Below are 57,671 nucleotides of genomic sequence, written 5' to 3'. Positions count from 1 at the left end.
TTACTGGTTTGAAACCAGTGACCATATTGACTTTATTCCTGGCCAGTTTTTGCCTTTAGAGGTGGATATTGATGGAGAAACTCATCAACGTTGCTATTCTCTGGCATCGATGCCAGGAGAGCAGCAATGCAGTTTGACCATCAAGCGTGTTGAAGGTGGGGTGGTATCCAATTATCTCGCGGATCGTTTTGCCGTGGGTCATAGCTTGCGAAGTGGTAGTGCCGCTGGGGATTTTACTATCCAGTTGGTCGATGACCAACCATTGCTAATGCTCAGCGCGGGCTGTGGAATTACCCCTGTCTATTCGATGCTACAAGCGCAATTGAAGGCAAAGCCGGAAGCCGACATCATCTTTATTCACAGTGCAAGTACGCCTAGCGATCGTATTTATGTTCAGGAGTTAGAAGCACTTGCAAAACAGTATGCCAATCTAACCTTGATTTGGGCTGTCAGCCGTGAAGATGAATTAGCACAGTATCATGGTCGTTTATCTCAGGATCTTTTGCGATCAGAGGTTTCTGATCTTACTTCTCGCACCGTCTTAATGTGTGGGCCGGACGCTTACATGCAATCGGCTAAAACTTGGTTTGATGCCTTAGGTGTTGATGAAGCGCAAGTTCATCATGAGCAGTTTCATGCGGCTATCGAGAAAGTAGCCACAGCATCAAGCAAGCAATCTCATACATTAAGTGTTAATGGCACTGACGTAGCTATCTCTGACGATGAAACGGTGCTTGAGGCGCTAGAAAAAGAGGGATTGCCTATCTTTGCTGCTTGTCGTGCAGGTGTGTGCGGGAGTTGTCGTTGTAAAGGTGACAAAGACAAAGTGGTGAGTTCTACCACTGGTGCTCTAAGTGAGGAAGACGTAGAGCAAGGGTATTTTCTTGCCTGTGCTAGCCAAGTTAACGACGATATGTTTGTTGAAATTGGCTAATTAAATTGCCGTGATTAGTATTATTCTATAGATAGATTGTGAAATGGCGCAGAATCAGCGAAAATAGCGCCAATTTTCGCCAGTGTACCAACTAAAGAATTCGAACATGACAAATAGTCCATTTCAGCAAGAAGTGAGCAAGCGCCGTACGTTTGCGATTATCTCTCACCCGGATGCGGGTAAGACAACCATTACCGAAAAAGTTCTACTATTCGGAAACGCGATCCAAAAAGCGGGTACGGTAAAAGGTCGTGGCTCGAATCAGCATGCTAAATCTGACTGGATGGAGATGGAGAAGGAGCGTGGTATCTCGGTGACTACCTCTGTAATGCAGTTTCCTTATAACGACTGCCTAGTAAACCTTCTAGATACTCCAGGACACGAAGATTTCTCGGAAGATACTTACCGTACTTTAACCGCGGTAGACTCTTGCTTGATGGTTATCGATGCAGCAAAAGGTGTCGAGGATCGTACGCGTAAACTAATGGAAGTGACGCGTCTGCGTGACACACCAATCGTTACCTTCATGAACAAATTGGACCGTGATGTACGTGATCCAATGGAAGTTCTGGATGAAGTTGAAAGCGAACTTAATATGGCGTGTGCGCCTATCACTTGGCCTATCGGCTGTGGTAAAGAGTTTAAGGGTGTTTACCATATTCACCGTGATGAGACGATTCTGTATGAATCTGGCCATGGCCATGAGATCCAAGAAGTTCGTATCATTAAAGGGCTTGATAACCCTGAGCTAGATGTTGCCGTAGGTGATGACCTAGCAGAAAGTGTACGTGAAGAACTAGAGCTGGTTATTGGTGCATGCCCTGAGTTTGATCTTGAGCTGTTCCTTGCTGGTGAGTTAACGCCTGTCTACTTCGGTACCGCATTGGGTAACTTCGGTGTTGACCACATGCTTGACGGCTTAACTAAGTGGGCACCGGGTCCACAAGCTCGTGAAGCGAATGAACGTACTGTTGTTGCAGATGAAGAGAAATTCTCTGGTTTCGTATTTAAGATTCAGGCAAACATGGATCCTAAACACCGTGACCGTATTGCTTTCATGCGTATTGTGTCGGGTACTTACTCGCAAGGCATGAAGATGAACCACGTGCGCACAGGTAAAACCGTCAGTATCTCTGATGCTGTTACCTTTATGGCAGGTGACCGTGCTCGTGCAGAGAAAGCGTATGCGGGTGATATCATTGGTCTACACAACCACGGCACGATTCAAATTGGCGATACCTTTACCCAAGGTGAAGCGCTAAAATTTGCCGGTATCCCTAACTTCGCACCTGAGCTATTCCGTCGTATTCGCCTAAAAGATCCATTGAAGCAGAAGCAGCTTCTAAAAGGTCTGGTTCAGCTTTCTGAAGAGGGTGCTGTGCAGGTATTCCGTCCACTACAGAACAACGATTTGATCGTTGGTGCGGTGGGTGTACTTCAGTTTGATGTGGTTGTGGCTCGCCTAAAAGCGGAATACAACGTTGAAGCTATCTATGAAGGCGTAAACGTCGCAACAGCTCGCTGGGTTGAATGTGACGATGCTAAGAAGCTAGAAGAGTTTAAGCGCAAGAACCAAACCAACCTTGCACTAGACGGTGGTGACAACCTGTCATACGTTGCTCCGACTATGGTGAATCTAAACTTAGCCAAAGAGCGCTTCCCTGAAGTTGAGTTCCGCGCCACACGCGAACACTAATTCCCCGAAAGCCAGTTGCATGCAACTGGCTTTTTTTTGCTTCAAGATCTTCAGTTTTGACATAGGATTGGTATAACAATTTTTGAAGGTGACTTATGTGGTTCGACACACACTGCCATTTAGACTTCCCTGAATTTGCTTCTCACAAAGAGAGGTATCTCGAGTTATTCTACCAACATAAGATTGCTCGATTCTTTGTTCCTAGCGTCGGGCCTAGCAACTGGCAGGATACACTAGCTCTTGCAAGTGACATTCACAGTATTGGCTTAGGCATCCACCCGTGCTTTTTACAGCCACTGATAGAAAATCAATCTTTAGATAATGACCTTGAGCGTCTTAGTGCTTTAGCGCTGGAAAATCGACAGCATATTGTCGCTATTGGCGAGTGTGGTTTAGATAAACGTATTGATACTCCTATTTCAACTCAACTAACCGTGTTCAATTTTCAAGTGGATTTAGCCGAGCAGTTGCAACTTCCTTTAGTCATACATTCGGTCCAACAACACCATAATATTCGAGACAGTTTAAAAGTTAGGCGTAGAGATAATCTTGGAGTTGTCCATGCATTTAGTGGCAACTACCAACAAGCAAAAATGTTGGTCGATCTGGGACTAAAAATAGGTGTGGGAGGTGTGATTACTTGGCCAACTGCACAAAAAACACGCGAAGCAATAGCAAAGCTGCCACTAGATAGTATTGTATTGGAGACGGATGCTCCTGATATGAGGATTTCTGGGCGGCAACATGAACCCAACTCGCCGCACTTAATACCTTTAATATTTAAGCACTTAGCTGCTCTTAGGTCAGAGAACTCTTCTATACTGGCAGAGCAGATATGGAAAAACAGTATTCACTTGTTTTCAGAATAGTTTCATTTAGATACAACAAATGCCGAACTTAGATTTAAAAATGTGACATTGATCAACATTAAGGTAATCGTTTGCGTATAGAATCTCGCGCAAATGTGACCCGTGACCAGTTTTACTATTTTTTGAGCTGTATAATCGCCGTCGATTTAAACATTTTTTAAACTCTTTTTTGAACATTTTAGAATAAGGAAGCCATAAACCATGAGCCTGTTTATGAGCGTAGTAGGTATGTTTGTACTGATCTTGATCGCAGTACTACTATCAGATAACCGCAAAGCAATTAATTTTCGTACCGTAGGTGGTGCATTTGCTATCCAATTCGCATTGGGTGCATTCGTACTTTACGTACCTTGGGGTAAAGACCTTCTGAAAAGCGTTTCAGACGGTGTTTCAAGTGTAATTAACTATGGTGCTGACGGTACTGGTTTCTTGTTTGGAAACCTAGTTAACTTCTCAGTAGATGGCATTGGCTTTATCTTTGCCTTCCAAGTTCTACCTACACTGATCTTCTTCTCTGCACTTATCTCTGTACTTTACTACGTGGGTGTTATGCAGTGGGTTATCCGCATTCTTGGTGGTGGCCTTCAGAAAGCTCTAGGTACTTCTCGCGCGGAATCAATGTCTGCAGCGGCTAACATCTTTGTTGGTCAAACAGAAGCACCTCTAGTTGTTCGTCCATTCGTTCCTCGTATGACTCAGTCTGAGCTATTCGCAGTAATGTGTGGTGGTCTAGCTTCTATCGCTGGTGGTGTACTAGCAGGTTACGCATCAATGGGCGTGCCAATTGAATACCTAGTAGCTGCATCATTCATGGCAGCACCAGGTGGTCTACTATTTGCTAAAATCATCAAGCCAGAAACTGACGAGCCTATCGATCAACTTGCTGACATGACTGCTGAAGGTGAAGACAAGCCTGCAAACGTTATCGATGCGGCAGCTGGCGGTGCATCTGCTGGTCTAAGCCTAGCACTTAACGTTGGCGCAATGCTTATCGCTTTCATCGGTCTTATCGCACTGATCAACGGCCTACTAGGTGGCGTTGGCGGTTGGTTTGGCTTCGAAAACCTAACTCTTGAAATGCTTCTAGGTTGGTTGTTTGCTCCTCTTGCATTCCTAATCGGTGTTCCTTGGAGCGAAGCGGTTGTTGCAGGTGAGTTCATCGGTCTTAAGACTGTAGCGAACGAATTCGTAGCATACGCTAACTTCGCACCTTACCTAGGTGAAGCTGCTCCAGTAGTACTGAGCGAGAAGACTAAAGCAATTATCTCATTCGCATTGTGTGGTTTTGCTAACCTTTCTTCTATCGCTATCCTATTGGGTGGTCTAGGTAGTATTGCTCCTAAGCGTCGTGGTGATATCGCGCGCATGGGTATCAAAGCGGTTATCGCAGGTACTCTATCTAACTTAATGGCAGCAACTATCGCTGGTTTCTTCTTGTCTTTCTAAGGCATTAGAAACAAATCTTTAAAACGCCCTAGTGATTTTCACTGGGGCGTTTTTGTTTTCATCCTACTGGCTAGAACTTCATCACTTTTTTTTGAGATGCAAACCGTTTGCTTTCATCATAAATGCAACATTGATCATACTTCGCACTATACTAAGCATCGAAGTTAACAAGATGGATGAACATTATGAATGAAGTTTTGCTAGCCGTATTTGCAGGCTTCGCAGTAGGGATATTATTCTCTGCGTTGAAGCTGCCAATCCCAGCGCCACCAGTATTATCTGGTGTTATGGGAATCGTAGGTGTATATCTTGGTGGACACTTCTATCAGTGGTTGATAGAAAGGTTTTTTCAGTAAATACCTACATCCGTTGTAGAATGCAACGGTCAGCGGTTTAGGATAAAAAACCGTGCGGTGACAAGGAAAGCAATTGGTCAATTCACCAAGTCTTCATGGAACCAAGTCCGTTCATTGAGTCTGGATGCGCAATTATTGGAACCCTATCTATACTGGAAGTGTTTCAATGAATGCCATCAAAACTATTCAAACTTTTCGGAGAAAAAAATGAGCGATTTGAAAGCTGCAGCTTTGCGTGCACTTAAATTAATGGATCTTACCACTCTTAACGACGACGATACTGACCAGAAGGTGATCGATCTTTGTCATGCAGCTAAGTCAGCAGTAGGCAATACCGCAGCAGTATGTATTTACCCTCGTTTCGTCCCTATCGCTAAGAAGACATTGCGTGAGCAGGGCACACCTGATGTTAAGATTGCGACAGTAACTAACTTCCCTCATGGCAATGACGATATCGATATTGCCGTTGCAGAAACTAAAGCAGCAGTGGCTTACGGCGCTGATGAAGTAGATGTGGTATTCCCATACCGCGCATTAATGGCTGGCAATGCAGAAGTTGGCTTTGAGCTAGTGAAACAATGTAAAGCTGCATGTGGCGACATTCTATTAAAAGTGATCATCGAAACGGGTGAGTTAAAAGAAGAAGCCCTAATCAAGCAAGCATCAGAGATTTGTATTAAAGCAGGTGCTGACTTTATTAAAACCTCTACGGGTAAAGTGCCTGAGAACGCGACTCCTGAGTATGCACGCATGATGCTTGAAGTGATTCGTGACATGGGTGTTGCCCAAACTGTTGGCTTCAAGCCAGCTGGTGGCGTACGTACTGCGGAAGACGCGGCACTATACCTAGCAATGGCTGATGATATCCTTGGTGACTCTTGGGTAGATAGCCGCCATTACCGCTTTGGTGCTTCAAGCCTACTAACAAACCTACTTAATACCTTAGAAGTAACAGACGAGAAAGCTGATCCAGCTGCGTACTAATAGTCTGAGAAGGCTCGCTGTGTAGCGAGCCTTTGTTTTTCATAATAATCTAAGGTAGGGCTTATGTATTTACCTCAAGAAATCATTCGCAAAAAGCGTGACGGCGAAATCCTTACAGCGGATGAAATCAACTTCTTTATCCAAGGTGTAGCTAAAAATACTGTCTCTGAAGGACAGATAGCAGCCTTTGCGATGACCATATTTTTCAATGAAATGACGATGCCTGAACGTATTGCGCTTACCTGTGCGATGCGAGACTCTGGCATGGTGATTGATTGGAGCCACATGAACTTTGATGGCCCAATCGTTGATAAACATTCCACCGGTGGTGTGGGCGATGTGACCTCTTTAATGCTAGGCCCTATGGTGGCCGCTTGTGGAGGTTTTGTCCCTATGATCTCAGGTCGTGGCTTGGGCCATACCGGCGGAACACTGGACAAGCTTGAATCTATTCCTGGCTATAACATCACTCCAAATAACGACGTATTTGGCAAGGTAACTAAAGAAGCAGGTGTGGCGATTATTGGTCAAACCGGCGATTTGGCTCCAGCTGATAAGCGTGTATATGCAACTCGCGATATCACAGCTACCGTAGATAACATCTCACTGATTACTGCTTCTATTTTGTCTAAGAAGTTGGCGGCAGGGCTAGATTCGTTAGTGATGGATGTAAAGGTTGGCTCAGGTGCATTCATGCCGACGTATGAAGCCTCCGAAGAGCTTGCTCGCTCTATTGTAGCGGTTGCTAACGGCGCTGGTACAAAGACTACTGCGATTCTGACCGATATGAACCAAGTATTGGCGTCTTCTGCTGGTAATGCTGTAGAAGTACGAGAAGCGGTTCGATTCTTAACTGGCGAATATCGTAATCCTCGTTTGCTTGAAGTGACCATGGCGTCATGCTGTGAAATGCTGGTACTAGGCAAGCTCGCTGATTCTACAGAGCAGGCAGAAGAGATGCTTATGGCTGTGCTGGATAACGGTAAAGCCGCTGAGTGTTTCAACAAGATGGTTGCAGGCCTTGGTGGCCCATCAGACTTTGTGAGCAACTATAATAAGTACTTACCAGAAGCTGAAATCATTAAGCCAGTGTTTGCCGATACTAGTGGTGTCATTGTCAGCATGGATACTCGTGCAATTGGTATGGCTGTTGTGGGGATGGGCGGTGGTCGCCGCGTTGCCACGGACAGTATTGATTATGCCGTCGGCTTTGATCAGTTTGCTCGATTAGGTGATGCCGTTGATGCTCACAAGCCTTTGGCTGTGATTCATGCGCGGAACGAACAGCAATGGCAAGAAGCGGCTAGTTCACTAAAAGCTGCAATTCAAATTGGTGACAAATCTCAGTATCAAGCAACACCAAACGTGTACGCGAAGATACGAGCTGAAGACTTATAGGCCGAGGATACAGTAATGAAACGAGCCATAATTTTAGTTTTAGATTCATTTGGTATTGGCGCTACAGAGGATGCTGATAAGTTCGGCGATGTAGGTTCTGATACCTTGGGGCATATTGCTGAGCAGTGTGCAAAAGGCCTTGCTGATAGTGATACTCGTAGCGGTCCATTGACGCTGCCAAATCTATCTCGTCTAGGTTTGGGTTTAGCAGCTAAAGAATCAACCGGAAGCTTCCCTATCGGTTTGGATGCTAATGCGGAAATCATTGGTGCTTACGGCCATGCTGCCGAGCTTTCTTCAGGTAAAGATACACCATCTGGTCACTGGGAAATGGCTGGCGTACCGGTATTGTTTGATTGGGGTTACTTCACTGATAAGCAAAACAGCTTCCCTCAAGAGTTGCTAGACAGAATCGTAGAGCGCGCAGGTCTTAAAGGGTATCTGGGTAATTGCCATGCTTCTGGTACTCAGGTACTGGACGACCTTGGTGAAGAGCACATGCAAACGGGCAAGCCAATCTTCTATACTTCAGCGGATTCTGTATTTCAGATTGCGTGTCATGAAGAAACTTACGGTTTAGATAACCTACTTGAGTTGTGCCAAATCGTTCGTGAAGAGCTAGAAGATTACAATATTGGCCGTGTTATTGCGCGCCCATTCATCGGCGATAAAGCTGGAGAGTTTAAGCGTACTGGTAACCGTCGCGATCTTTCTGTTGAGCCACCTGCAGCAACGGTATTGCAGAAACTGGTAGATGAAAAGCAAGGTGATGTAGTCTCAATTGGTAAGATTGCGGACATCTATGCGAACTGCGGTATTACCAAGAAAGAGAAAGCGACGGGCTTAGAAGACCTATTCGATTTGACTCTTGAGCAGGTTAAAAAGGCCGAAGATAACACTATTGTGTTTACTAACTTTGTTGATTTCGATTCAGCTTATGGTCACCGTCGTGACGTTCCTGGGTATGCGGGAGCGCTTGAATATTTCGACAAACGTCTTCCTGAAATCCTTGAGATTTTAGAGCCTAACGATGTGCTTATTCTTACTGCGGATCACGGTTGTGACCCGACATGGGAAGGTACAGACCATACTCGTGAACATATTCCGGTATTGGTTTATGGACACAAGATTGAGGCTGGCTCATTAGGCCGTCGCTCTACTTTTGCCGATATCGGCCAGAGCTTGGCTCATTACTTCCAGACTTCAAAGATGGATTACGGAACCAACTTCCTTTAATCGAGGAAGTAAAAAATTGCGCTAATAGGGCCTGTTGACCCTAACTAAAAATAAATTAGAAAAGGAAAGATAAAATGGCTACTCCTCATATTAATGCAGAAATGGGTGATTTCGCTGACGTAGTATTAATGCCGGGTGACCCGCTACGTGCAAAATACATTGCTGAGACATTCCTAGAAGACGTGGTTCAGGTGTGTGACGTGCGCAACATGTACGGCTTCACTGGTACATACAAAGGTCGTAAGATTTCTGTAATGGGACACGGTATGGGTATTCCATCATGTTCTATTTATGCTACTGAGCTAATCAAAGACTACGGCGTTAAAAAGATCATCCGCGTGGGTAGTTGTGGCGCAGTACGCGATGATGTGAATCTACGTGATGTTGTGATTGGTATTGGTGCATGTACTGACTCAAAAGTGAACCGCATCCGCTTTAAAGACCACGACTTCGCTGCGATTGCTGACTACGGTATGGCGAGAAACGCTGAGCTAGCGGCTCAGAAACTCGGCATCAACGTAAAAGTAGGCAACCTATTCTCAGCTGAGCTGTTCTACACGCCAGATCCTGAAATGTTCGATGTTATGGACAAGTACGGCATTCTAGGTGTGGAAATGGAAGCTGCTGGCATGTACGGTCTTGCGGCTGAGTACGGTGCTAAGTGTCTAGCTATTTGTACTGTTTCTGACCACATTAAGCGTGGTGAAGTGACGACATCAGATGAGCGCGCAACAACGTTCAATGAAATGATGGTTGTGGCTCTAGAGTCTGTACTCCTAGGTGACGCAGAGTAATTCTTTCATTTTAGAAAAGACAAAAGCTTGGTTCCTGTAAGGGAGCCAAGCTTTTTTTTATGTGGTTATTTTCGTCGAATACCTATTTTCTTCTTAGAACAAGGGTAAGAAGAACACCAGACAAGAAGCTCATCATGATCATCAGGAACATCGCTCTATCACTGTTGCGATAGTGGTGATCGGAAAAGGCCGTAACGCGCCCTTTTTCAAAGGTAATACGCACATAGCCGATAATGGCATCTTGAGAAAAAATAGGCTCAACCAATTGCTGCTTGCCAATCCCTTCGGAGGCTAAAGGTGTGTCCATGCCAAGAGATTCACGTACTGTTTTTGCATTGGTACTAGAGGCAATTTTTACACCGCTATTGTCATACACGGTTGCATCTGACACTAAAGTATCGCGCGCCAATTGATTCGCGAGATAGCGAAGCTTTTCTTGATCTTCGGTCACTAAGAAGTCACTGGCACTTAATGCGGCCTGAGAAATCAATAGCTTGGTCAGAGTCTGTAACTGCTTAGTTTGAATCTGCTGATTACCTTGGCTGATATAAACGCTATTACGCACGATGGCAACCAGCATCAGAACCAGTAAGCCAATAAATATCAGTTTTATAAATCGACGCAGTGAAAATAGGGATTCTTTCATTTTGCTAAACGTAATTAATGTATGCCATTGCATAGTGAGACTTGCGCAAACAAATTGCAATAGGGTAAGTTGAGGGGAGTGTTATCCTCAAAATGGATTTGAATTTCATGGAAGTCAAAGAATTACAACCTGTCACTGCATTGACAGATTTTAACCTTAGCGAACTGGCTGTTGTCTTTGCTGACAGCAACAATGACGTATTGAGTCAGCTATTTGCTATTGATGAGCAATTTGCAACTTGGAATATTGGTCGCTATCAAGTTCTTTTAACTAAAAGCTCCTTGGTAACAAAGTCCTCCGCATTATTAGCGGCAAATAAGATCGACTTTGCTCATCTTGCTGATTTACCCGATATGAGCGAACCCGGTCTTGCCCTGTTTGATATGGACTCTACTTTGATCGAGATAGAGTGCATTGATGAGATAGCAAAGCTTGCCGGAGTAGGAGAGGAAGTCTCTGAAGTAACCGAGCGTGCAATGCAGGGTGAACTGGATTTTGAGCAGAGTTTAAGACAGCGGGTTTCTAAGCTTGCTGATGCTGATGAATCCATCCTTAAAGAAGTGCGCAGTGAGTTGCCATTGATGGCCGAAGCTAAATTGCTTGTCGATGGACTTAAAGCGTGTGGCTGGAAGGTGGCTGTGGCATCTGGCGGTTTTACTTATTTCTCGAATCATCTTAAAGAGTTACTTGAGCTGGATTTTGCTCAGTCTAATCAGCTAGATATCACCGAAGGTAAACTCACAGGTAAGGTGGTTGGCGATGTGGTGTCGGCTCAAACCAAGGCCGATATTCTTGAGCAGCTAAGAAACGACTATCAATTGGAGAAACGCAATTGTATTGCCGTGGGTGATGGTGCCAATGACTTGGTGATGATGGCTGCTGCTGGCCTTGGGGTTGCCTACCATGCTAAACCTAAGGTAGTCGAACAAGCTCAGACTGCGGTAAACTATGCCGATCTTGGTGGTGTGCTGTGTATCCTGTCAGCGAGCCACGTCTTACAAACCTTACAAACAAAGAATCTTTAATGGCAAAAGTAAAAACAGCTTACGTCTGTAACGACTGCGGCGCAGATTTTCCGCGCTGGCAAGGTCAGTGCAGTGCATGTGGTGCTTGGAATACAGTAACAGAGGTGCGTTTAGCTGCGTCTCCGCAAGTAGCGCGCAACGAACGACTGAGCGGCTATGCGGGCAGTGCTGAGCAATCTAAGGTTCAAATGCTGGCAGATATTGATCTGCAAGATGTACCTAGATTCACCAGTACCTTTAAAGAGTTTGACCGAGTGATGGGCGGAGGCATTGTACCTGGAGCCGCTATCCTGATTGGTGGTAGCCCAGGCGCGGGTAAATCGACCTTACTTTTGCAAACCATGTGTCGTCTAGCGGCGGATATGCCCACCCTTTATGTTACGGGTGAGGAATCCCTGCAACAGGTAGCAATGCGAGCCTCTCGCCTTGGCTTACCTAAAGATAATCTAAAGATGCTCTCTGAAACCAACGTCGATAAGATTTGTCAGGTGGCTGAAAAAGAGCAACCTAAAATCATGGTCATAGACTCGATACAGGTAATGCACGTCTCTGATGTTCAATCTTCACCAGGTACTGTGGCTCAAGTTCGAGAGTCAGCAACAACGTTAACGCGATTTGCTAAGCAAAATAATGTAGCGGTATTTTTGGTTGGGCACGTTACTAAAGACGGATCTTTAGCGGGTCCAAAGGTGCTTGAGCATATTATTGACTGTTCAGTACTACTTGATGGTGGTGCAGACAGCCGCTTTAGAACCCTGCGTAGTCATAAAAACCGCTTTGGCGCAGTCAATGAGTTAGGTGTTTTCGCTATGACGGGGCAGGGACTTAAAGAAGTGTCTAACCCGTCTGCTATTTTCTTGTCTCGCGGCGAAGAGCAAACCTCAGGCAGTTCGGTGATGGTGATCTGGGAAGGTACTAGGCCACTTCTTGTAGAGATCCAAGCGCTGGTGGACTACTCACAACTAGCGAACCCACGACGAGTGGCTGTGGGCCTTGAGCAAAATAGACTTTCCATGCTTCTTGCGGTGCTTCATAAGCACGGCGGGCTGCAGATGGCGGATCAAGATGTGTTCGTCAATGTGGTGGGTGGGGTTAAGGTCACCGAAACCAGTGCTGACCTTGCGTTGCTAATGGCACTATTATCAAGCTTTAAAGACAGAGCCCTGCCTAAAGATGTGGTGATCTTTGGTGAAGTGGGCCTTGCAGGCGAGATCCGCCCTGTGCCTAGTGGTCAAGAGCGATTGAATGAAGCGTTTAAACATGGCTTTACCAAAGCCATTGTTCCGGCTGCAAACATGCCTAAAGGCGGTATCGCTGGCATGCAAATCCATGCGGTAAAGAACCTTTCTGAAGCGATTCAAGCGTTTGATGAAATGTAATGTAATAATATTCACCCAAGGTCTAAAGACGCTTTTCACAAGCTTGATTCTCATCTATAGTTCTTGGATTGAAAACAAAAGGGCGAAATTTTCGCTCAACAAGCACACAGAGCTATCAGTCTAGTCAGATTGTGGTATACTCTGCGCGCATTTTATATCCTATTGATAGAGTAAAACGATGACTGATTTATCAAAATACAGAAATATTGGTATTTTCGCGCACGTTGATGCGGGTAAAACCACGACGACTGAGCGTATCCTAAAGCTTACCGGCCAGATCCACAAAACTGGTGAAGTTCATGATGGTGAATCAACTACTGACTTCATGGAACAGGAAGCTGAGCGCGGTATTACTATCCAGTCAGCAGCAGTAAGCTGTTTCTGGAACGATCACCGTCTAAACGTTATCGATACTCCTGGACACGTTGACTTCACAGTTGAAGTTTACCGTTCTCTTAAAGTACTTGATGGCGGTATCGGCGTATTCTGTGGTTCTGGTGGTGTTGAGCCTCAATCAGAAACTAACTGGCGTTACGCTAACGAATCAGAAGTATCTCGTCTGATCTTCGTTAACAAACTAGACCGTATGGGCGCAGACTTCTACAACGTTGTTGACCAAGTTAAAAACGTTCTAGGTGCGACTCCTCTAGTTATGGTTCTACCAATCGGCCGCGAAGATGACTTCGTTGGTGTTGTAGACCTTCTAACTCGTAAAGCATACGTTTGGGATGACTCTGGTCTTCCTGAAAACTACGAAATCCAAGATATCCCTGCGGATATGGTTGATGACGTAGAGCAATACCGTGAAGAGCTAATCGAGACTGCTGTAGAGCAAGACGATGACCTAATGATGGCGTACATGGACGGCGAAGAGCCTTCTATTGAAGACGTTAAGCGTTGTATCCGTAAAGGTACTAACAACCTATCGTTCTTCCCTACGTTCTGTGGTTCTGCATTTAAGAACAAAGGCGTACAAATCGTTCTTGACGCAGTTGTTGATTACCTACCTGCTCCAACAGAAGTTGATCCTCAACCTCTTATGGATGAAGAAGGTAACGAAACTGGCGCTCACGCTATCGTTTCTGCAGACGAAACATTCAAAGCGCTTGCATTCAAAATCATGGATGACCGCTTCGGTGCTCTAACTTTCGTTCGTATTTACTCTGGTAAATTGAACAAAGGCGACACCATCATGAACTCATTCACTGGTAAAACAGAGCGTGTTGGCCGTATGGTTGAGATGCAAGCTGATGACCGTAACGAACTAACTAGCGCACAAGCTGGTGACATCATTGCGATCGTTGGTATGAAGAACGTTCAAACTGGTCACACTCTATGTGATCCAAAAGACCCAGTAACACTAGAGCCAATGGTATTCCCAACTCCAGTAATCTCTATCGCTGTATCTCCAAAAGATAAAGGCGGTTCTGAGAAAATGGGTATCGCTATCGGTAAAATGGTTGCAGAAGATCCATCTTTCCAAGTTGAAACTGACGAAGAAACTGGCGAAACCATCCTTAAAGGTATGGGTGAGCTTCACCTAGACATCAAAGTTGACATCCTTAAGCGTACTTACGGTGTTGACCTAACTGTTGGTGCTCCTCAGGTTGCTTACCGTGAAACTATCACTCAAGCAATTGAAGATAGCTACACGCATAAGAAACAGTCTGGTGGTTCTGGTCAGTTCGGTAAGATCGACTACCGCATCAAGCCAGGCGAAGCTGGTTCAGGCTTCAAGTTCTCTTCTTCAGTTGTTGGTGGTAACGTTCCTAAGGAATTCTGGCCTGCAGTTGAGAAAGGTTTTGCATCTATGATGGAAAACGGTGTTCTTGCTGGCTTCCCAACTCTAGACGTTGAAGTTGAACTATTCGACGGTGGCTTCCACGCAGTGGATTCATCTGCAATCGCATTTGAAATCGCAGCGAAAGGCGCATTCCGTCAATCAATGCCTAAAGCTGGCGCACAACTTCTTGAGCCAATCATGCACGTTGACGTGTTCACTCCAGACGATCACGTTGGTGATGTAATCGGTGACCTTAACCGTCGTCGTGGCATGATCAAAGATCAACAAGCTGGCGCTACTGGTGTTCGTATTAAAGCTGACGTACCTCTTTCTGAGATGTTCGGCTACATCGGTCACCTACGTACAATCACTTCTGGTCGTGGTCAGTTCTCTATGGAGTTCTCTCACTACGCAGCATGCCCAATGAACGTGGCAGAAGAAGTAATTGCTAAAGCTAAAGCTGAGAAAGAAAACAAGTAATTGTTTCTTCTTAAATAGCTAAAAGAAAGCCCCGATAGTGAAAGCTATCGGGGCTTTTTATTTTTTTGTAACTATTATTCTTCCCAGACTACGAACTTGTCTTTAGGCCACTCAGCACCAACATCGTGGTACTTCTTCTCTAGCACATGTCGTTTTATCTTCAGAGTAGGTGTGAGTATCTCGTTCTCAATACTCCATGGTTCCTTGATAAGTAAAACACCTTTTATCTTCTCGTGCCCTTCTAGCTTTTCATTAATATGAGCAATTGCTTTAGCAATACTCTTCTCATATCGCGCCTTATCAAAGTTAGGGAAATCGTGAGGCACAATTAGAAGAATAGGTGCAGGCATTCCCAGTCCAACTAAGCACAGCATTTCGACACGAGCAACTTCGATAATTGCTTTTTCGATAGGTACAGGTGCGACAAACTTTCCTTTAGCGGTCTTAAAGGTATCTTTCTTGCGTCCCTGAATGGTCAGGTAACCCTCGGAATCAATAGAGCCAATATCACCAGTGTGCAACCATCCATCTTCGCTGAATGTTCTTGCAGTCGCTTCATCGTTCTTGTAATAGCCAGAGAACATCCCTTTACTGCGGACAAGGATTTCTTCATCTTCCGCAATCTTAAGCTCTATTCCCGGCCCTGCTTGACCTACAGTACCAATCTTTGAGGCATTGAAAGGGTAACTGAGTGTGCTGTATGCAAAGGTTTCAGTCATCCCCCATGCTTCTGTAATATTGATACCTACCTTGTGATACCACTCCAATATTGCAGGACTGATAGGAGCAGAACCACAACCTAGGACCCGACCTTTATCTAGGCCTAAGCCATCGACAATCTTCTTCTTAATTATTGAATTTAAAATCGGGATCTTAAGTAAAATGTTCAGTTTCTTCGGTGGGAGCTTATCTTGTATCCGCTGCTGGAATAGAGTCCATAGACGAGGAACCGAAATGAACAGAGTAGGGCGGTGCATTTTGACATCTTCAATAAAGGTCTCTAATGACTCAGGAAACGCAGTTTCTAAACCTGCCTGAATAGAAGAACCAAAGATATACACTCGCTCTGTAATGTGCGCCAGTGGGAGATAAGAGAACATCCTATCACCAGGTTGAATCCCTATATGATCTACTAAGTTTTTAACAGACCAACTAAAGGCGCCATAAGTCAGCATAGCGCCCTTAGGAACACCAGAGGTACCTGAGGTGTAGACAATTGACATCAACTTATCATCATGATGCTGAGGGTGTTCGTCGTGAGGGACTGCATCATGGATAAGCTGCGCAAACTTGTATTGACACTGAGGAGCGGAATCATAAGGGAAAGAGATAGTAATTAATTCAGGCAGACGCTTCATCGCTTCCGACGTGGCTTGTGCATCATCGAGCTTTCCTGCAATCAGTACCTTACTTTCACTATGGGTCAGGCAGTACTCAATGGTATCAGCACCAGCTGTTGGGAAAATCGGTACACTAATGAAGTCACCAAGCATTAAGGCCAAATCAGTAATAAACCACTCAACGCAGTTTTTAGAAACAAACGCCACTTTATCTCTAGGTTCCAGCCCTAAATCACGTAGTGCACTTACCAACTTTAAAGCCATATTCGCAACTTCAGAGTAGGTATATTCAACGAACTCACGATCAATTATTTGTTTGAGGTACACTACGTCAGGACGTTCATGAGCCCATTTTAAAATGAGTTCATTTGGTGGTGGGTTTGTGCAAGGTGGGTTTGTGAAAATCTGATCACTATCTTCAGTCCTTGAAACTTGTTCCATACACTAATTTTCCATTAGTTGATTGTTACGTTATTCAGAAGCTTAGCAGGTTTTTCATCGGGCAATAGCTAAAAAACCATCAGATGCGTACATATTTTTAACATTTAATCAATGAAACACCTCAAACATATTGTTAAGCTGATTTTTTGCGTTTAGATTATTTAAACAGTGGCTAGTCAATGTCAAAGTTTTAAATGTATAGGGTTACATGATGATTAAGGCTCTAAAGAGACAGAAGAGTAGTTTATGACAAGAGCATCAGGTATTGATCTGAAAGTTAGATCATTAATCGTTTTTATTAATGTAATGATTTTCTTGGCACTGTTGTCTGGGAGTCATGCTGGTTTGTCATTTGTATATGTATTTCTAGCACAGTTATTTATATCAATAACTATTTGCCTATATTATAGAAAAAATATATCTATATATTTAATGAATGGTATATATTCTCTTTTGACTGCTGTGACTATATCAATAGTTATTATCAGTTATGCCTTGTCGGTCATTAAAAAAGGAGAAAGCAGTGTTACATCTGAAATGAGAATGGTTTTTATTATGGTAAATTTCATCTTTGCTTTTTCATTTTACTATTTAATGTGTGAAATTAGAAGTGTGGAATTACTGTTTATAAGTTTACCTGTAGGGATTACATATATAGCTATATACTATTTTGTTGATTATAACTTTAATCTCAATACTCTAATTGTCGAAAATGTAAGTAACCTGCCTTTTGCTTTTAATCGAAGATTACTAGATATGTATTGTATCTTTTCAATAATATATGCATCATATTTGTATTTGTTCAGAAGAAAGAAATGTTCGTTTGTGTTTGGGGGTTTATATGTGATAAATGTTGCATTTATTTTTTGGGTTGGAGGAAGAGGTTCTATTCTTTCAACTAGCATTGCATTGATATTTCTTATTACGGCAATGAATAGAAAAAAACTTCTTGATGCTATCGAAATAGTTAAGTTTGCAGTACTTACTATTCTAGGGTTAGCTTTAGCATTTCCGATTAGTATATTTACTTGGAATGGCCTATATAGATTTAAGCAGCTATTCTCTTCCTTAGGTGAAAAAAGCCTAGATAAAATATCTAATGGTAGACTAGATATTTGGTTGGATGCGATACGTAACATTAAAGAGGCTTTCTGGTTTGGTCATGGGCCTGATTCTTATCGTGAAATTGGGAGTTTTGGTTTCTTTCAACCGCATAACTTTATTTTGCAGTACTTTATAGAGTTTGGTGTGATTGGTACTTCGCTAATTATTATTTTGATTTCCTTATCTTTGATAAAAGGTGTTGTTTTCTCCTTAAAAGTAAGTAATAACAAAAATTTACCTACTGTTCTACTTTTTGTTTCTATTGTACTAGGTTATTTGATTCAAGGTTTGGTTGATGGCGTTTTTTATTGGTCAGTGACAACTATGCTTGTTACTATCGGGTTAGTCGGCATTGTAGCTACAGTTGATAAAGGAAATAAGGAAGGGAATAATCTATTTTAGTCCTTGTACGTACACATACTAAATTTGTTAGTGTCGGAGGTTTATATGTGATTCGTATAATGTTAATTTTATATGACCAGTAATTGTGAATAGTATATACCATATAGCTTACATAGCATGCATTTAGTTGATTTTTCCTTAGTATTAATAATGGAGTGGGTTTTATTGGTAAAGTTGATTGAAATTAATTTGTAAATTAAATTTAAAGTTATCTATATAGTTATCATCTTTATTGTGGGTTATAATTAATTACTGTTTGAGTAAGTATTTAAATTATTAGTGTGATATGTTGGTTTACTTTTTTTTAGTTAATATTTTTCATATAAACTATTGTGGTATTTCAGAGGTCACCGCTAGCATAGGTATTTATGCTGACTGTAACTTTAATATTTTTAGATTTTAATTTCCTTATAAAATAATAATTTATGGAGGTTATTGAGTGTTCTTTCAACAGCGAATTCTTATTTTTCTTATACCCGTAAACTATCTAATTGTGCTATAAACATAGTTGTATTACGTTGAAATTACTCTTGCTTAAATAAAGCAAGAGTAATTTCAACGTAATACCGAACTAAAAGCAAAAGCACAGTCTTCGTATGGTGTAAGTGGATGAAGGTGCTTGGTTATTTTTTGAAGGGAGGGTTATCTACGTGGGCTAAAACTACCGAAGTTGAAGTGGAGTTCTCTTATTTTTGAGAATCTGGACTATACTGTTCAAGCTTTCATCCACAGCAACATGGAGGGTAAGGTAATGGACCAATACTTACGATTTGTGTGTAAATTTTGGCAAGATCAAACGGGCTTGTCCGTCGTTGAGTATGTCATTGCTGCTGCGTTTTTGGTTGCGGCTATAACAACTGTCTTCCTCGCGTGGCAAATTGGGTTAAGCAATACACTAAGTGATGTCATTAGCTCCGCTGGTGGTAACTAAGTGTAACTAAAGGTAAAAGTTGGTGTGATCAGTGTTGTGTTTTTATGGTTTTTATGGTTTTTGTGAAAGAATTGTAAGTGTGTTCCTTTACATTTTTTTACATCTTAGAGTATAGTTAATTTGCTGCTTAATCATGGAGCGATTTTTTGGAGAGATATTATGGATAAGTTTATTTCAAAAGCAAAAGAATTTGCGTCTGACGAAGAAGGTTTGACGGTTGTTGAATACGTAATCGGTGCTGCATTAATGGTAGCCGGGCTTGGAGTGATTTTCTCTGGTCTCGGTGCAGCGTTAGCGACGAAACTAAATACTATCATTAGCAACATTGGAACTGGTAACTAACATAACGTCCTGGTGCTATAGCTATTCATAAGATGAACCACACCAGTGATGGTGTGGTTTTTTGGTTTTATTCATGTCGATTGTTTTTTGGTTTCTACTCTTTGTTATATCTGTAAAAGATCTGAAAGATAACAAAATTCCGAACATATTGTTGCTTTTGATGCTCGCCTACGAATGCCTTCGATTAATTTCCTCAAAAGGTGATTTAATGTCGGCTCTTCTGGGCGGGTTGATTTTTTTTATGTTTAGTTTTGTCCTCTATTTATTACGAGCTCTTTCCCCTGGAGATGTAAAGTTGTTGGGTGTTATAGGTTTTCATGCCGGGTTTGGAAATCTCGTAGATATGACCTTATGTATAGCTATTTTTTCAGGCATCGTAGCTATTTTTTATCTGGCGTATAACCTTAGTTTCTTAGGGATTACCAACTTAAGTATCATTTTTACTCAACCTTCATTACTTAAAGGCTCAAATTCAAACTATAATAAGTCTCAGGTAGGTAGATACACTGACAAGTTGACAATGCCATTCGCACCTTGTGTTTTATTAGGTGCGGCCGCCTATTCCTTATTTTATTGATAAAGGACAATATTTATGCAAGCTCCAAAGGAACTGGAGATAGATACTGGGTTAACTCCTCAAGTGTCTGCGCCCCAAATAGTAACATCTATTGATGGCTTAGATATTCCGATGGCTGTTGTAGAAAATCTAGTTATTAAGCACTTGTCCGCACACCCCAAATCCGACGTATTAGAATTGGCACGATATTTAGGCGTCGTAACACATATCATCGAAGATTTATTGGCTGACTTAAGGAAAAAAGCACTTGTAGAAGTCTTTCAGCCTTCGTCTCAAAGTATATTTAAGGAATCGACGAAGAGTCATGTTAGATATGCCCTTTCAGAACAAGGCCAATCTAATGCTGACACTGCGTTTAAAAAGGATGCGTATATTGGACCTGTACCAGTATCTTTGAAAGCCTATAATGACATGGTCGAGTCTCAAGACCTGCGCGCCAACTTGATAACACGTCCAGATGTTGAATGCGCATTAGGTGATGTCTATGGGGCTCAAAGGTTAGTTCCGATTCTTGGTCCTGCGATTAACTCTGGAAGAGCTCTGCTTCTATATGGTCACGCTGGTACAGGTAAAAGTTTTGTAGCGGCAAGGATCTTAAATTCCCTCAATACTTCTGTTTATGTTCCTTATGCGGTTTATGCTGCAGGTAACATTATTAAGGTCTTCTCTGAACAACATCACAAACCAATTAGTAATGACTATGACCGCGAGGTGATCAGTTTAAAGAGTCATTATGATAAACGTTGGGTTTTATGCCAAAGACCTAACGTCCAAGTAGGTGGTGAGTTGACGATGGATATGTTGGAAGTGAACCACTCCGAGCATAATAGAATTTGGATTGCTCCGTTACAGATGATTGCTAATAACGGTATTTTGGTTATCGACGATTTAGGTAGGCAACCAATGCCTGTTGCGACACTGCTAAATCGGTGGATAGTACCGATGGAATACAATTATGATTATTTATCACTTCCCAACGGGCAGCAAATAACGATTCCATTCGTTTTAACTATGGCTTTTTCAACAAACTTGAATCCTCAAAAAATTGCCGATCCAGCTTTTTTAAGACGATTAGGTTATAAGATCCAGTTTCAACCATTAGTTGAAAATGATTACTTAAGCCTGTGGTCAGATCTATCAGAAGATAAGGGATTGGTGTTGCAGACAAGTGCGTTGGAATCGCTATTGAACCTCCATAGCTTACATAAAATAGGTTATTTCCCTTGTTTACCAAAGGATATTTTGGGGATAAGTCACGATATTATACAGTTTGAGCAAATTGAGCCAGAGGTAACTTCTACTATATTGCAAAGGGCGTGGGATCTTTATTTCACTGCTGACGAACAGGGAGAATCAGTATTATGAGTAAAGGAACAGTTTTATTTCTATTAATCTTGTCTATTTTTTTTGGAGTAGGCGCAGTTATTGTGGCAAAGCAGTGGATGGAAGGTCAGACTAAACCACAAGTTAAAGTAGAGACTGTTGAGAGAGCACCGATTGTTATAGCTGCGGTGGATATCCCTGAAGGCACTGTTATTGAAGAAAAACACCTGACCAAGAAGCAACTAGAATCGGCTTGGCAAAACGCTAATCAGATTAAAGAATACTCTGAATTGATAGGTATGGTGTCTAAATCTGATGTGTTTCAGGGAGAGCTCATACATAAATCTCATTTTGGTGGGCCGAATGAAGGTGCAAGCTTAGCTGTGTTGATCCCAGAGGACAAACGTGCTGTTACGATTCGGGTAAATGACGTAGTCGGAGTCGCCGGTTTTTTGTTGCCAGGGAACAGAGTTGATATCTTAAACACTGTTAATAACCGTACGTCTACCGTACTTAAAGATATTAGGGTTCTTGCAGTAGATCAAACTGCCAAGACCAAAGAAAACAAGCCAATAATTGTCAGGGCAGTGACACTTGAAGTAACACCAAGACAAGCGGAAAAATTATTGACTGAAAACAGTAAAGGGGCAATTCAGTTAGCACTTCGTAATCCTCAGGCCATAGACCCTCCGGTGAGAAGATATGTAGCCCCACCAAGCGTCACAATAATCAAAGGCACGAGTCAATCTAACGTACGAGTAAATAACTGAGGTCAATTATGAAAAGGATTTTTGCATTTGTCACTTTGCTCGTGATGCTCATGCCAGTATCACTAGCTTCTACGACTCAATCAGGAAATACGATCACTATCCCACATCATAAATCTACACACGTGAAGATTTCAGGGAAGGCAAAAAGGGTTTCTCTCGGTGATCCAGCTGTACTGGACATTGTGATGTTAAAGGCTGATGAACTTTTTTTAATTGGTAAAAAATTAGGATCAACCAATCTATCTGCATGGGATTCGCAAGGCCGTTTGATTGAATCGCTCAATATCGAGGTCACTCATGACCTTAATAACTTGAAAGCTAAGCTGTACGAGTTTCTACCGGAAGAAGAAATTCAAGTTCATAGTGCTCAAGATAAGTTAATTCTTAGTGGTTTAGTCAGCAGTCAAGAGAAAATGAACATTGCCGTAAAGGTTGCTCAAACATATTCTGCTGGCCAAGCAGTGAATGCGTCAGACGGAAATGCGGGCCAAGCTGAGTCTGGTGTTATTAATTTAATGACCATTGGAGGTGCACAACAGGTAATGTTGGAAGTCACCGTAGCCGAAGTACAAAGATCTTTAGTGAGGCGTTTCGATTCCAACTTTCGATTTTTTCAACAAAGTGGCGATTTTACCTGGGGCTTGACGAGTGCTGGGGCTGGTATCGGTGAATCTGGCGGTTCTATTTTGCCTATAATTGATTCTGTCGGTGTGAATGACTTTGGCTTCCTCGGTGGTTTTGTTGATAGTAATACACTCTTCACGTTTGCACTTGATATAGCGAAAGAAAATGGTGTTGCTAAAGTACTCGCCGAACCAAATCTAACAACCTTGAGTGGTTCTGAGGCGAAGTTCTTGGCTGGCGGTGAGTTTCCTATTCCTATTCCAAGCGATGATGGTATAGGAATTGAATATAAAGAGTACGGTGTTAGTGTGAACTTTACTCCTATTGTTCTCAGTGATCAGAAAATTTATCTAGAACTAGCTATCGACGTTAGTGAAGTTGCAACTTCTGGTGCGCTTGCTTATAACCCTGGTGATGTTAATGCCGCATATATAGTGCCGCCTTTAACAAAGCGTAGTGCCTCATCAACAATAGAGCTCGCCGATGGGCAAACAATTGGAATTGCAGGTTTACTCAACGAAAACAGTAGAGATGTAGCGAACGAAGTGCCGGGAATTGGTGATGTTCCTGTACTGGGTAATTTATTTAAGAGTAAACAATACGTTTCTGGAGAAACAGAACTAGTAATCTTAGTTACTCCTCGTCTAGCTAAGCCAATTGACAGAGATAAAGTTGCGCTTCCTACAGATGCATTTGTAGAACCTACCGATATGGAGTTCTACTTAATAGGAAAATCCGCATACTTGGATGAAGAACGAGTGAGACCAAAACAACAGCAAACAACAGAATCAGTTCAAGCATCTACAGCAAATGGTGGTTCGGAAGGTCAATTCGGACACTCTCTATAACTGCAAGGAGCAAGTTATGAACGTAAAACATATAATTGTGTTGTTGTCTGTAATGGGAATAGTGGCATGTTCAAATAATCCTCGTTTAGGAACGGCAATGACGTTAGTCAAGAACGAACAAACTTATAACCCAAATGCAACGCAAGAAAATAAAGGCGTTTTGCCAGAAGGAAGTGGAGAGCGATCCCAAGCTTCTATTAAGGGCTATAATAAAGGGAGTAGCAAGGACATATCTATATCTGGATTTAGTCTGTAGTCGTATCCGCGGGAGGCTATTATGCAAGGAAAGCGTTTTGGTTCTAAGAAAAGCCTCGTAAAAAAACAGTCAGGCTTGGTTATTATCTTGTTCACAGTATGCCTAACGGTGTTGTTGGGATTTGCTGCGTTAGCAATAGATATCAATCATGTAGTTTTGAATAAGTCGAGGCTTCAAAATAGTGTAGATTCAGCCGCACTAGCTGCTGCTGTAGTAGCTGATGGTAATACTGGGAAGACTACAACAGATATAGCAAATGCTGCGCTAGATGCCATACGTGCTTATTCTACATCGTCGGGAAATGACGAAATATCAGTGACTCAAGTTTCAAGTTTTACTAGCCAAGGACGAACCCATTCGCTAGCACTTTCAGATAGCGCAAACTTAATTGTTCAATTTTCCAACGATCCCACGTCATTTAATTCTGGCACTTTTGCCCTTCAAGATAGTAGTGGCGAAGCAAATGATATTTATGTACGAGTTGAAGTAACAGGGGTGAGTTTACAAGGCTTCTTTGTCAATCTATTCGGAGCAAATAAGTCAGTATCTGCAAGCGCTGTTGCTGGCCCGAGCTCTTCTGTGCAAGAGCTTTGTAACCTAGTACCTATGGCTGCATGTGCAATTGACGAAACTGATCAAGATTTTGGTGGTTTTGAAGTAGGTCAAATGAAAACACTTAAGACTGGTGATTGGAAGAAAAGTGAAATTGGGGCACCAGCAAACTTTGGGCTTCTCAACTATGGAGAACAGGGAATGGATGACCTCGATGAGCATTTGGCAGGCGGTTATAACGAATGCCTCGTCGATGGGGTTGCAAAAGGTGCCCCAGGTAATAAAGTTGGGAGAGTGAAGAATGGATTAAATACTCGTTTTGGCGACCCCAATGATCCTGAGTATCCCAAAGATATTTTAACAACTAGCGGGTCTATTACCAAAGACAACGATGGCAATATTACAGGTTCTACTTTTACTTACGATAATTATGTTACAGAAACATCTCGAGGAGATTTTATTCCTGAAACAGGCGGAGAGCCTGGAAGACGTATACTTCAGATACCTATTCTAAATTGTACTCAGGGAACGGGCAGTGGAGGTAATTTTGAAGCTCCTGTGGTTACGATAGGGTGTTTCTTTTTAATATCTAAAGCGCCAGAAAGTAACGGTAATGGTAATAATGAACAGCAAGAGGTTTACGGTGAGTTTATACAAAGTTGCCGTGTTAATAATGCATCTTTTGGTTTAACACCAAGTAATAGTGGAGCATATAAAATACAACTCTACCAAGATCCAATCGGAGAGGGAGTTTAATACTTATGCGTGTTAAAAAAAACAAGGGATTAGCAGCTATAGAAATGCTATTCGTATTGCCTATTTTACTTTTTCTTCTTGGAGGGATTGTGGAGCTTGGCCGAATATTTATTCACTATACTGTATTAAATAAAGCTCTCCAAAATAGCGCAAGATCAGCTGTATCTGAAACTTATGGTACAGAGAGATTAAGTGCAATTGCTGCTGATGACTATATTCAAGAATTTGTAGTATATGGCGGTCAATTAGGCACTGATAGAACAACTATTCTGCCGGGGTTGAAAGAAGATGACATTTCGATAGATACGTCTGACACTAACTATGTGAAGATTTCAGCAAATTACAAGTATTCACCTATATTTACTTCGATTCCTATTATAGGAGGAGATTTTGAGATTACTATGAATGCTTCCTCTTTGATGAGAACGACACAGTGATATTTAATATGAAAAAACAAAATGGCATATCTGTGATCGAGTTCAGTATCGTATCAACAGTGCTACTGATTTGTTTATTTGGAGTCTTGGAGTTATCCAAGTTTGTCTTTTCTTTGCAAATGCTCAATGAAATGACGAGAAAAGCAGCAAGGATGGCGACAGTTTGTGAGATTGACCAAGGTAGTGTCATTCCCGGGCTCAATAGCATAATTTCTATCGCACCAACTGATTATGAACCGAGTATGTTGAAGATAGATTATTTAGATGATACTGGTGTGACGATCTATTCTGGTACTGGGACAATTACAAATGAAGACTTTCTGGAAATTAAATTTGTTCGTGCAAAGGTAGAAAATTTTAGTTTTGGCTTTACTCTTCTTTCTAGTTTACTGGGTGATAATGTAGGTATTCCGGCGTTTGAAACTATATTACCGTCAGAAAGTTTAGGAATATACCGACCAGACGGTGATGGAAACGAGATTGCAGGCCCAAGTTGCTTATAATTAAACGGATTTTTTAGAGGTCAAGGAAGAATGAGTGAAGTAGTACGTATGAATGCTGATGATAACTTTAGACTAGTACTGAAGAGTCAAGTTAATTTGTGGATGGTTTATAGCTCGGATAGCTTCAAACGACACATGGAATCAGAGTTGAAGCGATGCACAAATGTTGTTATTGAGTTTATTAATCTTTCGCAGTTTAACTCTCAAAGTATTAAAGATAGAGCTACGCCGGATTTAGTGTTCATCCAAGCAGAGAATGATTGGTCTCAGAAATTAACTGAGCTGTATGCGAATAGCCTAATATTGCAAAATAGCAATTCTTCTCTTGTTGTGTTTGGTGATGAAAGTAACAGTTTTGATTTGAAAGTGGCTTTAAGAATTGGTGCGTCTGACTTTTTATCAGAAACTATAAAATTGGAAGGTATTGCATCGTTTCTTACTGCTGTTTCAGATGAAAAAATAGCAAGTCGTGACCTGGCTGAATTACATGTATTTGTTAATAGCAAAGGGGGGAGCGGAGCTTCAACTGTTTCTTTAAACACAGCTATAGAATTAGCTAAAAATAAAAAGAATAACGTACTGTACCTGGATTTGGATGTGCAATTTGGCGCAATCCAAGACTACTTAGATCTCAAGCCACAATATGGGCTTCATGATATTATTGACGGTGCTAACGAATTAGATGAAATTTCTTTACAAACCTTAGCTACTGAGCATTCGTCGGGCCTCAGTTTTTTAAACTTTCATCAAATGCATCCTATTGAGAACGAACTTAAAGCTAGAGGGTTACACACAGTAGTCCCGTCACTTAGGGAATATTATACGCATATCGTAGCGGATCTTTCGCGCGGAATAGAAGCAAATTATAGCTCGATAATATCTCAAGCGACCAAAGTATTTTTTATAGCACAACAAAGTTATGTATCTATAAAAAACACTAATGACATGCTTAATGTAGTCGAGTTGGAGTTCGGTTTGTCGAGAGAACAACTAGAAGTTGTTGTTAATCGGTATGACAAAAAACAACATTTAAAAATAACAGATATAGAAGAAGCGCTTGGTCAGTTTAGAGTGCATGTTCTTCCAAATGACTATAAAACAGTAAACGAGAGTTCCAATTTAGGTAAGCCTTTTTCAATGAATAAGAAAAAGTCATCTATTTCTGAGGCTGTTGGAAGGTTGGCGGCTTCTATATCCCCTACCGACGATGGGCAGTCAAAAGGCTGGTTAGGTAAGATATTTTCTTGAGTTTAGGATGAACTATGTTTTTTAAAAGAAAGAATATTAATCCAGATTTTGAGCAAAAAGCTAGAACGGAAGCTCCTATGGGAGATGTTGAAGAAAAGGACCAAATGAAAGTGCCTCAGCCCCAAAAAGTTGTAGAGGCAGAGGCAAAGCCAATCGTTCAAAGTACATCGACCGGCAGTGACAAACATCTGAAGCAAGAATTAGACGTGAAGCATTACTTTCATAAAAAGCTTCTTGAAACATTAGACCTTGGTGTACTTTCTAATTTAGAAGAAAATCGAGCAAAAAAGGAGCTACAAGAAGCGCTGCATCAATTGATGAATGATGACACTACACACCCAATAAGTTTAGAAGGAAGAAAGCGAGTCGTAAAACAAATCGAAGACGAAGTGTTTGGATTGGGGCCATTGGAACCATTACTTCATGACAAAAGCGTTTCTGATATATTGGTCAATGGGCCTAAAAATGTTTATGTAGAACGATTTGGTAAGTTACAGAAAACACCGCACACTTTCTTGGATGAGAAGCATTTAAGAAACATTATAGATCGAATAGTGAGCCAAGTTGGACGCAGAATAGATGAGGCTTCTCCGATGGTAGATGCTCGTTTAAAAGATGGCTCTCGTGTAAATGCAATAATTCAACCTTTGGCCATTGATGGTGCTTCAGTCTCAATACGACGGTTTGCAGTTGATCGTCTCAATATGGAAAATATGCTCGAGTTTAATTCACTATCACCTCAAATGGCTAAATTGATAGAAGCAGCTGTCAAAGGTGAGTTGAATATACTTATATCTGGTGGTACAGGCTCAGGTAAGACAACAACATTAAATATATTCTCTTCATTTATCCCAAGTGATAAGCGTATCGTAACAATAGAAGACTCAGCAGAGCTTCAACTACAACAACCTCATATTATTCGCCTTGAGACTCGGCCTGCCAACCTCGAGGGGAAAGGGGAAATTAGTCAGCGTGACCTAGTTAAGAACTCACTCCGTATGAGGCCTGATCGCATTGTTATTGGTGAGGTTCGTGGTTCTGAGGCCGTTGATATGTTGGCAGCAATGAATACTGGTCACGATGGTTCATTAGCCACTATTCATGCCAACACGCCTCGTGATGCGTTAAGCCGTGTTGAGAATATGTTTGCAATGGCTGGATGGAACATGTCGGCTAAAAACTTGAGATCTCAGATTGCTTCAGCCATTCATATGGTGGTGCAAATGGAACGCCAAGAAGATGGTAAGCGCAGAATGGTTAGTATCTGTGAAATTAATGGTATGGAAGGTGACATTATTACCATGTCTGAGATATTTAAGTTTCAACGGCAGGGGATAGACGAAGGTGGAAATATTATTGGTGACTATGTAGCAACTGGTATAGTTCCAAGTTGCCACGATAGCCTAATCAAACGTGGGTTGGACTTGCCGTTTGAAATATTCCAATCTCCAAATTTTAAATAGTCGAGATTATCATGAATGATTTAGGATTGTTTCTAGTACTACTATTTTTTGCTGTACTATTTATTTCCCAGGCGTTATTGCTTCCAGTAGCTGGCAAAAAAGCTAAACATGGGGAGTTGACAAAACGACTGAAGCAAGCACAGCAAAAGTTGGACGATGAGAGTCTATCATTGCTACACGAGTACTACTTGAAAGAAATGACCCCTTTTGAACGTCAGTTGGTTAAATTACCAATGTTTGCTGACTTAAAAAAAATGCTTGAGTTGGCTGGTATGTCAGTAACTTTGGGCAAACTTTTAGCTTGGACTCTATTTGCAAGTTTGATTGTACTATCTATCTCTATTTTCTCTGGACATTTATGGTACGTCAGTGCAGCACTTTTCCTAAGCGTTTGGATAATTGTCTACTTTTATATACAAAAAAAGATTACAAATCGCCTCCAAAAATTTGAAGAGCAGTTGCCTGAAGGGTTAGATATCATTAAAAGGGTACTACAAGCTGGGCAAACCATAAATCAAGCTTTCAAAGAAGTAGGCGATGAACTACCCGACCCTATAGGCATTGAGTTTAAGAAAACCTTTAACCTTTTGAATTTTGGCTACGATATGAGGTTGGCTATATTGCAGATGGTCGATAGGACACCAACCATTTCGATGTTAGCTTTTTCTAGTGCTGTTATTTTACAAAAAGAAACTGGCGGGAATCTGACTGAGAATCTAGATAAAGTTTCGAAAGTGCTAAGGGCTAGATTCAAGCTTTCTCGAAAAATTAGAACCTTGTCAGCTGAGGCTAGACTCTCTTCTTGGATTTTGGTTTTATCACCATTTGCACTTTATATATTGACAATGTTTATCAACCCTTCACATGCTGAGCTTTTAATTACAGACCCTAGAGGTATATCTGCAATTTCTTTTGGCATTATTAGTTTGTTGATAGGCGCATTGTGGATTAGAAAAATAATTAATATTAAGGTGTGATAAATGGACGTTAACGAGATTACATCATGGCTTAATACTTCTAGTTTACTAACTAGAAATAATATCTTTTTATTGATGGTTCTATTAGGGACTACACTAGCAGTACTGTCGATAGGGGTATTGGTGATTGGGACTAATAACCCTTTAAAACGTAAGCTAAAATCAATAAAAGGTGGCGCTGATTCTGATAAAGATTCATCAAAAATGAATGGTATATTAGATAACTTGGCTCCTATGATGGTGCCAAACAGTAAAAAGGAAAGAGAGAGCGTCCAATCACAGTTGATTCAAGCCGGGTTTTATGACGGAAACGCTCTATCATTTTTTTATGCTATCAAGCTCGTAACTGTTCTCATCGGCTTGTTTATATCTGCCGGCGCATATATTTTAATGCAGGAGTCAGACTACGTCGCACTTGTAATTATTGCTGCATTATTTCTGGGATTATTTGGACCTAATTTAATGTTGGCTAGGTTAGTTTCAGAGCGACAAGACAAAATTAGAGCTTCAGTGCCGGATGCTTTGGATCTATTGGTAGTGTGTACTGAATCCGGTTTAGGTTTCAATGCCTCTCTTAAAAGAGTCGGTGAGGAAATAGCGATAAGCCACCAAGATTTTTCAGATGAACTAGATGTCGTCTGTTCAAAGATCCAAGCTGGTGTTGAAATGCCTGTCGCTTTTCGCGAACTTGTAGTTAGAACTGGCGTGGATGAGTTGATGGGATTGGTTAGTATGTTATCTCACGCATCTAAGATTGGTGGCAGTATCTCTAATTCATTGCGCGAATATACAGAAGATTATCGAGATAAAAGGACGCAAGCAGCGGAAGAAGTAGCGGCGAAAATTCCAACGAAAATGCTGTTTCCAATGGTTATATTTATTTGGCCTTGCTTTTTCATTGTTGCTCTTGGTCCCGGGCTAATGACACTGTTTGATGCGCTAAAATAGTTAAGGAAGATGATAATGGAAGAAGTAATAAGGAAAAGTGTATTTTCAATTCTTATGTGTTCAATGCTAATAGCATGTGCATCTTCAGAGCCAGAACCTGTAGAGTTTGACAGTTCTTTATACGCTGGTAAACCAGTTGATTCTTTAACAAATGAAGAACCACCGAAGTCAGAAATGGAAGCCATTGCTCGTGGTGACACAGCACTTGGCAATAAGAATTATGATTTAGCACTGTATGAGTATTTACGTTCACTTTCATTTTCAGATGCCACTCATCAAAACAAGACTTTATACACGGTAGGTAGGATTCATTCAGCAAAGGGGAACTTCGCACTTGCTGAAAAAGCGTATATGAAAGCTCTGGAGTATGATGAAAATGATGTTAAGTCATTGGAAGAATTAGGGTTGTTGTACACTAAGCAAGGTTTGACATCGGAAGGGAAAACTTATTTTTTCAGAGCAATAAATGCAGACCAAGTACGTTTGAACAATTCTGATATTTTGACAAGTTATACAGAGGTGACAGAAGAGACTTTGGGCAATTTACCTTTTGACTCAGATAGTCCATATAGGAGCTATATGGCCTTAGGGATTTTATCTGATGTTGAAGAAAACCATGATATAGCTAAACGTTATTACGAAAGAGCATTGGAAATTAACCCTAATTCAACACAAGCCATTATTAATCTGGGTTACTCTCATTATATGAGTGGAAGTTACTACTTAGCTCAAAGAATAACGAATAGAGCATTAAAAAGGGACCCAGAGAACGAGAAAGCTCTGAATAATCTCGCGCTAATCTATATTGCTCTGGGTGATAATAGGCAGGCGTTGAATATTTTTAAACGAAATATGACGACCTTTGAGGCTTTAAATAATGTGGGCTATTTTTTGATGTTGAGAGGAAAGCCTGATGAAGCTATTCCATTCTTCCAACAGGCTATTGATAAAAACCCTTCATACTATAAGGTTGCTAATGAGAACCTTGAGAGAGCCTTGTCAGAGGTTAGATTAAGTAAAGTGGACCCTGTTGAATCTGCAGGTTAAATGTTGAAATAGAAGGGGAGTGTAGTACCTCCCCATTTTATATTTTTCGTTGTATACGTGCTGGCTAAAACATGTGATGTGAACCACAGCTTGGTTTTAAATTCAAATATCTTCTAATTTCTGTTGCCCATCTCAGAATTTAACCCTCTTTTTATTGCTATGTTGATTTAAACGCTTTCATTCAGTTCAGAGTAAATCTGATTCTTAGTATTTTAGGCGGTTAAATGACGATAATTAAGCAACTTATAAACATGAAAGATTGGGCTAGTCCCCTCTCAATCTCAAAAAATCGCTTGTTAACGCATACAAAATTACACTCCTATTTATCTATTAGTGATGCAATACAACAGTGCTCTTTAGAATACAGCTTTTCGATTAACGGTTTCTGGAAATTCAGGTTCTACGAAAAAGCTGAACTTGTCTCTGAAGAAGCAGTTAGTTTCTTGCTAAACGACATCAATTGGGAAACCATCCCCGTCCCAAGCAACTGGCAGCTTCAAGGCTACGACAAGCCAATTTACACCAATGTAAAGTATCCATTTCCTAACAATCCTCCTTGTGTACCTTCTGATAACCCAACTGGGGTCTATCGAACCAGCTTTGACATATCAGAAGAATGGCTGAGCCGAGTTACTCGAATTATCTTCGATGGCGTTAGTTCCGCGTTTCATCTTTGGTGTAATGGGGAGTGGGTGGGTTATAGCCAAGACAGTCGATTGCCGGCTGAGTTTGATTTATCGAAGTATCTTGTTGAAGGTTCTAATCAGATAACGGTGATGGTGTTTCGTTGGTCGGGTGGGTCTTATCTGGAAGATCAGGATATGTGGTGGCTGAGTGGTATTTTTCGCGATGTCACTTTGTTAAGTAAACCACTATTGTCAATTGCTGATGTGTTTGTGACTACTGAGCTTGATTCGTGTTATCGAGATGCCGTTTTGTCGGTAGAAACAAAGCTTTCGGGGGCTAGTGACGGCCATCAAGTTCAAGTTCAGCTGTTTGATGCTGACAAAAATGCAGTGTTTGAACCTGTTACTGAGCTCTGTGGTAATCGTTGGATTGATGAGCGTGGTGAGTATGACGACCGTACTTATCATCAAATACCTGTCTCTGATCCATTGAAGTGGAGTGCTGAGGATCCGAATCTTTATACCGTTGTGGTTTCTCTTTTAGATAGAGATGGTAAATTTATCGAGGCGGAGAGTTACAAGGTCGGCTTTCGTCAGATCGAGATAAAGGACGGTCTTCTTAAACTAAATGGTAAGCCTTTGCTTATTCGCGGGGTGAATCGTCACGAGCATCATCCTGAGCGCGGGCATGCTATTACTCGTGAAGATATGCTTCAGGATATTAAGCTGATCAAACAGCATAACTTCAACGCTGTACGCACTGCGCATTACCCGAATCATCCTACTTGGTATGAGCTTTGCGATGAATATGGCCTTTATGTGGTGGATGAAGCCAATATCGAAACCCACGGGCAGCAACCCATGGGACGCCTTTCTAATGATACGAACTGGCTTGCTGCTTACATGGGTCGTATGACAGGTATGGTGGAACGAGACAAGAATCATCCCTGCATTATTATCTGGTCTTTGGGTAACGAGTCTGGATTAGGCTCCAATCATCACGCCATGTATCAATGGACCAAGCAAAGAGATCCAAGCCGGCCAGTTCAATACGAAGGGGGAGGAGCAGAATCCGCAGCCACTGATATCATTTGCCCCATGTATCCTAGAGTCGATATTGATTTACCGTATTCTGAGAAAGATCCTGAACACTTAAAGTTTGGAATCAAAAACTGGATTAGCAAACCCAATGAAACTCGCCCATTGATCATGTGTGAGTATGCCCATGCTATGGGCAACAGCTTAGGTGGCTTCTATAAATATTGGGAAGCGTTTCGTCGTTATCCTCGCCTGCAAGGTGGGTTCATTTGGGATTGGGTTGATCAGGGGTTAGTTAAAGTCGATGAACAAGGTCAATCTTATTGGGCATATGGCGGAGACTTTGGTGACACGATCAACGACAGGCAGTTTTGCATCAATGGCTTGGTTTCTCCAGATAGAATCCCTCATCCTAGTGCGTTAGAGGCGAAAAAGGCTCAGCAATTCATTCAGTTTAAACTTGTTAGTACCGAGCCACTGCAGATCAAGTTAAAAAGTGAGTACTTATTTACTAAGGTTGAGAATCAACTAGCTAACTGGCAAGTCACTGAAAATGGCGAGGTGATTGCTAACGGTGAATTTAAGCTCGATATTGAAGCTGAAGGCTATCAAAGCATTGAATTACTAAAGCAACTGCCTCAAGCAAAACCTGGGTTTGAATATCACTTAAACCTTCAGCTAGTTTTAATTGAAAGCACCTCTTGGGCTAGTGCAGGCCATCAGCTTGCTCATCATCAATTTGAACTCCCTGCATGCAATGAACTTCCTGAACTCGTCAAACCGGATAGGACGCTCTCTTTGTCAATGCAGCAGACAGATAAAGAACTTTCTGTCTTTAACGACACATTTAGTATCGGGTTCGACCAAGAAACGGGACTTGTTAGGCAATGGCTGAAGGGAAACAGGTCGATTATTGAATCGCCCTTAGTTGATAACTTCTTTAGAGCGCCGATTGATAATGATATTGGTACCAGTGAGGCTGATAATCTTGATCCTAATACTTGGGTGGCGATTTGGAAACATGCTGGTTTGAAAGGCTTGCTGCGCCACTGTGTGTCGTTTGATGCAGTAATGCTTGGAGATGATTGTTTGGTCGAAGTGATATCAAACTATCAAGCCAATAACGTGGCCGCGATTCGAACTATTTGGAAGTATCGCATCAAGCCCAATGGTCATATCGATATCAATGTGGATGTCTATCTAGCTAATGGATTTCCTTGTCCGCCAAGGATTGGAATGGAGCTTGCTGTGCCTAAAGGCCCTAAAGCCGTTCAGTTTTATGGGCTTGGGCCTCACGAGAATTACCCAGATCGTAAGTTATCGGCTTATGTTGGTAAGCACACACAAACCATCGACGAAATGCATACAGATTATGTGTATCCGACGGAGAATGGATTGAGATGTGATGTACGACATGCCGAGATAGGGCCATTGAATATCAATGGTTTATTCCATTTTTCTGTAAGTCGTTATAGTCAATGTAATCTAGCGGAGGCGGATCACATCAATGACCTACATGATTCGGGTAGATTATATATACGCATAGATTCTGAGCATATGGGGGTTGGTGGTGATGACTCGTGGAGCCGCAGTGTTCACGATGAATATTTGCTAAAGAAAAAGCATTATCACTATCAAATTACGCTTAAGGCAGACTAGTCATCTTGATTAGATTGAGGCCAACAAGGAACGAGTAATGGCGAACATAAAACTGACCAACCTAGTTAAATCCTTTGGTGATACTGAAATCATCCATGGTGTTGATCTTGATATTAAGAATGGTGAATTTGTGGTTTTTGTTGGCCCATCAGGGTGCGGGAAATCCACCTTGCTTCGCCTAATTGCAGGGCTTGAGGAGATCACCTCTGGTATTCTAGAGATCGATGATGAAGTGGTTAACGAGGTCGATCCTGCCGAGCGTGGTATTGCTATGGTCTTTCAAACCTATGCCTTATACCCTCACATGACTGTTGAAGAGAACATGGGTTTTAGTTTGCGTATGAACGGCGTTGATAAAACCTTGATCTCAGAAAAAGTCATGGCGGCAGCAACCGCTTTGCAGTTAGAGAGCTTACTGCATCGTAAGCCTAAAGAACTATCCGGCGGTCAACGTCAAAGGGTGGCTATAGGCCGTGCGATTGTGCGCGATCCCAAGGTGTTTTTGTTTGATGAGCCTTTATCAAACCTCGATGCAGAGCTGCGTGTAGATATGCGATTGCAGATTGCTTCTCTACACGATGAGCTTCAAAACACTATGGTTTATGTTACTCACGATCAGGTTGAAGCGATGACACTGGCGGATAAGATTGTGGTGTTACGTTTAGGCAATATTGAGCAGGTAGGCTCTCCCTTAGAGCTTTATAATCGACCAGCCAACGAATTTGTCGCAGGGTTTATTGGCTCACCAAAGATGAACATGTTGCCTGCTGTTGTGGTCGATATGGTAGACAATAGTGCAACGATACGAACCCCTGATGAGCAAGTGTTTTCAATTCCCGCAGATGTGAGCTCTCTTGAACTTGGCGATAAGGTGATTTTTGGCGTTCGCCCTGAGCATCTGTCTATTGAACAAAATGGCGAGCACACTCTTCAGTTTATTACTCAGGCCGTTGAGCGCTTGGGCAACAGCACCTACTTATTTGGTCAAGTGGGTGGCTATGACAATTACAAGGTGCATGTCAGTGGCGACAAAGAGATTAAGCGCGGCGATGAATTGCAGCTAAGCTTTGATACTGATAATTGCCATCTATTCTTTGAGGGTAACTGTATTACTAACCTTTAGCCTACCGTTATCTATGATGCCGCGATCATGAGTGAGTTCTTGTGATCCTGTCAAAGGAGTCACTGTGTCTCAAGAACTATCTCACGATTTTGTGCAGCTAAATAGCCAAATATCTTCCCTAATCGTTAGGTTATCGCCTGCTCCAGAGATTGTTTACTGGGGCAAGGCTATCCTTGATTTAACCTCAGAGTCTGAGATTTTAGCCATCATCGATAGAGCTGTATCCCAAGCGAGACTAGATGTGGATGTGCCTGTCACTCTTTGTCCTGAAATCGGACGCGGTAGTTTCGGCTCCTCTGGACTTGAGGGGCACCATCAAGGCAATAACTGGGCCCCTGTATTTCAATATACAAGCCATACCCTCAATGGAGAGAGGTTGACGATTGAATGTAAGGACGAGCTTGCTAAACTTTCCATCACAATCGACCTGCAGCTCGATAGTCAAAGCGGTGTGCTCAGTAAATCAATCAGCCTCAGAAATCACAACAAAGCCGACTATCAGCTAGAAAAACTAGCACTCACGATTCCTATTCCTTATCGAGCCAAAGAGGTCATGTCATTCTCGGGTCGCTGGAGCCGAGAGTTTCAATCTCAGCGACATAATATTGAGCATGGCGCTTTTACACAAGAGAATCGCCGAGGGCGTACCTCCCATGAATACTTTCCTGGCTGTATTGTCGGCAATAAAGCCTTTACTCATCAAACAGGAGAGGTTTGGGCTTTCCATCTTGGCTGGAGTGGGAATCATCACTGGCGAGTAGAAGCCAAAAGCGATGGTCGGCGATTTGTGCAAACGGGTGAATTGCTGATGTCTGGAGAGGTGAGCCTCAAGCACGGTGAAAGCTACACCTCGCCGACACTCTATAGCTCTTATAGCTGCAGTGGTCTTAATGGATTACGAGCTGAAAATCATCGCTTTGTTCGTCAAAATATCTTACAGCTTGACCAAGACAAACCTCGCCCAGTTCACCTAAATACATGGGAAGGTATCTATTTTGAGCATGATCCTGACTATATTTGCCAGATGGCAAGTGAAGCGGCTCAAATGGGAGTCGAACGCTTCATCATTGATGATGGCTGGTTCAAAGGGCGTAACAACGATAAAGCCGCATTAGGGGACTGGGTTCTAGATACAGCGAAGTACCCTAAGGGGCTGAATCCTGTGATTGAACACGTAAATCAGCTGGGTATGGAGTTTGGTATCTGGGTTGAGCCAGAGATGGTAAACCCTGACTCGGATCTATTTAGAGCACATCCAGAATGGGTGTTAAGCACGCCAAGGTACCCATTGACGACAGGGCGTAACCAATTGGTGCTCAATCTACAAATACCCGAGTGTTTTGAATACTTGTACCACTGTCTTGATGACTTATTGAGTCAGCATAATATTGCCTACGTTAAGTGGGATATGAACAGGGAGTTGCTTCAGCCAAGCCATAAAAGGAAGGCTGCTGTTCGAGGGCAAACCTTAGCTTTCTATCGCTTAGTGGACAAGCTAAGAGGGGCGCATCCTAAGGTTGAGATAGAGTCATGCTCTTCTGGCGGTGGTCGAATGGATTATGAGGTGCTAAAGCGTACACATAGGTTCTGGAGTTCGGATTGCAATGACGCCCTTGAGAGGCAAACTATACAACAAAATATGAGCCTATTTTTTCCGCCGGAGGTGTTAGGCACTCATATTGGTCCCGCACACAGTCACACCACGCGTCGCCAACACAGCATCAATTTACGAGGTGTTACTGCACTGTTTGGGCACATGGGAGTAGAGCTAGACCCTGTCAAAGAGAGTGAACAAGAGCGCAAGGCATTTGCCAAATACATTCAACTACATAAACAACATCGAGAGTTATTGCACAGTGGCCATTCGTTTGTGCTTGATAGTTGTGATAAGACGAGAAATGCATACGGTGTTTACGACGATACTCAGTTGTTACTGGCTATCTGTCAGAAGGCGATGCCAGATTATTCATTACCTGAGCCCGTTTTATTGGATATGCTTGATGAAGATGCACTTTACCAGCTAATTCTATTGGAGCTTCCAGAGCATGGGGAAGGGATAATGAAGCATTACCCCAATTGGATTGAACAACTACGATCTAACGAAGAAGTAAGGGTGCATGGCAGTGTGCTAAAGCAAATTGGATTGTCACTGCCAATACAAGACCCAGAGACCTGCTTATTAATTTACTTTGTGAAATGTGAATCTTGATCAGTTATGTATTGAGCTAAAAGGGCGAACTCAATGAGTTCGCCCTTATGTTTAAATCAGCTTAAATCGTTCCCAAACTCGGGAGCGCCAGCGAAATGCCATGATAATACCGCGAATCCACTCATCTGCTGCTATAGCCAGCCATGCGCCAATAACACCCAAGCCAAAGTAGATACCAAATACGTAGGTAAGCCCTACACCAAATCCCCACATGCACAAGATGCCAACTTGTACTGGATATTTCACATCACCGGTGCCTTTAAGTGCAGAGATAAAAATGAGGTTAAATACACGACCACCTTCAAGCAGTATTGAGCCGAGCATTAAACCTGCTCCGAGTTTAATCACTTCAGGATCTTCAGTGAAAATGCTAAGCAAGGTTTCACTGCCAAGATAAAAGAGCGTACTTACACCCACTGAGGCGAGAAAGCCCACAACAAAATAATTCTGCACCTTGACCAATATGCTGTCATTCCAACCTTTGCCGACAAAATAGCTGGTTTGGATCTGACTGGCTTGTCCCAACGAAAGAGAAAAAGCAAAGGTAAAGCGAGCCAGATTCTGTGCATAGGTAAATGCAGTCAGAGACGCTGTGCCCATCTGCACAACAAAATAAATAATCACCATCTGAGATAGGTTATACGAGAGGATCTCTCCAGCATTCATCACCCCTAGACGCAGTATCTTTTTATAGGTTGATGAGAGCACCTCTGTGGCTTTGCTTAACCTAGGTTTGAGATCTTTCTTGATCAGCAGATACCACATACAGATCGCTCCAAGTAGTTGGCTGATTACTGTGACTGTTGCCACCCCAGGTACACCATAAACAGGTAAGCCAAATGGAGAGTACAAAACACAGTAGTTACCAATAACGTTTAACACGCCAAATACGAGATTGATCAGCATTGGGGAGCGTGAGAAGCCATGGCTACGCAATATAGTGGAAAAGACCACGCTGGTGGTGACAAAACCTGCACAGGTACCACTGATGATCAGGTATTGGTTTGCGTACTCAGCAACTTGTGGTTCAAGACCAAATAGTCCAACTATATTGTCTGAGAATAAGAAGAATAGACTGCCAAGAATAATGGATACGGCGAACCCCAGTATAACGCTCGCAATTCCCACATGCTCTGAATCCGAGGAGCGTCCTGCACCATTGTACTGAGCGATTAAGATACCTGTGCCTGTGCTCACCATCATAGACACAATGATGATAAAGAAACTGATCGGCGAGATAACGCCAACTGCAGAAACCGCAAGATCTGAGTAACCACTTAGCATAAACACATCGCTGGTGTTCAAGGCATTGCGTAATAATGCCTCGACAAATATCGGCCAAGTTAAGGCGACAATATTCATTCGTTTATTCATGGTTTGCGAGGAGTCTGACATAAAATGAGCACAGGATTTGAATTGGTGCGCAAGTATACAGATATCATAAATTTGATGCATTGATTAAAACTCGGTTTTATCAAATTTAGTAATGAGTGGTAGTGAGGTATTGATAGCTACGATGTTGGTTTTTGAAGCTAGCCAACAAACTACAAAAACAATGCGTGATGACTTCGCCATAACCACAACCAGAATAGATACCTGCTGAGTGTTTATTGCTATCTTTGATTGAAAAGAATATCGATTTTACGGGGTTACCAGCACGTAAAATGCACATTTTAAAGGATAGAGTTCAATGACCATTTCACATGCTCATTTATTAGAGAGTCTGAGCAAAGGGGTTGCCAGCGATGGAAAACCTGCACACGTTTATCAATTAAAGAACAGCCATGGCATGGTAGCGACGTTTATGGATGTAGGAGCGACATGGTTGAGTTGTCAGGTTCCAGTTCGTGATGAGATGCGAGAGGTGCTTTTAGGCTGCGATAGCATGGATAAATTCAATCAGCACTCCGCTTTCATGGGAGTGACGGTAGGGCGCTATGCTAATCGAATTGCCAATGGCCAGTTTAAAATTGATGACATTCCCTATCAGATAGAGGTGAGTGAAACCGGTCATATGCTACATGGCGGTAAAATTGGCTTTGATAAATATCGTTGGACTGTTGATTCTGTATCTGAACAGCGTATCCAGTTTTCAATCGTCTCAGAGGATGGCGATCAAGGCTTTCCTGGGGAAGCTAAAGTGTCGGTGACTTATGAGTTAACTGAACTTAATGAAGTCAAGATCAGCTACACAGCAACGACAAACAAAGCAACCTTGATGAACTTAACTAACCACGCATATTTCAACTTAATGGGCGCTGATTCAGGGGAAGATTGTCTGGGGCATGTACTGAGTATTAATGCTAGTCGGTTCTTACCAACGGATGAACTTGGTATCCCAACAGGAGAGATCCGTGATGTCTCAGATTCTGGCTTTGACTTTTTATCACCTAAAGTGATTGGCCAAGATCTGCTTTTGGATGAAGAGCAGCAGTCCTGCAACGGCTACGATCATTCATTCTTGCTAAATGAAGACTGTTTAGAAGGAGAATGCGGGGCAACCGTTACCTCACCAGATAGCTTGTTAACCATGAAGATGTTCACCACAAAACCTGCGGTGCAACTTTATACGGGTAATTTCTTGCAGGGCACTCCAAACCGTATCGGAGGGGAATATGATAGTTTTGGCGGTGTTGCACTAGAGACTCAATACCTTCCTGACAGCCCTAACCATCCTGAGTGGCCACAGCCTAGTTGCGTACTTAGGGAGGGGGAGATTTATAGCCATAATACTACCTATCAGTTCCTCAGTAATATGTAGTTTTTCTCGCAATTTCTTTCGAATCTAGAGGCACGTTGTAGTGCCTCTTTGCATTTCTGCTCAACAGAAAACCCTATAGCAATTTCAATAGCTTATCACTTAACATTTTTCTCAATAAATGGCGAGAAAACTGCCACATAGGTAACAAAACGAACGCTATCTGATATCGACCTATCAATCGGGGTCTACACTCAAATCATTGTTGCAGGGCTCGGCCATAAACGATTGACTCTTTGTTGATAACCTTTTGCTTAGATAACTAGGCGTCAAGGTTCTCGCCGCAATTAAATCGTTTCTGACTCGAGCAAAATTCAACCGCAAAAGGTCAACAGACCCTAAGTGATTTTTGGAGTATCGATATGCAGCCATCTCTTACGAATGAGACTGCAAAAGATCGCCCTCCGGTAAGCAAAAAAAAGGCAAGTTCAAAACTCTCGCCGTGGCTGTTTCTGCTGCCGGCGTTATTGGTGTTCTGTGTTTATGTTGTTTACCCGATCTTTCAGAGCATCTGGCTTAGTTTTTTTGAATGGGATGGCCTAGGAGAAAAGACTTGGGTCGGCCTTGATAATTACATAGAGCTGTTTGATTCAGAGGCGTTCTACACCTCTTTGAAAAACAATACCCTGTGGTTAGTGTTTTTTATGCTAGCCCCTCCGATAGGATTGCTGATCGCCTTGTTTCTCAATCAACAGGTGAGAGGGATCCGCGTTGTTAAGTCTCTATTCTTTTTTCCTTTCGTTATCTCTCAAGTTGTCGTTGGCCTTGTATTTGCTTGGTTTTACGACCCTTCGTTTGGTCTGTTTAACATCGCAATCGGTGCCCTAGGCTTCGACCCTATTTCTATTTTGGCGGATGAAGACTTAGTTACCTACGGGATCATAGCCGCTGGTCTATGGCCACAAATATCCTACTGCATGATCTTGTATTTAACGGGGTTAAATAATCTCGATCCTGAGCAGATCGAAGCCGCTCGTTTGGACGGAGCCAAAAGCTGGCGAATGTTGTGGTTTATCGTTTTGCCTCAACTCAGGCCCGCTACCTTTATTGCCATCGTTGTCACTGTGATTGGCGCACTGCGTTCATTTGACTTGGTTGCCACTATGACAGCGGGTGGCCCTTGGGGCAGTTCTACCGTACTTGCCTACCAAATGTATGAAGAGTCGATTTTTAATTATCGAATGGGATATGGCGCATCGGTAGCTGTGGTGCTGTTCCTGATTATGGATATCTATATCGCTTACTTTTTATGGCGCATGCTAAGGAGTGAGAAGTAATGTTTCCTAAACCAATTCAAAAATCAGGAGCGTTCGCGAGCATGAGCTATCGTGTGGCTCTGCCTATCGCATTGGTCTTGTGGCTGCTTCCTTTAATAGCCGTAATGCTCACCTCTATACGCTCAATGGATGATATCAATAAAGGGAATTATTGGGGCTGGCCAGAAGATACGCAGATGGTCGAGAACTATACGCAGGTCTTTACTTCTACGGCGATGGGTGACTACCTGCTTAATAGTCTATTGATCACCTTGCCAGCAGTTGCGGGCGCAGTGGCTCTATCGACCTTGGCAGGATTTGCTCTGGCTAAGTACCGTTTTTCCGCAAATATTTGGATTTTTGCTTTATTCATCGGCGGCAACTTTGTGCCGTTTCAAATCTTAATGATCCCTGTGAGAGATTTAACTATTTCGTTTGGTCTTTACGACACCCACTGGGCTCTGATCTTCTTTCATATCGCCTTTCAAGCCGGATTTTGTACGCTGTTTATGCGCAACTTTATTGTTGGGATTCCCGATGCATTGATTGAAGCTGCGCGGGTAGAAGGAGTGAAAGAATGGCGCATATTTTGGTATGTGGTGTTGCCTTTAGTAAGGCCAGCTCTAGCGGCCTTAGCTGTGCTGGTATTTACCTTTATTTGGAATGATTTTTTTTGGGCGCTAGTGCTGGTGCAAAGCGATGAAGTGAGGCCGGTAACAGCAGGCTTGAGCTCTTTGCAGGGACAGTGGTTAGCGTCATGGCAATTTATGTCAGCTGGAGCCGTCGTAGCCGCGATTCCCCCAGTCGTGCTGTTCTTTACTATGCAGCGACACTTTATTGCTGGCTTAACCCTAGGAGCGACCAAGTAATTCGGTCGATTAGTTAATAATAAGGACTAACAACTATGAAATACGTGAAGCTACTCTCTGCCAGTATAGCCTTGAGCGCTATGCTGGGAACTTCAGTTCATGCAAGAACTCTGGTCATCAACTCTGATGCGTCAGATCCGGCTCCAAAAGAAGCATGGGCAGAGATTGTTGACCGTTTTGAAAAGGCCAACCCAGAGATCGAGGTGAAATATAATCTTTATGACCATGAGTCTTACAAGACCACAATTCGTAACTGGCTAGTGACTTCTCCACCGGACGTGGTGTTCTGGTATGCGGGTAACCGTATGAAAACCTTTGTAGATCGTGGCTTGTTTGAAGATGTCAGTGATATTTGGAAAGACAATAATATGGTGCAAGACTTCGCTTCTGCAGCGCCAGCAATGACGGTTGATGGTAAGCAATATGGTGTGCCATACACTTATTACCAATGGGGTATTTATTATCGTAAAGATATCTTTGACAAACATGGTATCGCAGAGCCAAAAACATGGGATGAGCTAAAGGCGGCATCGGCTAAGCTAAAAGAGAATGATGTCACCCCATTTACCATAGGGACTAAATATCTTTGGACTGCAGCCGGATGGTTTGATTATCTCAACTTACGTACCAATGGCTTAGATTTCCATATTCAGTTAATGGACGGCAAAGTCCCTTATACCGATGATCGCGTGAAGAAAACATTTGAAAACTGGGCTGAGCTGGTGGAGCCTGGCTATTTCTTGAAAAATCACGCGTCCTATTCTTGGCAAGAAGCGCAGCCTTTCTTATATAACGGACAGGCTGCAATGTACCTAATGGGCAACTTTATTACACCAAACTTCCCTGAAGAACTCGACGGTAAGATGGGCTTCTTCCAGTTCCCAGTGATCGATCCTGCAGTAGGTATGGCAGAAGATGCTCCAATGGATACCTTGCACATTCCAAGCAAGGCGAAAAACAAAGACGACGCGCGCTTATTCTTAGAGTTCGTGGCACAAGCTGAGAATCAGCAGTTAATTAATGAGTTGCTGCTTCAGATCCCAACCAATAGTAAAGCCAAAGCCAAATCTGATCCGTTCTTGGATAAAGGTGTGGCAATGCTTGCCGCTTCCGATGGTACTGCTCAGTTCTACGACCGAGATACCGACCCAGCAATGGCTAAAGAAGGGATGAAAGGCTTCCAAGAGTTTATGGTACACCCTGATCGCATTGAGAAAATCTTAGAGAGACTAGAGAAAACAAGAGCTCGCACCTTTAAATAGCGAACTCGTGTAAGTTAGGGCCCCTTCTAGATAGCAGAAGGGGCTTTTTTATTTTATAGAGCTTACAGAATCACGTTTCACTAGCGTAGGGGAGAAACGCAATGGGTGCTCTGAAATAGGGGCATCACTGGCTAGGCGTAAAGCCAGTTCAGTGGCTTTCTCTGCCATTAACTCGACAGGATAACGAATCGTAGTCAGGCGAGGCTTCACATAGCGGGCAATTAGACCATCATCAAAGCCAATAATAGAGATGTCTTCTGGGGTTAAAAGGTGGTTCTCATCCAGTATCGACATAGCGCCAGCGGCCATGTAATCGTTATAGGCAACCACGGCGGTAATAGGTAAAGACTTAGCAAGTAGATTGGTCATCGCCGCTTCTCCGCCACGGTTGTTTGGGTTACCAAACTCGGTGTAGTGTTCGGGAAGCACTTGATTGTGATCAGTTAGTGCATCTTTATAGCCATTAATACGTTCTTCTGTATCGGAGATAGCGTGTGATGAGGCGATGCACGCAATTTGGGTATGCCCTTGCTTGAGTAAATACTCTGTCGCTAAGTAGGCGCCTTTATAATTATCCAGAGAAATGCAACGAGAGCTAATGGCTTCGATATGCCGATTGATTACAACCAAGCCTTTTACCTCGTTGGCATAGTCAATCAATTCTTCGTCAGTCAGTCCTTTTGCATGGATGACCAGTGATTCACAGCGACTGTTAATCAGTAGTTCCAAAGCTTGGCGTTCTTGCTCTCTATCATGATAGCCATTACCGATAAGAATGTGCTTTCCATTCTCTCTAGCGACTTTATCTACCGCACCTACTAGGCTACCAAAAAATGGGTCTGCGACATCACTGACCAAAACACCGATAGTATTAGTGCTTTGGCTAACTAGCGCTCGTGCATTGGCATTGGGTCTATACCCAAGTGATTTCATTGCCGTCGTTACTGATTGCACAGAAGCTTTGCTAGCTTTAGGGCTGTTATTGATCACTCTTGATACGGTTGCGACCGAAACTCCGGCTAATTTTGCGACATCTTTTATGGTTGCCATACACTGCGTCCTAATAGTTCTTCATTTCATTAAACGGAGAAAGTGTAAACGAATCAACATAAACCGAGTCGTGAAATCATTTTATGAGATAAGTCTAATAAAAATAACGTTCTAAGTATTGTAAACGTTATCAGTGACAGGGTGCTGATCACCTGGTTGCATGGTTTTTGTGCTGAAGAGTGCGCTAGCTGGTTAATTATTGTATCACTGTGATTTTATAGACATTTACTGCTCGATATTTGCACGTAAATGTGTTTTTTTTGTAAAAATACAGTGTTGGGAGCTCTTTTAAGTTGTGATGTCTTGTGATCTAGATCGCGTTTTTATTTTTTTTAAGCCAAATGATAATAAATATCACCTATTCGCCTGCTAACCTGCTCGCGACTTTGTAGCCGTTCAAAGCAAAAATTATAAGATAAATAGGAGTGTTCATAGATGAATACTGATAAGAAAATGTCACTGACCGCCCGAGTCATTCTCGGTATGGGTTTAGGGATCCTGACAGGCTTTATCATTCGATTAGCTTTTAGCGAAAACCAGTTTATTAATAACTATCTAGTCAATGGACTATTTGATGTAGGTGGTTCAATTTTTATCGCTAGCTTGAAAATGCTTGTTGTGCCTTTGGTGTTTGTATCACTTGTTTGTGGTACTAGTTCACTTAAGGACATTGCCACGCTAGGCCGTCTAGGTGGTAAGACAATCGCGTTTTACTTAGTAACTACGATGATCGCAATCTCAATGGCGATCTTCATGGGTACTGTCTTCCAACCAGGAGCTGGTGCAGACCTTGCTGCTGCAACAAGCTTTACTGCAACTGAAGCCCCATCACTGGGTCAAGTTATAATAGGCATGTTCCCAGAGAACCCAATTAACTCAATGGCACAGGGCAACACCCTACAGATCATTGTGTTTGCAGTATTGTTCGGTATCGCGATCAGTGCTTGTGGTGAAACTGGTGAGCGTGTAGCTGCTGCATTCCAAGACATCAACGAAGTGATCATGAAGCTAGTAGCGCTTCTAATGAATATTGCACCATACGGTGTATTCTTCCTGATGGCGAAGCTGTTCACCACAATTGGTCTTGGCGCAATCATGAACCTAGGTGAGTATTTCCTAGTTCTAACTGCTGCACTTCTGATTCAAGGTCTAGTGGTTTACCCATTGATCTTGAAAGCAACAACGGGGCTTAACCCGCTTAACTTCCTGAAGAAGATGGAAGATGCGGTAATGTTCGCATTCTCAACAGCATCTTCAAACGCGACGATTCCAGTAACTATGGAAACCGCAACTCATCGTTTAGGTGTTAAGAACCGCGTAGCCTCTTTCACTGTACCTCTGGGTGCAACCATCAACATGGATGGTACTGCTATCATGCAGGGTGTGGCGACTGCCTTTATCGCTCAGGCGTTCAATATTGACCTAACTATGGGTGACTACCTAACGGTTATCCTAACCGCTACGCTAGCGTCTATTGGTACAGCTGGTGTTCCTGGTGTAGGTCTAATCATGCTGGCCATGGTATTGAACCAAGTAGGTCTTCCTTTGGAGGGTATCGCTCTAATTATGGGTGTTGACCGTCTGCTTGATATGATTCGTACCGCGGTGAACATCACTGGTGACAGTGCTGTAACAGTTATCGTTGGTAAGTCTGAAGGTGCATTGGATGTAGACACATTCAACAACCCTGAAGCGGGTAAGAAAGAAGAAGAAGTTCATCTTCACCCAGTAAGAGACTAACTTATTGATTAAGTACTAAAGGGAGCCTAGGCTCCCTTTTTTTGTATCGATTACAATACAAAAACAAAAGAGGCTGCGTGAAAACGCAGCCTCTTATTTTTACTCAGTCAGAGCGACTCGACTTAATCCGAGTGTGATTAGTTGTTGCTGTGTAGTTCGCTGTTTAGCTCTACTGCAGACTTGTTAGTCAGACACTCAACGGCACCTGTTTGCGAGTTACGGCGGAACAGTAGATCAGACTTGCCAGCTAGGTCACGCGCTTTAACTACTTCAACCTCTTGGCCGCTGTTGTCTAGCATGCGCACTTTAGTACCCGAGGTTACATACAGACCTGACTCGATAGTACAGCGATCGCCCATTGGGAAACCAAGACCGGCATTTGCGCCCAGTAGGCTGTTCTCACCAATAGAGATAACTACTTTACCACCACCAGATAGGGTGCCCATGATAGAAGCACCACCACCGATATCAGAGCCTTCGCCAACCATAACGCCAGCAGAGATACGGCCTTCAACCATGCTCACGCCTTCAGTACCAGCGTTGAAGTTGATGAAACCTTCGTGCATAACGGTAGTGCCTTCACCCACGTGAGCACCAAGACGAACGCGAGAGGTATCAGCGATACGCACGCCCGCAGGCACAACGTAATCCACCATTTTAGGGAACTTATCTACGCAATCTACGCTTAGTGCGCGACCCGCTAGGCGAGCTTCGATTTGACGATCAGCCAGTTCAGGAAGATCGATTGGACCTTCGTTAGTCCATGCGATGTTGTGTAGAAGACCGAAGATACCGTCAAGTACTGTGCCGTGCGGCTTAACTAGACGGTTAGAGATCAGTTGCAGCTTAAGAAAGCCTTCAGCAACCGATTGTGGTTTTTCATCGCTCTCAAGTACAACAACAACCAAAGGCTGCTCTGATGCCGCTGCTTTTGATGCAAAACTTGCACTTGCCGCTTGGCCATTGCTTTCAAACGCGCTTGCAAGTGCAGCACATTGCTCAGAAGTAATCTCTAAGCTTTGGTTGCCTTGCTCATAACCCGCAGCTTGTTTAACTGCAGCAATGAGTTCTGCTGTAGGGTTCAAGATAGGGGTTGGGAAGAAAGCTTCAATAATTTTGCCATCACGGTTTTTAGTCGCGCTACCGAGTGCTAGTGCAAAGAAAGACATCAATTAATCTCCATATATCGTATTCAAGTACGTCTCTTTTCCCCGCTTGCGATGCATTAAGGTGAGGAGACGTACCTCTCAAATTTTGTTGATAGCTTTACACTATAAAGAGCGTTCGCTTAGCTGAAAAGGGCTAAATCACGAAAACTGACAAAATGCTGAAACAAGGGAGGCAATGGGTAATGAAGAAGTAGAAAGCTTTGCTAATTGATATTGAGAAGATAGAGCGATGGGAAGAAGAAATCGCCCTGCGATTCAATGATGAGTGCAGGGCAATTAATATAGCGTTGTTTAAGCGGCGTCAGACTCTGAAGAATCAGGTACGGCTTCAACCTTTGGCTTCTTTGGCGTTGGTTTGCGTTTAGCACCTAGAGCGTAAAGTACCTCTTCTTTGTGCTTAGCTAGATACATAGACAACTCTTCTTGCTGGCCTTCATCGGTGATGATTTCGCTATTGCCCAAAAGCTCGAACAATTCATCTGCCATATCCAGCATTTTGTCATATGCGTCCGCTTCGGCTTTCGAGGTAAAAGTCATCTTTTCTTCTCCGTTGCGTTCTACCACGTACTTGACGATAACAGCCATGGTCCATCCTCATAAAATTGTTTATAGATTGAATACTGGTTATTTATACATAAATCACTCTTTACAGTCTAGCCGAGTTGGTGATTTTGTGGGGTGATCGGTCAAACGCCATTCAAGACTGTATTGCAAGAATGCATCGAGTAATGGGTTTAAGTATTTGTCTTTGTGTAAAACGATCTGCATGGAACGTTCAAGGGGTAGGGTGATGTTAAGTTTCTTCACTTTACCCGCCTTGATTGCGCTATCTACTGATAGTTCTGATAAACAGGCCAAGCCTAGCCCAGCGGTGACACCGTTGATGATGGCTTCGCTACTACTGAGTTCAAACTCTGTCTGCCAGCTTGATAAATGCTCAGCAATATGGGTAATGAAATAGTCGCGAGACCCTGAGCCTGACTCCCTGAGTAGCCATTTAGTCTCTTCCAGGTCATTAAACGTAAGATTTTCCTCTAATGAAAGCGGATGATCAGCTTGGCCTATCACGCACATCTGATCAAAACCAAACGGATGATGGATGAGCTTTGCAGAATCTTCGTTGCTCTCGATAAAAGCGATATCAATTTGGTAGTCGAGTATTTTCTGACCTAGATCAGAGGAGTTTGATAATAAGGCTTTAAACTCAACCGCTGGGTGTTTTTGCTTAAAGTCTCGGATTAGAAAGGGCAGTAGCTGATTGCCAATGGTATCACTTGCTCCCAGTCGCAGTTCGCCACTAAGGGTTTCAGAGTTATTGAATAAGCCCTGAATTGAATGTGCTCGATGCAGCAATTCATCAGCAATGGGCAGTAGCTTTATGCCTTCATTGTTGATGATCAATCGGTTATTGATTCGATCAAATAGGGTATGGCCCAGTTGGTTTTCGAGCTCATTGAGAGACAAACTTACTGCAGCCTTGGACAAAAATAGAGTCTGTGCGGCGGCAGATAAAGAATTGGCTTTGGCAACAGAAGCGAACACCTCTAACTGACGTAGAGTAAATGAAATCATGATGTTTGGTTTTTCTTAACGTTAGTTTTAAATCTTTAAATATTCATAAACATAGCTCAAGAGTAAACTAAGCGCATCAAGTAAATCATGAGCGGAGTCATCTAATGCAAACACAATCTCGTTTAGCCAATGCACCTACCCCAATGGCAGGACTTGCCCTTGGTATCGCAAGTCTAGGTTGGAGTCTGGAAAATCTTGGGGTGTTTGGTGGTTACGCGCAGATTGCGGGCGCTGTTATTGCATCGATATTATTGTCTGTTTTAGCGGGTAAATTTCTGCTCCATTCCCATTTACTTAAGCAAGATTTATCACATCCTGTTGTAGGGAGTGTGGTACCTACTTTTGCTATGGCGTGTATGGTGGTGTCGTATGCCATCGGCCAACATTGGGTGGGGTTGGGTAACCTTATATGGGTAATGTCAGTAGCACTGCATATTGTGTTCTTGGTGAGCTTTATTTTTCATCGAAGCCAAAACTTTCAGCTTCACCATATGGTACCAAGTTGGTTTGTGCCTCCGGTCGGCATCATAGTTGCAGCGTTAACCTATTCTGGCAGTTCGTCTTTGCATTGGATTGGTGAATATACCTTGTACTTCGGTATGGCGACCTACGCCATCATGCTACCTATAATGATTTATCGTTTTATATTCTCAGATTTAGTCCAAGATGCAGCTAAGCCAACTATCGCGATTTTAGCAGCGCCAGCGAGCCTTTCATTGGCAGGCTATCTTTCTTTTGTTGATGCTCCATCACCAGTGATTGTGGCTTTGCTGTTTGGTATCGCCGTTCTAATGACATCGGTGATCTATATGGCCTTTTATCGTTTATTGAGACTGCCATTTAGCCCAGCTTACGCCGCTTTTACCTTCCCTCTAGTGATTGGTGCAACGGCCCTGTTTAAAGTGGTGGCTTGGATGGGTGAGATGGGTGTTCCTGCTCAGTATGTTGAGCAAGTGCATGGCATAGCATTGGTAGAATTGGCCGTTGCGACATTGGTGGTGGGCTATGTGGCAATACAATATTTAAATAACCTATTGATTCAACCAAGGTTAGAGGTGAGTCTTAAATAACTCACTTTGAGGCATCAATTGCACTAGGGTGTGGTAATCTTATTGCAATTGATTCAACGGATTGTGAGCCTGCCTTGTTTACTGTTTATCATTCAAACCAGATCGATCTTCTCAAATCTCTACTCATAGCACTTATTCGCCAGCAACCTCTATCATCTCCCTTTGAGCAAGAGCAAATCTTAGTTCAAAGCCCTGGTATGTCTCAGTGGTTAAAGATGGAATTAGCCAAGGATATGGGGATTGCAGCTAATCTCAATTTTCCTCTTCCCGCTACCTTCATTTGGCAGATGTTTATCGAGGTACTGCCTGATGTACCTAAACGCAGTGCCTTTAATAAAGAGGCGATGACGTGGAAGTTGATGCAGGTATTGCCAAGTAAACTTGGACAGGACGAGTTCTCTTCTCTTGCAGCTTATCTTGAGCACGATCAGGATAACTCTAAGCTGTTTCAATTGGCTGGCAAGATTGCTGATATCTTTGATGGTTACTTGGTGTATCGTCCTGATTACATTACCGCTTGGGAAGGTAATGAGCATCCTGCTGAGTTACAAGAGCAAGGGCTATGGCAAGGTGAGTTATGGCGAGAACTGTATCGCTTTACTGAGCAATTAGGTCAGTCTAAGTACCACCGAGCAAATCTGTATCAAGACTTCATCGATAAACTGGCAAACCTGTCAGAGATAAGCAGTGATAACGTACCTAAGCGCTTATTTGTGTTTGGTATTAGCTCTTTGCCGCCCAAATATTTGGAAGCGTTGAAGGCTTTAGGTGAGCATATTGATGTGCACCTGATGTTCCATAACCCGTGTCGCTATTACTGGGGGGATATTAAAGACCAGCGTACCCTAGCGAAAATGGCGGCTAAGGTGAGACCTCGCATTCGTTGGCATGGACAAGAGATAAGCGAAGCGCAGGGTGTTCCTATTCTTAAAGGGGATATTGAGCACAATGCCTTGCCAGAGTTTCATCACGATGCGATCAGTAACAACTTGCTGGCCTCTATGGGTAAGCAAGGGCGAGATAATTTACATCTACTCTCTGAGCTTGATAGCAATGAGGTGGAAGCTTTTGTTGATCTCGATGTAAAGACACTTCTACAAAGTATTCAGCAAGATATTTTGCAGCTTAATCAACATCAAGATGATACTAAGCTAGAGCAAAGCCTGCATAAACAGCGAGTATCAAAAAACGATCACTCTGTATCTATACATTGCTGCCATAGTGCCACTCGAGAGGTAGAAGTGTTGCACGATCAGCTTCTGCATCTGTTCAATCAAGACCCGTCGCTAAAGCCACGCGATATTATTGTGATGGTAGCGGATATCAATGCCTATTCTCCAGCAATTAACGCCATCTTTGGCAATGCGACCGGCGATAGAAGAATTCCATACTCTATTTCAGACCGAAGCGTGGCCGAAGAGACCCCTATCTTAAATGCGTTTCTTCAGCTGTTAGATTTACCTAACAGCCGCTGTGGCCGCAGTGAGATGATGGAGATATTGGAAACCCCAGCAATACTGCAGCGCTTTGGCTTGTCAGCCTCAGATTTTGAATTGATTAATTTGTGGGTAGAAGAAGCCGGTGTGCGCTGGGGGCTTGATGATTCAACCGCCACTGAATTTGAATTGCCAAGCTTGAATCAAAATACTTGGGTGTTTGGCTTACAGCGTATTTTACTTGGCTACAGCATGTCGGCCATGTGTCAGCCATTAGAGCTGAGTAGTGGCATGCTCGCACCCTATGAACAGATTGAGGGTATGCAGGCTGAGCTAGCAGGAAAGCTCGCAGCCTTTATTGATAAGGTATTATATTACCGCAGTGTTTTAAAAGAGCCGCAGCATAGTGCGCAGTGGCAAACACAGCTTAACTCTCTGGCCAATGATTTCTTTGAGTTAGATATTGAAAACGAGATAGCCCTAACCAGTATTCGTGATGCTTTGTCTTCACTGACGCAGCAAACCACAGAGTCTGGTCTAGATGCCAGCTTAAGTCATCAAGTGGTCTCTGAGTACCTGCAAGATAAACTGGATAACTCCCGTGTTAGCCAGCGCTTCTTAGCAGGACAAGTCAACTTCTGTACCCTGATGCCAATGCGCTCTATTCCGTTTGATGTTGTGTGCTTACTAGGAATGAACGATGGTGTCTATCCTCGTAATGTTGCTCAGGAAGGTTTTGATTTGATGACGGTTAAGAGTCGTATTGGTGACAGAAGTCGTCGTGATGACGACCGTTATCTATTTTTAGAGGCTCTACTTTCTGCTCAGCAAGGCTTGTATATCAGCTATATCGGACAATCTATTCTCGACAACAGCGAATGCTTGCCTTCTATTTTAGTGACTGAGCTGCTCGAGTATTGCTCACAAAACTACTGTTTAGATGGTGATGAGCTTCTATCTGTGGACGACTCTGGAAAGCACTTACTTCATCACCTTAGTTCTCATCACAGTATGACCCCATTTAGTCGTGAGGCTTTTGAAAATAACCAGAGCTTTGCTGCTGAGTGGTTGCCTGTGGTGAATGGGGTCTATTCTCAAGCGGATAAGCCAAATACGCCGTTATCGGATTATTTTGTAGAACGAGAAGAGCTGTCTGAGATTGAATTGGAACAGCTGTTGTCGTTTTGGTCTCTGCCTGTGAAGTACTTCTTTAATCAGAGGCTACAAGTGTGGTTTAACAGCGAAAAAGAGCTGATTGAAGATGAGGAGCCCTTTTCCTTAGGTGGGCTCCAGCGTTACCTGCTACGAGATGAGATTGTATCGGCTATGTTAGATGGCGGAGGCTCGGAAGTAGAACAGGTTGCTCACTATTATCGTAGTTCAGGGCAATTACCAATTGGTAACTTTGGTGACTTAGAGGTCTTAGAGAATCAACAGGCCATGAAAGAGTTGGTCGCTGAAATTGACTTTTATACTAGCAATAAACAGCCTTCGCTACCTGTGTCTTTGAAGGTGCAATACCGTGAAAAGTGGTTAACGATTACAGGGTGGTTAGATAACTATTATACCTCTGGCCTAGTCCATTATCGCGTAGGCCGTATTCGCTCGAAAGATATCCTGCAGGCGTGGATAAAACACCTATGTGCTTGCGCTTCAGGTGTCGCTGTGACCAGCCACCTTATTGGAATCTCCAGCAAAAAAGAGATTGAGTACTTTTCCTTGGCCGCTATTGAGCAGCAAGACGCATTAGATTTCCTACAAGATCTCGTCGGGCTGTATTTTGAGGGAATGACCAACCCACTTCCTTACTTTCCTCGTTCGGCGCATGCAGCGACGCAAGAGTTTGTAAAAAAAGCGAAGAAAGGGGATACCGACGTTGCCCGAGAAGCCGCATTAGGTAAATTTAGCGCGACAGCCCTTGGCGATGACTATAACTCAGGTGAAACGGATGATATGTACATTCAGATAGCGTGGTCGCAATGGAGCGAAGAGTTGCAACAGCGCGGATATCAGCTGACAGAAAGAGTCTTATTGCCAGCGCAAGAGAGACTGCAAGAAAAATCGAAATAACGGAAATAGGTCAGAAGAGAAAGGGTGGCCGCCAGCATTTATTATTTGTAGGGTAATTGCTGGCGGCCAAAGGGTCAGAGAGACCTCTTATTTTTTAGTTCTTTATAGGGTTGGTGCTTAGCACTCATAATTTGAGGGCAAGCTTACGCATAACAGTTTGTTATATCAGTGAGTACGATCGCAAACTTCACCGGATAATGCTTAACAATAAGCACAGAAACTCGGCTTCATTACATTGATCACATATTTAGATAGGGTTCACTATGACAAATGACGCGCAAATCCTTCCTGCGCCGCTTGAGACAATGACATTCCCTTTGCATGGCGCTCGCTTAATTGAGGCTTCTGCAGGCACCGGCAAGACCTTTACCATTGCTGGACTCTATCTAAGGTTGTTGTTGGGGCACGGTGATAACGGCTCAGCACACCAAACCCCACTAACGGTAGAGCAGATCTTGGTAGTGACCTTTACTGAGGCGGCAACCGCAGAGCTAAAAGATCGAATTCGAGCGCGAATTCACCAAGCACGAGTCGCTTTTAGCCGAGGCATTAGTGATGATCCTGTGATTGAGCCACTTTTAGAGCAAACCGATGATCGTGAGCGAGCCTGTGAATTGCTACTGGCTGCCGAGCGCCAGATGGATGAAGCGGCGGTTTACACCATTCATGGATTTTGCCAACGGATGCTGACACAAAATGCATTCGAGTCGGGCAGTCGCTTTAAAAGCCAATTCATTAAAGATGAGACGCAATTAAAAGAACAAGTGATTGCGGATTACTGGCGTCGTCACTTCTATGGCATGGGCGCCAGCATGGTGTCAGAGATCCGTAGTCACTGGAAAACCCCCCAAGCGCTGTACGCTGATCTGAACAACTTTATCAGTGGTAATGAGGTTTATATTCATTCAGAGGTAGAAAAGGGAGATTTAGAGACCCTGTATGCTGAGCGTATAGCGATCCTTGAGGGCCTTCAAAAGCAATGGCTGTCAGGCAGTGTCGACTTTGAAAAGTTGGTTTTAGAATCTGGCATTACCAAGAATCCCTACAATAAGAAGAATGTACCAAACTGGGTTGGGCAGATTGATAGCTGGGCCGCAAAACCGCTATCTAGTATCGCAGTGCCGGAATGCCTGGAGCGCTTTAGTACTAGCGTGCTGCAATCTAAGACTAAACCAGACAAGCAAGCACCTGAGCATGCCGTATTTGATCATATAGATGAGTATTGCTCTTTGCCTGATCTTGAGGTGAAGCAAGCTATCTTAAGCAATGCCATTCCTGAGTGTCGCTCTGAACTGCAAAAAGCAAAGGGATTGCAGCAAAAGCTTTCCTTTGATGATCTGCTTAGCCAGCTTGACTATGCCTTACAAGCCGACGTTGAAGGGCTGTTATCTGAGCGTATTCGCGCGCTGTATCCAGTTGCGATGATTGATGAGTTTCAAGATACGGACCCGCAGCAATACAACATATTCAGACACCTTTACCTACAGCACCCAGAGTGCGGCTTGTTCATGATTGGTGACCCTAAGCAGGCTATCTATGCGTTTCGTGGCGCCGATATCTTTACTTATATCCGAGCGCGTAAAGAGGTGACTTCGCACTTCAACCTCATGACCAATTGGCGCTCTAGTAAAGATATGGTTGATGCGAGTAACGCACTGTTCCAAGAGGCTGAGTCTGCATTTATTTATGACGAGGACATTCCTTTTACTGCAGTGTCAGCAAGCCCTGGTGCAGATGAGAAATCTTGGTCGCTACATGGCGAAACTCAATCCGCAATGACGGTTTGGCTGAAGCAGCAAGATGGTGAGGCTGTGGCTAAGGGCGATTATAACCGGAGTATGGCGGAGTCTACTGCAACGCAAATACAGCGTCTTTTAAGCGCATCAGATTCTGGCCATGCACTGCTGCATGGCTCAAAAGACCAACCGATTCAAGCTGGCAATATCGCCGTGTTAGTGCGGACAGGGCGCGAGGCAAACTTGGTTCGTCGAGCGCTTTCAGAAAAAGGCGTTGCCAGCGTTTACCTCTCAAACAGAGACAGCGTTTTTTCGAGTCCAATCGCCAGCGATGTGCTGCTATTTTTGCGCGCGGCATTGCACTTTGATAACGATAGAGCACTGAGAACAGCCGCTGCCAGTTCGTTGTTTGATCTGTCTTTATTTGATTTAGAACGCTTGAATCAAGACGAACAATACTGGGAGTTGCTGAGCCAAGAGTTTAGTGACTATAGGCAGCTGTGGTTGAAGTCAGGGATCATGCCGATGATCCGCAGACTCATTCAATACAGAGAGCTAGCTCAGAGATTTCAAAATGAGCATCAAGGCGAACGAGTACTCACCGATCTCATGCATTTGGCTGAGCTGTTACAACAAGCCTCAGCAGAGCTAGAAAGTGATCATGCACTGTTGCGTTGGTTTGAAGAGCACATCTTTGAGGCGGGCTGTGGTGATGCTGGAGATGAGCAGAAACAACGCTTGGAGTCGGAAAAGAACTTGGTTCAGGTGGTGACGATCCACAAATCAAAAGGCTTGGAATACGACATTATCTTTGTGCCTTTTGTCAGCGCTTATAGGAAGAGCGACAAGGCACTTTATTACGATGCAGAGCAGCATCGTACGCGTTTTGATCTCGATAATAATAGCGATGGCATTGCACTCTCGGATAAAGAAAGGCTTGCCGAGGATTTGCGCCTTATCTATGTTGCGGTTACTCGTGCGGTCTATGGCTGTTACCTTGGTGTAGCAGCGCTAAAAGAAGGTCGTAGTAAAAAAGCCAGCTCACATCTCAGCTCCATTGGTTATTTACTGCAAGGAGCAGAAGCGCAAGAAGCGTCTGCACTCGCTACTGCT

At 43.0% G+C, this 57,671-nt stretch carries 46 protein-coding genes (2 of these 46 cut by a window edge); 39 read left to right on the top strand and 7 right to left on the bottom strand.

Annotated elements, in window-relative coordinates; all coding sequences use genetic code 11:
• From OCU46_RS11120 to deoD, 9 genes are all read left to right on the top strand, one after another.
• Positions 1-934: the 3' portion of an FAD-binding oxidoreductase gene (locus OCU46_RS11120; RefSeq protein WP_141272030.1), read on the top strand. 50 nt of this gene lie to the left of the window's left edge; the window shows 934 of its 984 coding nt (coding positions 51-984); its start codon lies beyond the left edge, outside the window; its stop codon occupies positions 932-934.
• A gap of 106 nt (positions 935-1,040) precedes the next feature.
• Positions 1,041-2,630 (top strand): peptide chain release factor 3, encoded by a 1,590-nt coding sequence (gene prfC / locus OCU46_RS11115; protein ID WP_141272031.1) that lies wholly within the window; start codon positions 1,041-1,043, stop codon positions 2,628-2,630.
• A gap of 95 nt (positions 2,631-2,725) precedes the next feature.
• Positions 2,726-3,499 (top strand): TatD family hydrolase, encoded by a 774-nt coding sequence (locus OCU46_RS11110; protein WP_141272032.1) that lies wholly within the window; start codon positions 2,726-2,728, stop codon positions 3,497-3,499.
• A 201-nt stretch (positions 3,500-3,700) separates the two neighbouring features.
• Positions 3,701-4,945, top strand: coding sequence for a NupC/NupG family nucleoside CNT transporter (locus OCU46_RS11105; RefSeq protein WP_141272033.1), 1,245 nt, complete (start codon positions 3,701-3,703; stop codon positions 4,943-4,945).
• Between the two features lie 185 nt (positions 4,946-5,130).
• Positions 5,131-5,301, top strand: a complete 171-nt coding sequence (locus OCU46_RS11100; RefSeq protein ID WP_017028884.1) for a XapX domain-containing protein — start codon at positions 5,131-5,133, stop codon at positions 5,299-5,301.
• Between the two features lie 207 nt (positions 5,302-5,508).
• Entirely contained in the window at positions 5,509-6,285 is a 777-nt protein-coding gene (deoC, locus tag OCU46_RS11095) for a deoxyribose-phosphate aldolase (RefSeq protein ID WP_141272034.1), read from the top strand.
• Positions 6,286-6,348: 63 nt separating this feature from the next.
• Complete coding sequence (gene deoA, locus OCU46_RS11090; RefSeq protein ID WP_141272035.1) at positions 6,349-7,683, top strand: thymidine phosphorylase; 1,335 nt, start codon at positions 6,349-6,351, stop codon at positions 7,681-7,683.
• A 15-nt stretch (positions 7,684-7,698) separates the two neighbouring features.
• On the top strand, positions 7,699-8,919 hold the full coding sequence (gene deoB, locus OCU46_RS11085) for a phosphopentomutase (RefSeq protein WP_141272036.1): 1,221 nt from the start codon (positions 7,699-7,701) through the stop codon (positions 8,917-8,919).
• A gap of 74 nt (positions 8,920-8,993) precedes the next feature.
• Positions 8,994-9,713 carry a purine-nucleoside phosphorylase gene (gene deoD, locus OCU46_RS11080; RefSeq protein ID WP_141272037.1) on the top strand — a complete coding sequence of 240 codons (720 nt, stop codon included), beginning with the start codon at positions 8,994-8,996 and terminating at the stop codon, positions 9,711-9,713.
• Positions 9,714-9,795: 82 nt separating this feature from the next.
• On the opposite strand, the gene OCU46_RS11075 is transcribed toward deoD, so the two are convergent.
• Positions 9,796-10,359, bottom strand: coding sequence for a YtjB family periplasmic protein (locus tag OCU46_RS11075; RefSeq protein WP_141272038.1), 564 nt, complete (start codon positions 10,357-10,359; stop codon positions 9,796-9,798).
• Between the two features lie 107 nt (positions 10,360-10,466).
• Here OCU46_RS11075 and serB point away from each other — a divergent pair, with 107 nt between their 5' ends.
• From serB to fusA, 3 genes are all read left to right on the top strand, one after another.
• Positions 10,467-11,384: a phosphoserine phosphatase SerB gene (gene serB, locus OCU46_RS11070; RefSeq protein ID WP_141272039.1), complete on the top strand. Its 918-nt coding sequence runs from the start codon at positions 10,467-10,469 to the stop codon at positions 11,382-11,384.
• Positions 11,384-12,763 carry a DNA repair protein RadA gene (radA, locus tag OCU46_RS11065; protein ID WP_017028877.1) on the top strand — a complete coding sequence of 460 codons (1,380 nt, stop codon included), beginning with the start codon at positions 11,384-11,386 and terminating at the stop codon, positions 12,761-12,763. The genes serB and radA overlap by 1 nt, the downstream gene beginning before the upstream one ends.
• A gap of 178 nt (positions 12,764-12,941) precedes the next feature.
• Positions 12,942-15,026, top strand: coding sequence for an elongation factor G (fusA, locus tag OCU46_RS11060; protein ID WP_141272040.1), 2,085 nt, complete (start codon positions 12,942-12,944; stop codon positions 15,024-15,026).
• Between the two features lie 74 nt (positions 15,027-15,100).
• Here fusA and OCU46_RS11055 read toward each other — a convergent pair whose 3' ends face one another.
• Positions 15,101-16,807, bottom strand: a complete 1,707-nt coding sequence (locus OCU46_RS11055) for an AMP-binding protein (protein WP_167495408.1) — start codon at positions 16,805-16,807, stop codon at positions 15,101-15,103.
• 246 nt (positions 16,808-17,053) lie between these two features.
• On the opposite strand from OCU46_RS11055, the gene OCU46_RS11050 reads away from it, so the two are divergent.
• From OCU46_RS11050 to OCU46_RS10960, 19 genes are all read left to right on the top strand, one after another.
• The gene (locus OCU46_RS11050; protein WP_141272041.1) at positions 17,054-18,313 is read left to right on the top strand and encodes an O-antigen ligase family protein; all 1,260 of its coding nucleotides are present in this window, start codon (positions 17,054-17,056) and stop codon (positions 18,311-18,313) included.
• 751 nt (positions 18,314-19,064) lie between these two features.
• The gene (locus OCU46_RS11045) at positions 19,065-19,244 is read left to right on the top strand and encodes a Flp family type IVb pilin (RefSeq protein ID WP_141272042.1); all 180 of its coding nucleotides are present in this window, start codon (positions 19,065-19,067) and stop codon (positions 19,242-19,244) included.
• A 159-nt stretch (positions 19,245-19,403) separates the two neighbouring features.
• On the top strand, positions 19,404-19,586 hold the full coding sequence (locus OCU46_RS11040; protein WP_141272043.1) for a Flp family type IVb pilin: 183 nt from the start codon (positions 19,404-19,406) through the stop codon (positions 19,584-19,586).
• Between the two features lie 73 nt (positions 19,587-19,659).
• A complete protein-coding gene (locus OCU46_RS11035) occupies positions 19,660-20,163 on the top strand; it encodes an A24 family peptidase (RefSeq protein ID WP_141272044.1) in 504 nt (167 codons plus the stop codon).
• 15 nt (positions 20,164-20,178) lie between these two features.
• On the top strand, positions 20,179-21,528 hold the full coding sequence (locus OCU46_RS11030) for an AAA family ATPase (protein ID WP_141272045.1): 1,350 nt from the start codon (positions 20,179-20,181) through the stop codon (positions 21,526-21,528).
• Positions 21,525-22,256 (top strand): Flp pilus assembly protein CpaB, encoded by a 732-nt coding sequence (gene cpaB, locus OCU46_RS11025; protein WP_141272046.1) that lies wholly within the window; start codon positions 21,525-21,527, stop codon positions 22,254-22,256. Before OCU46_RS11030 ends, cpaB begins: the two co-directional genes overlap by 4 nt.
• Positions 22,257-22,264: 8 nt before the next feature.
• The gene (locus OCU46_RS11020) at positions 22,265-23,728 is read left to right on the top strand and encodes a type II and III secretion system protein family protein (protein ID WP_141272047.1); all 1,464 of its coding nucleotides are present in this window, start codon (positions 22,265-22,267) and stop codon (positions 23,726-23,728) included.
• Positions 23,729-23,744: 16 nt separating this feature from the next.
• Complete coding sequence (locus tag OCU46_RS11015) at positions 23,745-23,984, top strand: hypothetical protein (protein ID WP_141272048.1); 240 nt, start codon at positions 23,745-23,747, stop codon at positions 23,982-23,984.
• Between the two features lie 21 nt (positions 23,985-24,005).
• Positions 24,006-25,292 carry a pilus assembly protein TadG-related protein gene (locus tag OCU46_RS11010; protein ID WP_141272049.1) on the top strand — a complete coding sequence of 429 codons (1,287 nt, stop codon included), beginning with the start codon at positions 24,006-24,008 and terminating at the stop codon, positions 25,290-25,292.
• A gap of 5 nt (positions 25,293-25,297) precedes the next feature.
• On the top strand, positions 25,298-25,729 hold the full coding sequence (locus tag OCU46_RS11005; RefSeq protein ID WP_141272050.1) for a TadE/TadG family type IV pilus assembly protein: 432 nt from the start codon (positions 25,298-25,300) through the stop codon (positions 25,727-25,729).
• An 8-nt stretch (positions 25,730-25,737) separates the two neighbouring features.
• Complete coding sequence (locus OCU46_RS11000) at positions 25,738-26,232, top strand: TadE family protein (RefSeq protein WP_141272051.1); 495 nt, start codon at positions 25,738-25,740, stop codon at positions 26,230-26,232.
• A gap of 30 nt (positions 26,233-26,262) precedes the next feature.
• Positions 26,263-27,480, top strand: a complete 1,218-nt coding sequence (locus OCU46_RS10995; protein WP_141272052.1) for a CpaE/TadZ family protein — start codon at positions 26,263-26,265, stop codon at positions 27,478-27,480.
• 77 nt (positions 27,481-27,557) lie between these two features.
• Entirely contained in the window at positions 27,558-28,943 is a 1,386-nt protein-coding gene (locus OCU46_RS10990) for a TadA family conjugal transfer-associated ATPase (protein WP_371858847.1), read from the top strand.
• An 11-nt stretch (positions 28,944-28,954) separates the two neighbouring features.
• Positions 28,955-29,920: a type II secretion system F family protein gene (locus tag OCU46_RS10985; RefSeq protein ID WP_141272054.1), complete on the top strand. Its 966-nt coding sequence runs from the start codon at positions 28,955-28,957 to the stop codon at positions 29,918-29,920.
• Positions 29,921-29,923: 3 nt separating this feature from the next.
• Positions 29,924-30,868 carry a type II secretion system F family protein gene (locus OCU46_RS10980; protein ID WP_141272055.1) on the top strand — a complete coding sequence of 315 codons (945 nt, stop codon included), beginning with the start codon at positions 29,924-29,926 and terminating at the stop codon, positions 30,866-30,868.
• Between the two features lie 15 nt (positions 30,869-30,883).
• A complete protein-coding gene (locus tag OCU46_RS10975) occupies positions 30,884-31,915 on the top strand; it encodes a tetratricopeptide repeat protein (protein ID WP_141272056.1) in 1,032 nt (343 codons plus the stop codon).
• Between the two features lie 224 nt (positions 31,916-32,139).
• Positions 32,140-35,238: a beta-galactosidase gene (locus tag OCU46_RS10970; RefSeq protein ID WP_141272057.1), complete on the top strand. Its 3,099-nt coding sequence runs from the start codon at positions 32,140-32,142 to the stop codon at positions 35,236-35,238.
• A 37-nt stretch (positions 35,239-35,275) separates the two neighbouring features.
• A complete protein-coding gene (locus tag OCU46_RS10965; RefSeq protein ID WP_141272058.1) occupies positions 35,276-36,361 on the top strand; it encodes an ABC transporter ATP-binding protein in 1,086 nt (361 codons plus the stop codon).
• 64 nt (positions 36,362-36,425) lie between these two features.
• Positions 36,426-38,570, top strand: coding sequence for an alpha-galactosidase (locus OCU46_RS10960; protein WP_141272059.1), 2,145 nt, complete (start codon positions 36,426-36,428; stop codon positions 38,568-38,570).
• Between the two features lie 51 nt (positions 38,571-38,621).
• On the opposite strand, the gene OCU46_RS10955 is transcribed toward OCU46_RS10960, so the two are convergent.
• On the bottom strand, positions 38,622-39,854 hold the full coding sequence (locus tag OCU46_RS10955) for an MATE family efflux transporter (RefSeq protein ID WP_420918552.1): 1,233 nt from the start codon (positions 39,852-39,854) through the stop codon (positions 38,622-38,624).
• Positions 39,855-40,260: 406 nt separating this feature from the next.
• Between OCU46_RS10955 and galM the strand changes: the two genes are divergently transcribed.
• The 4 genes from galM (at position 40,261) to OCU46_RS10935 (ending at position 44,715) form a co-directional block, all read left to right on the top strand.
• Positions 40,261-41,331: a galactose-1-epimerase gene (gene galM, locus OCU46_RS10950; RefSeq protein WP_141272061.1), complete on the top strand. Its 1,071-nt coding sequence runs from the start codon at positions 40,261-40,263 to the stop codon at positions 41,329-41,331.
• Between the two features lie 359 nt (positions 41,332-41,690).
• Positions 41,691-42,605, top strand: coding sequence for a carbohydrate ABC transporter permease (locus tag OCU46_RS10945; RefSeq protein ID WP_141272062.1), 915 nt, complete (start codon positions 41,691-41,693; stop codon positions 42,603-42,605).
• The gene (locus tag OCU46_RS10940) at positions 42,605-43,453 is read left to right on the top strand and encodes a carbohydrate ABC transporter permease (RefSeq protein WP_141272063.1); all 849 of its coding nucleotides are present in this window, start codon (positions 42,605-42,607) and stop codon (positions 43,451-43,453) included. The genes OCU46_RS10945 and OCU46_RS10940 overlap by 1 nt, the downstream gene beginning before the upstream one ends.
• Before the next feature lie 35 nt (positions 43,454-43,488).
• The gene (locus tag OCU46_RS10935) at positions 43,489-44,715 is read left to right on the top strand and encodes an ABC transporter substrate-binding protein (protein ID WP_141272064.1); all 1,227 of its coding nucleotides are present in this window, start codon (positions 43,489-43,491) and stop codon (positions 44,713-44,715) included.
• Between the two features lie 48 nt (positions 44,716-44,763).
• Here the strand turns inward: OCU46_RS10935 and OCU46_RS10930 are convergent, their stop codons facing one another.
• On the bottom strand, positions 44,764-45,765 hold the full coding sequence (locus tag OCU46_RS10930) for a substrate-binding domain-containing protein (RefSeq protein WP_141272065.1): 1,002 nt from the start codon (positions 45,763-45,765) through the stop codon (positions 44,764-44,766).
• A gap of 435 nt (positions 45,766-46,200) precedes the next feature.
• Between OCU46_RS10930 and OCU46_RS10925 the strand changes: the two genes are divergently transcribed.
• On the top strand, positions 46,201-47,505 hold the full coding sequence (locus OCU46_RS10925) for a dicarboxylate/amino acid:cation symporter (protein WP_141272066.1): 1,305 nt from the start codon (positions 46,201-46,203) through the stop codon (positions 47,503-47,505).
• 137 nt (positions 47,506-47,642) lie between these two features.
• On the opposite strand, the gene dapD is transcribed toward OCU46_RS10925, so the two are convergent.
• From dapD to OCU46_RS10910, 3 genes are all read right to left on the bottom strand, one after another.
• Positions 47,643-48,674, bottom strand: coding sequence for a 2,3,4,5-tetrahydropyridine-2,6-dicarboxylate N-succinyltransferase (gene dapD, locus OCU46_RS10920; protein WP_141272067.1), 1,032 nt, complete (start codon positions 48,672-48,674; stop codon positions 47,643-47,645).
• A gap of 291 nt (positions 48,675-48,965) precedes the next feature.
• Positions 48,966-49,259: a YebG family protein gene (locus OCU46_RS10915; protein ID WP_141272068.1), complete on the bottom strand. Its 294-nt coding sequence runs from the start codon at positions 49,257-49,259 to the stop codon at positions 48,966-48,968.
• Between the two features lie 54 nt (positions 49,260-49,313).
• Positions 49,314-50,246, bottom strand: coding sequence for a LysR substrate-binding domain-containing protein (locus OCU46_RS10910; RefSeq protein WP_141272069.1), 933 nt, complete (start codon positions 50,244-50,246; stop codon positions 49,314-49,316).
• A gap of 104 nt (positions 50,247-50,350) precedes the next feature.
• Between OCU46_RS10910 and OCU46_RS10905 the strand changes: the two genes are divergently transcribed.
• From OCU46_RS10905 to recB, 3 genes are all read left to right on the top strand, one after another.
• Positions 50,351-51,316 carry a TDT family transporter gene (locus OCU46_RS10905; RefSeq protein WP_141272070.1) on the top strand — a complete coding sequence of 322 codons (966 nt, stop codon included), beginning with the start codon at positions 50,351-50,353 and terminating at the stop codon, positions 51,314-51,316.
• A gap of 74 nt (positions 51,317-51,390) precedes the next feature.
• Complete coding sequence (recC, locus tag OCU46_RS10900) at positions 51,391-54,822, top strand: exodeoxyribonuclease V subunit gamma (RefSeq protein ID WP_141272071.1); 3,432 nt, start codon at positions 51,391-51,393, stop codon at positions 54,820-54,822.
• A 263-nt stretch (positions 54,823-55,085) separates the two neighbouring features.
• Positions 55,086-57,671, top strand: partial view of an exodeoxyribonuclease V subunit beta gene (gene recB, locus OCU46_RS10895; RefSeq protein ID WP_141272072.1) — the 5' portion only. It continues 999 nt past the right edge of the window; 2,586 of the gene's 3,585 nt are visible here — the first part of the coding sequence; its start codon is at positions 55,086-55,088; its stop codon lies off the right edge, out of view.

This window comes from Vibrio comitans (genome assembly GCA_024346835.1).
In the GTDB taxonomy this organism is placed as follows: Bacteria; Pseudomonadota; Gammaproteobacteria; order Enterobacterales; family Vibrionaceae; genus Vibrio; species Vibrio comitans.
Note: the sequence above shows the minus strand (reverse complement) of the source record. Positions and strands in the feature narration are given on the sequence as shown.

What these genes read in the sequence shown, in the direction of transcription:
- prfC (WP_141272031.1), top strand. Translation starts at nt 1,041, where the DNA reads ATGACAAATAGTCCATTTCAGCAAGAAGTGAGCAAGCGCCGTACGTTT.
- OCU46_RS11110 (WP_141272032.1), top strand. Translation starts at nt 2,726, where the DNA reads ATGTGGTTCGACACACACTGCCATTTAGACTTCCCTGAATTTGCTTCT.
- OCU46_RS11105 (WP_141272033.1), top strand. Translation starts at nt 3,701, where the DNA reads ATGAGCCTGTTTATGAGCGTAGTAGGTATGTTTGTACTGATCTTGATC.
- OCU46_RS11100 (WP_017028884.1), top strand. Translation starts at nt 5,131, where the DNA reads ATGAATGAAGTTTTGCTAGCCGTATTTGCAGGCTTCGCAGTAGGGATA.
- deoC (WP_141272034.1), top strand. Translation starts at nt 5,509, where the DNA reads ATGAGCGATTTGAAAGCTGCAGCTTTGCGTGCACTTAAATTAATGGAT.
- deoA (WP_141272035.1), top strand. Translation starts at nt 6,349, where the DNA reads ATGTATTTACCTCAAGAAATCATTCGCAAAAAGCGTGACGGCGAAATC.
- deoB (WP_141272036.1), top strand. Translation starts at nt 7,699, where the DNA reads ATGAAACGAGCCATAATTTTAGTTTTAGATTCATTTGGTATTGGCGCT.
- deoD (WP_141272037.1), top strand. Translation starts at nt 8,994, where the DNA reads ATGGCTACTCCTCATATTAATGCAGAAATGGGTGATTTCGCTGACGTA.
- OCU46_RS11075 (WP_141272038.1), bottom strand. Translation starts at nt 10,359, where the DNA reads ATGAAAGAATCCCTATTTTCACTGCGTCGATTTATAAAACTGATATTT.
- serB (WP_141272039.1), top strand. Translation starts at nt 10,467, where the DNA reads ATGGAAGTCAAAGAATTACAACCTGTCACTGCATTGACAGATTTTAAC.
- radA (WP_017028877.1), top strand. Translation starts at nt 11,384, where the DNA reads ATGGCAAAAGTAAAAACAGCTTACGTCTGTAACGACTGCGGCGCAGAT.
- fusA (WP_141272040.1), top strand. Translation starts at nt 12,942, where the DNA reads ATGACTGATTTATCAAAATACAGAAATATTGGTATTTTCGCGCACGTT.
- OCU46_RS11055 (WP_167495408.1), bottom strand. Translation starts at nt 16,807, where the DNA reads ATGGAACAAGTTTCAAGGACTGAAGATAGTGATCAGATTTTCACAAAC.
- OCU46_RS11050 (WP_141272041.1), top strand. Translation starts at nt 17,054, where the DNA reads ATGACAAGAGCATCAGGTATTGATCTGAAAGTTAGATCATTAATCGTT.
- OCU46_RS11045 (WP_141272042.1), top strand. Translation starts at nt 19,065, where the DNA reads ATGGACCAATACTTACGATTTGTGTGTAAATTTTGGCAAGATCAAACG.
- OCU46_RS11040 (WP_141272043.1), top strand. Translation starts at nt 19,404, where the DNA reads ATGGATAAGTTTATTTCAAAAGCAAAAGAATTTGCGTCTGACGAAGAA.
- OCU46_RS11035 (WP_141272044.1), top strand. Translation starts at nt 19,660, where the DNA reads ATGTCGATTGTTTTTTGGTTTCTACTCTTTGTTATATCTGTAAAAGAT.
- OCU46_RS11030 (WP_141272045.1), top strand. Translation starts at nt 20,179, where the DNA reads ATGCAAGCTCCAAAGGAACTGGAGATAGATACTGGGTTAACTCCTCAA.
- cpaB (WP_141272046.1), top strand. Translation starts at nt 21,525, where the DNA reads ATGAGTAAAGGAACAGTTTTATTTCTATTAATCTTGTCTATTTTTTTT.
- OCU46_RS11020 (WP_141272047.1), top strand. Translation starts at nt 22,265, where the DNA reads ATGAAAAGGATTTTTGCATTTGTCACTTTGCTCGTGATGCTCATGCCA.
- OCU46_RS11015 (WP_141272048.1), top strand. Translation starts at nt 23,745, where the DNA reads ATGAACGTAAAACATATAATTGTGTTGTTGTCTGTAATGGGAATAGTG.
- OCU46_RS11010 (WP_141272049.1), top strand. Translation starts at nt 24,006, where the DNA reads ATGCAAGGAAAGCGTTTTGGTTCTAAGAAAAGCCTCGTAAAAAAACAG.
- OCU46_RS11005 (WP_141272050.1), top strand. Translation starts at nt 25,298, where the DNA reads ATGCGTGTTAAAAAAAACAAGGGATTAGCAGCTATAGAAATGCTATTC.
- OCU46_RS11000 (WP_141272051.1), top strand. Translation starts at nt 25,738, where the DNA reads ATGAAAAAACAAAATGGCATATCTGTGATCGAGTTCAGTATCGTATCA.
- OCU46_RS10995 (WP_141272052.1), top strand. Translation starts at nt 26,263, where the DNA reads ATGAGTGAAGTAGTACGTATGAATGCTGATGATAACTTTAGACTAGTA.
- OCU46_RS10990 (WP_371858847.1), top strand. Translation starts at nt 27,558, where the DNA reads ATGGGAGATGTTGAAGAAAAGGACCAAATGAAAGTGCCTCAGCCCCAA.
- OCU46_RS10985 (WP_141272054.1), top strand. Translation starts at nt 28,955, where the DNA reads ATGAATGATTTAGGATTGTTTCTAGTACTACTATTTTTTGCTGTACTA.
- OCU46_RS10980 (WP_141272055.1), top strand. Translation starts at nt 29,924, where the DNA reads ATGGACGTTAACGAGATTACATCATGGCTTAATACTTCTAGTTTACTA.
- OCU46_RS10975 (WP_141272056.1), top strand. Translation starts at nt 30,884, where the DNA reads ATGGAAGAAGTAATAAGGAAAAGTGTATTTTCAATTCTTATGTGTTCA.
- OCU46_RS10970 (WP_141272057.1), top strand. Translation starts at nt 32,140, where the DNA reads ATGACGATAATTAAGCAACTTATAAACATGAAAGATTGGGCTAGTCCC.
- OCU46_RS10965 (WP_141272058.1), top strand. Translation starts at nt 35,276, where the DNA reads ATGGCGAACATAAAACTGACCAACCTAGTTAAATCCTTTGGTGATACT.
- OCU46_RS10955 (WP_420918552.1), bottom strand. Translation starts at nt 39,854, where the DNA reads ATGCTAAGTGGTTACTCAGATCTTGCGGTTTCTGCAGTTGGCGTTATC.
- galM (WP_141272061.1), top strand. Translation starts at nt 40,261, where the DNA reads ATGACCATTTCACATGCTCATTTATTAGAGAGTCTGAGCAAAGGGGTT.
- OCU46_RS10945 (WP_141272062.1), top strand. Translation starts at nt 41,691, where the DNA reads ATGCAGCCATCTCTTACGAATGAGACTGCAAAAGATCGCCCTCCGGTA.
- OCU46_RS10940 (WP_141272063.1), top strand. Translation starts at nt 42,605, where the DNA reads ATGTTTCCTAAACCAATTCAAAAATCAGGAGCGTTCGCGAGCATGAGC.
- OCU46_RS10935 (WP_141272064.1), top strand. Translation starts at nt 43,489, where the DNA reads ATGAAATACGTGAAGCTACTCTCTGCCAGTATAGCCTTGAGCGCTATG.
- OCU46_RS10930 (WP_141272065.1), bottom strand. Translation starts at nt 45,765, where the DNA reads ATGGCAACCATAAAAGATGTCGCAAAATTAGCCGGAGTTTCGGTCGCA.
- OCU46_RS10925 (WP_141272066.1), top strand. Translation starts at nt 46,201, where the DNA reads ATGAATACTGATAAGAAAATGTCACTGACCGCCCGAGTCATTCTCGGT.
- dapD (WP_141272067.1), bottom strand. Translation starts at nt 48,674, where the DNA reads ATGTCTTTCTTTGCACTAGCACTCGGTAGCGCGACTAAAAACCGTGAT.
- OCU46_RS10915 (WP_141272068.1), bottom strand. Translation starts at nt 49,259, where the DNA reads ATGGCTGTTATCGTCAAGTACGTGGTAGAACGCAACGGAGAAGAAAAG.
- OCU46_RS10910 (WP_141272069.1), bottom strand. Translation starts at nt 50,246, where the DNA reads ATGATTTCATTTACTCTACGTCAGTTAGAGGTGTTCGCTTCTGTTGCC.
- OCU46_RS10905 (WP_141272070.1), top strand. Translation starts at nt 50,351, where the DNA reads ATGCAAACACAATCTCGTTTAGCCAATGCACCTACCCCAATGGCAGGA.